At 44.0% G+C, this 48,965-nt stretch carries 33 protein-coding genes (1 of these 33 cut by a window edge); 10 read left to right on the forward strand and 23 right to left on the reverse strand.

The genetic code is table 11. From position 1 onward, the window contains the following. The 5 genes in view from M472_RS40000 to M472_RS40020 are tightly spaced (at most 47 nt apart) and all read right to left on the reverse strand, a layout consistent with a single transcriptional unit that may run on beyond the window. Nucleotides 1–739, reverse strand: partial view of an endonuclease/exonuclease/phosphatase family protein gene (locus tag M472_RS40000; protein ID WP_022829430.1) — the 5' portion only. The gene continues 173 nt to the left of window position 1, outside the view; the window shows 739 of its 912 coding nt (coding positions 1–739); it begins with the start codon at nucleotides 737–739; its stop codon lies off the left edge, out of view. A gap of 1 nt (nucleotide 740) precedes the next feature. Next, nucleotides 741–2,636, reverse strand: coding sequence for a RagB/SusD family nutrient uptake outer membrane protein (locus M472_RS40005; RefSeq protein WP_021071641.1), 1,896 nt, complete (start codon nucleotides 2,634–2,636; stop codon nucleotides 741–743). 12 nt (nucleotides 2,637–2,648) lie between these two features. Next, nucleotides 2,649–5,975 (reverse strand): SusC/RagA family TonB-linked outer membrane protein, encoded by a 3,327-nt coding sequence (locus tag M472_RS40010; RefSeq protein ID WP_021071642.1) that lies wholly within the window; start codon nucleotides 5,973–5,975, stop codon nucleotides 2,649–2,651. Between the two features lie 47 nt (nucleotides 5,976–6,022). After that, nucleotides 6,023–6,940 (reverse strand): FecR family protein, encoded by a 918-nt coding sequence (locus M472_RS40015; RefSeq protein ID WP_021071643.1) that lies wholly within the window; start codon nucleotides 6,938–6,940, stop codon nucleotides 6,023–6,025. Nucleotides 6,941–6,985: 45 nt separating this feature from the next. Beyond that, nucleotides 6,986–7,546 (reverse strand): RNA polymerase sigma factor, encoded by a 561-nt coding sequence (locus tag M472_RS40020; protein WP_021071644.1) that lies wholly within the window; start codon nucleotides 7,544–7,546, stop codon nucleotides 6,986–6,988. Nucleotides 7,547–7,854: 308 nt separating this feature from the next. Here M472_RS40020 and M472_RS40025 point away from each other — a divergent pair, with 308 nt between their 5' ends. Continuing rightward, nucleotides 7,855–8,916, forward strand: a complete 1,062-nt coding sequence (locus tag M472_RS40025; protein ID WP_021071645.1) for a fatty acid desaturase family protein — start codon at nucleotides 7,855–7,857, stop codon at nucleotides 8,914–8,916. Nucleotides 8,917–9,329: 413 nt separating this feature from the next. Here the strand turns inward: M472_RS40025 and M472_RS40030 are convergent, their stop codons facing one another. Both M472_RS40030 and M472_RS40035 read right to left on the reverse strand, forming a co-directional pair. Continuing rightward, complete coding sequence (locus tag M472_RS40030; protein WP_021071646.1) at nucleotides 9,330–9,743, reverse strand: hypothetical protein; 414 nt, start codon at nucleotides 9,741–9,743, stop codon at nucleotides 9,330–9,332. Nucleotides 9,744–9,746: 3 nt separating this feature from the next. Beyond that, nucleotides 9,747–14,753, reverse strand: a complete 5,007-nt coding sequence (locus M472_RS40035) for a DUF4132 domain-containing protein (protein WP_021071647.1) — start codon at nucleotides 14,751–14,753, stop codon at nucleotides 9,747–9,749. A gap of 254 nt (nucleotides 14,754–15,007) precedes the next feature. Here M472_RS40035 and M472_RS40040 point away from each other — a divergent pair, with 254 nt between their 5' ends. Next, nucleotides 15,008–15,715, forward strand: a complete 708-nt coding sequence (locus M472_RS40040) for a hypothetical protein (protein ID WP_021071648.1) — start codon at nucleotides 15,008–15,010, stop codon at nucleotides 15,713–15,715. A gap of 56 nt (nucleotides 15,716–15,771) precedes the next feature. On the opposite strand, the gene M472_RS40045 is transcribed toward M472_RS40040, so the two are convergent. From M472_RS40045 to M472_RS40065, 5 genes are read right to left on the reverse strand one after another with little or no spacing between them, the layout of a single operon-like run. Continuing rightward, a complete protein-coding gene (locus M472_RS40045; RefSeq protein WP_021071649.1) occupies nucleotides 15,772–16,467 on the reverse strand; it encodes an NUDIX hydrolase in 696 nt (231 codons plus the stop codon). Between the two features lie 9 nt (nucleotides 16,468–16,476). Next, nucleotides 16,477–17,391 (reverse strand): cysteine hydrolase family protein, encoded by a 915-nt coding sequence (locus M472_RS40050; protein WP_021071650.1) that lies wholly within the window; start codon nucleotides 17,389–17,391, stop codon nucleotides 16,477–16,479. Nucleotides 17,392–17,406: 15 nt separating this feature from the next. Then, nucleotides 17,407–18,189 carry an NAD(+) synthase gene (nadE, locus tag M472_RS40055; RefSeq protein WP_021071651.1) on the reverse strand — a complete coding sequence of 261 codons (783 nt, stop codon included), beginning with the start codon at nucleotides 18,187–18,189 and terminating at the stop codon, nucleotides 17,407–17,409. Continuing rightward, nucleotides 18,179–19,687, reverse strand: coding sequence for a nicotinate phosphoribosyltransferase (locus M472_RS40060; protein ID WP_021071652.1), 1,509 nt, complete (start codon nucleotides 19,685–19,687; stop codon nucleotides 18,179–18,181). The genes nadE and M472_RS40060 overlap by 11 nt, the downstream gene beginning before the upstream one ends. Then, complete coding sequence (locus M472_RS40065; RefSeq protein ID WP_021071653.1) at nucleotides 19,680–20,489, reverse strand: phosphoribosyltransferase family protein; 810 nt, start codon at nucleotides 20,487–20,489, stop codon at nucleotides 19,680–19,682. Before M472_RS40065 ends, M472_RS40060 begins: the two co-directional genes overlap by 8 nt. A 373-nt stretch (nucleotides 20,490–20,862) precedes the next feature. Here M472_RS40065 and M472_RS40070 point away from each other — a divergent pair, with 373 nt between their 5' ends. Next, complete coding sequence (locus tag M472_RS40070) at nucleotides 20,863–21,288, forward strand: nuclear transport factor 2 family protein (protein ID WP_021071654.1); 426 nt, start codon at nucleotides 20,863–20,865, stop codon at nucleotides 21,286–21,288. 686 nt (nucleotides 21,289–21,974) lie between these two features. Here the strand turns inward: M472_RS40070 and M472_RS40075 are convergent. The 6 genes from M472_RS40075 to M472_RS40095 form a co-directional block, all read right to left on the reverse strand. Next, nucleotides 21,975–22,856 carry a PorP/SprF family type IX secretion system membrane protein gene (locus tag M472_RS40075; RefSeq protein ID WP_081643204.1) on the reverse strand — a complete coding sequence of 294 codons (882 nt, stop codon included), beginning with the start codon at nucleotides 22,854–22,856 and terminating at the stop codon, nucleotides 21,975–21,977. A gap of 232 nt (nucleotides 22,857–23,088) precedes the next feature. After that, nucleotides 23,089–25,386: an Ig-like domain-containing protein gene (locus M472_RS40080; RefSeq protein ID WP_021071656.1), complete on the reverse strand. Its 2,298-nt coding sequence runs from the start codon at nucleotides 25,384–25,386 to the stop codon at nucleotides 23,089–23,091. Between the two features lie 157 nt (nucleotides 25,387–25,543). Further along, nucleotides 25,544–25,954: a hypothetical protein gene (locus M472_RS40085; RefSeq protein ID WP_022829431.1), complete on the reverse strand. Its 411-nt coding sequence runs from the start codon at nucleotides 25,952–25,954 to the stop codon at nucleotides 25,544–25,546. A 14-nt stretch (nucleotides 25,955–25,968) separates the two neighbouring features. Next, entirely contained in the window at nucleotides 25,969–26,943 is a 975-nt protein-coding gene (locus tag M472_RS44680; protein WP_021071658.1) for an exosporium glycoprotein BclB-related protein, read from the reverse strand. Nucleotides 26,944–27,463: 520 nt separating this feature from the next. Next, nucleotides 27,464–28,345, reverse strand: coding sequence for a PorP/SprF family type IX secretion system membrane protein (locus M472_RS40090; protein ID WP_081643205.1), 882 nt, complete (start codon nucleotides 28,343–28,345; stop codon nucleotides 27,464–27,466). A 113-nt stretch (nucleotides 28,346–28,458) separates the two neighbouring features. Further along, a complete protein-coding gene (locus M472_RS40095; RefSeq protein WP_021071660.1) occupies nucleotides 28,459–34,485 on the reverse strand; it encodes an MBG domain-containing protein in 6,027 nt (2,008 codons plus the stop codon). Between the two features lie 235 nt (nucleotides 34,486–34,720). On the opposite strand from M472_RS40095, the gene M472_RS0123040 reads away from it, so the two are divergent. Continuing rightward, nucleotides 34,721–36,187, forward strand: coding sequence for a LuxR C-terminal-related transcriptional regulator (locus M472_RS0123040; RefSeq protein WP_144062767.1), 1,467 nt, complete (start codon nucleotides 34,721–34,723; stop codon nucleotides 36,185–36,187). A 31-nt stretch (nucleotides 36,188–36,218) separates the two neighbouring features. On the opposite strand, the gene M472_RS40100 is transcribed toward M472_RS0123040, so the two are convergent. After that, nucleotides 36,219–37,193 carry a hypothetical protein gene (locus M472_RS40100; protein WP_144062768.1) on the reverse strand — a complete coding sequence of 325 codons (975 nt, stop codon included), beginning with the start codon at nucleotides 37,191–37,193 and terminating at the stop codon, nucleotides 36,219–36,221. A gap of 267 nt (nucleotides 37,194–37,460) precedes the next feature. On the opposite strand from M472_RS40100, the gene M472_RS40105 reads away from it, so the two are divergent. Beyond that, nucleotides 37,461–37,865 (forward strand): hypothetical protein, encoded by a 405-nt coding sequence (locus M472_RS40105; protein WP_021071663.1) that lies wholly within the window; start codon nucleotides 37,461–37,463, stop codon nucleotides 37,863–37,865. Nucleotides 37,866–37,869: 4 nt separating this feature from the next. On the opposite strand, the gene M472_RS45275 is transcribed toward M472_RS40105, so the two are convergent. Continuing rightward, nucleotides 37,870–38,058, reverse strand: a complete 189-nt coding sequence (locus tag M472_RS45275; RefSeq protein WP_144062769.1) for a hypothetical protein — start codon at nucleotides 38,056–38,058, stop codon at nucleotides 37,870–37,872. Between the two features lie 88 nt (nucleotides 38,059–38,146). On the opposite strand from M472_RS45275, the gene M472_RS40110 reads away from it, so the two are divergent. From M472_RS40110 to M472_RS40120, 3 genes are all read left to right on the forward strand, one after another. Further along, nucleotides 38,147–38,986, forward strand: coding sequence for a hypothetical protein (locus M472_RS40110; RefSeq protein WP_144062770.1), 840 nt, complete (start codon nucleotides 38,147–38,149; stop codon nucleotides 38,984–38,986). Between the two features lie 500 nt (nucleotides 38,987–39,486). Continuing rightward, nucleotides 39,487–39,957 (forward strand): MauE/DoxX family redox-associated membrane protein, encoded by a 471-nt coding sequence (locus M472_RS40115; RefSeq protein ID WP_021071665.1) that lies wholly within the window; start codon nucleotides 39,487–39,489, stop codon nucleotides 39,955–39,957. 7 nt (nucleotides 39,958–39,964) lie between these two features. Beyond that, on the forward strand, nucleotides 39,965–40,360 hold the full coding sequence (locus M472_RS40120) for a hypothetical protein (protein WP_021071666.1): 396 nt from the start codon (nucleotides 39,965–39,967) through the stop codon (nucleotides 40,358–40,360). 57 nt (nucleotides 40,361–40,417) lie between these two features. On the opposite strand, the gene M472_RS40125 is transcribed toward M472_RS40120, so the two are convergent. From M472_RS40125 to M472_RS40135, 3 genes are read right to left on the reverse strand one after another with little or no spacing between them, the layout of a single operon-like run. Then, complete coding sequence (locus tag M472_RS40125; RefSeq protein WP_158499932.1) at nucleotides 40,418–41,920, reverse strand: TlpA family protein disulfide reductase; 1,503 nt, start codon at nucleotides 41,918–41,920, stop codon at nucleotides 40,418–40,420. 1 nt (nucleotide 41,921) lies between these two features. Then, on the reverse strand, nucleotides 41,922–43,259 hold the full coding sequence (locus tag M472_RS40130) for a RagB/SusD family nutrient uptake outer membrane protein (RefSeq protein ID WP_021071668.1): 1,338 nt from the start codon (nucleotides 43,257–43,259) through the stop codon (nucleotides 41,922–41,924). 3 nt (nucleotides 43,260–43,262) lie between these two features. Further along, complete coding sequence (locus M472_RS40135; protein WP_021071669.1) at nucleotides 43,263–48,299, reverse strand: SusC/RagA family TonB-linked outer membrane protein; 5,037 nt, start codon at nucleotides 48,297–48,299, stop codon at nucleotides 43,263–43,265. A 165-nt stretch (nucleotides 48,300–48,464) separates the two neighbouring features. Between M472_RS40135 and M472_RS40140 the strand changes: the two genes are divergently transcribed. Then, nucleotides 48,465–48,719: a hypothetical protein gene (locus M472_RS40140; protein WP_021071670.1), complete on the forward strand. Its 255-nt coding sequence runs from the start codon at nucleotides 48,465–48,467 to the stop codon at nucleotides 48,717–48,719. A gap of 120 nt (nucleotides 48,720–48,839) precedes the next feature. Then, nucleotides 48,840–48,965: LuxR C-terminal-related transcriptional regulator (locus M472_RS45030; protein WP_235049527.1), on the forward strand; the 126-nt coding region annotated here is incomplete at its 3' end.

Raw genomic sequence — 48,965 nt, forward strand, 5'->3', positions numbered from 1 at the left:
GCCCCACTGCTGGACTAGTTGTCACTGTTTTGGAATCCCATAGTACCGAAGAACTAGTCAGCGTGGTCAATACATCCGTTGTAGGCTCTGCATTGAGATCGCCTGTCATTACCGCAGGATTATCTCCCGCGATCTCCTTGATCTTCTCTAACATCAACTTGGAAGACTCCAATCGTGCCACTGCTCCTTGATGATCATAGTGTACATTAAAGAAAAAGAAGATTTTTCCACTGACCAATTCCTTAAACTGAATCCATGTACAAATACGATTTATATTGGCGTCCCAACCCTTCGAAGGCACAGCAGGTGTTTCAGACAGCCAAAAGGACCCTGTACTTAAGACATTGAATTTGTCTTTTCTAAAAAGAATGCCTGAGGTCTCCCCTTTTAACTTGCCGTCATCCCTTCCCACTGCGATATACTCATAATTTTTATCCATTACGATATCGTCCAATTGAGATATCACTCCTTCTTGCGTACCCAATATATCAAATTCATGGGTATCAACTATCTTTCTGACCCATTGCTTTCGATTCGCCCAATCCTTTACCCCTAGATCACTGGATGTGATCAGGCGCAGATTATAGCTTCCAACATGTAGTTTCAACTTATTTTCGTTTTCTGTGGGGATCTCATCGATACCATCCTCAAAGTCCCGTATCAAGCCCTCTTTGCCTCCGCAACTCAACGCAAAGAAAGCAACGATAAACAATATCCAATATTTCATTGTTGTCTTCATTTTACCAATATTTATTCTGTACGAGATTACTATTATTATCCAAGTAAGTCTGATAGATAGGCCATAGATAATTTCGTTTGCCGAAAGATCTAGTCATGTATGCCGTTCTTGTATAAAAACTATTATTATTTGCACTTCGGTTCATGCCATAGATAGGCGTTTTAAAAATCTCCTCACCGATTTTCCATCTACGGATATCATTATAGCGAATATCGCCTTCCAGCGCAAACTCGACTCGGCGTTCTTTTCGAATCAGTTCTCGAACAGTTTCCTGATCACTTGCGACATTGATTTGATCGCTATTTGAACCATAGCTAGGTATCCCAGCCCTTTCCCTAATCAAATTCACATACTTCATAATATCAGGATTACCCGGATCAGACTCATTCAAAGCTTCGGCATAATTCAAATAAAACTCGCCCAGACGCAAAATAATAGCTGGCTGATAAGGCACATTTCCATTTTTAGGATCCGCCTCCGGATTAATACCTTTTCTATTCAAATAGCCACTTTGTGGCGAATCATGTGTAGGCCCTCCATCCACACCACCGCTTTTAAAAGCAGTCTTACGGCCCGCACGAGGTATCCATTGGTTATCATGCCATAGAGTAATATAGAATCTAGGCTCCCGATTGATATACATATTATATGTTCCTACATCCGATACGAGACCTTCCGTCTTGGCGGCATCCCCGAGATTATATTTCGTATTGGGATAGATATTCGCAGCAGTTGAAAACCCCGTCTCCACATAACCTGAAGCCGGATTCACAATCGGACCACCATTAGCATCATAACCGGTAATCGGTGATCGTCCATTTTTCATAAAAAAAGCATCGACCAAGTTCTGTGTCGAACCAAAATAACCTGAACCTCCAACAAATCCTCGCGGATTACCTATTGAATTGTACCAATTGCGCGCATTAGTAGCACGGCCAAAAATAATTTCTTTATTCACATTCGCAGTTTTCAAGAAAAGATTCTGAAAGGATAAAAAGGGATCTATTTTACCATTTCCATAAAACTCTTTGTATAACTCATAGTTACCTTGTTCCGCCAAATCCAAAAATTCGCGGGTCAAATCCGCTGCTCGCTTCCACTTATCAGCATCATAATTCTGTGGAAAAACAGCCTTACCATCGGGGTTTACTACATCTGCAAAGTCGGTATTACCATTGAACAGTGGCGATGCAGCATACAAAGCCAGCCGAGCACGTAGGGCCATACATATCCCTTTATTGGGCCTTCCAAACATTTGATCGGGATTACTGTAGTTGACAGGGAGCAAAGTCGCTAATTCAGTGTATTCCTTGTCTAGCCATGCCACAATCTCATCTACTGGAGTACGTGGTAGTACCATCTTTTCCAAAGGTGTATCCTGATAGAACATGGTAGTGACCAATGGAAACGCACCATATATTTCCAGCATTTTATGATAATAGAAAGCAATCAAAAAGCGTGCTTCCAATTTCATCTGTCGCACCATCTCCGCCGTTTGTCCTTGATCCTGCAGAGGCTTGACATTTTCAATAAACAACATTGCCGAACGCACATCTTTGTACGCATTGCCCCATATATCGATCGGCGGCTGCATTGTTGGGTTTACCCCTCCCTGATTATTGGCCACAATCCATTTCCAGTATTCATTAAACTGTCCCATCGCTATCGCAATCTGGGCATCGTCAGTAAAAAAAACTGAACCCCATTGCCGCGTGTAATCCATCAAAGGATCGGGCACTTTATTATATACACCAGCCAACCATTCTTCTGTCCGTTGCCTATCGTTGAATACCATCTCCATAGTCAGGGCATCATCGGGCATCTTATCTAAAAATTTGTTACAAGAACTCAGCACCAGGCTTCCTGTACACATACATATCCATATCAATTTTTTCATGTCAGTCTCTTTTTAAAAAGTTATATCTACCCCACCCGATATAATCCGTTGCAGCGGGTATTTCAATCCATTTTGAGAACCAATTTCCGGATCCCACATTTTGAAATAAGAAAAGGTCAACAAATTGCTTCCTCTTAAAAAGACACGTGCATTATTCATCCACATCTTTTGTTGCGTTGATTTGGGAAGCGTATAGCCAACTTCCATATTTTTGAGTCGCAGGTAGGAAGCATCAACTAACCACCAGGTAGAATACATCATATTATTACTACTCTCTATGTTTGAAAGTCTAGGCCATATAACATTGCTAGAGGGATTTTCAGGAGTCCAACGATCATCCACATTAGCATAGATATTCCCCGTACCACCACCGCCACTTCCTGGCACCAATGTAGATCCCTGCAACATATTACTAAAATTTGTTGCTCCCTGAAACAAGAACCCCATATCAAAGTTCTTGTATCGTGTGTTTAACCCAAATCCAACAATCGTCTGGGGCACATATGGCTTACCGATCGGGGCACGATCGTATGCATCTACCTTTCCATCTTTGTTGAGATCACGATATTTGATATCTCCTGCTCGCACTTTTCCAAACATTGGTTGAGCTATACCTTCCTTTAGTATTCCTTTCGATTCATCCTCAAAATCTTTAAACTGGTACAGACCTTCGGCTATCAAACCGATATGCTGATTAAGCGACTGCCCGGTCTGAGCTCTCGTTGAATATTTCAGATTATCCGGTTCATCAAATTCCACCACCTTGTTTTTTGCATAAGTTACATTTCCGCGTGCCGATAAAAACCAATCCTTATTAATCTGATGATTGACTAAAAATTCGACTTCTACGCCTTGATTATCTACTTTTCCAAAATTGGCATAAGGCGTAAGGTTGAATCCGGCAGTTTCGGGAATAGTCTTACGCTTCATGAAAATATCTCGTCGTTTCTCCCTGAACCAGTCAGCTTGTATATGTACCGTATTATTCCACAGCCCCAGTTCCAGTCCAGCATTTAGCTTTTCAGCTGTTTCCCAGGTCATGTCTGCTATTCCAAAATCTCCTTCTCGCCACGCTTTTGCATAGTTGAAGTTATTGGTATAGCCAAATGAATAGGCACTTACCTCATCGATTGTTGATATGTACGCAAACCTTCTCGTATCTATCAGTTGATCGTTCCCTACCAATCCCCATGATCCGCGGAGTTTCAGCTTAGAAACAGTAGCTCTCCAAGGCTCGAAAAATGCTTCGTTAGAAGGCATCCATCCCATCGCAAATGAAGGGAAGAATCCGAAGCGTTTACCCACTCTAAAGTTTTCTGAACCATTATAACCGAAATTAAACTCTGCAAAATATCGGTTGTCATACGCATAGGCGGAACGAGCTGCTATTCCGGTATTTCGAAAAGGCAGAGACAATATAGATGTTGAAGCACGCTGGTCGACAAAATCCCGCATATTGAAGAGCATCAATCCATCTACATTATGTTTTCCTCCGAAAGTCCGGTTATAATTCAAGCGACTTTCAAAATAGATAGTACGGTCGCCTCCTGAATCCCTGCTATAATTCAGGAACTCCTGTCCTTGGTCCACATCGGTTGTAATTAACTCACCTTCTTCATTCCGTCCCGTAGCAAAAAATGTACGCGGAGTCTTCGTCCTCTTCTGATTATGAATATTATAAGAATCAAATGAAGCCAACACGCTCCCTTTCAATCCCTCTAATACAGGGAACAGCATACCGATATCCTGAACCACATTGACCGAGGTTTCCAGATTGCTTTCAAAACGTAGCTGATAGCCCGTCTGTGTTGCATCTGACCAGGGGTTGTACCGTGCTGCAATCTTAGCTATTTGTCCATTCGAATACACAACAGGATGGCTATTGGGCGGTGTGTCCATCGCCCTGCTCAGAATCGAACTGATCCCAACCCCAGGCGCACGACGTTCATTTATAAATCCACCGATGCCTACGGCCACTTTTGTCGAACTGGTTAGATTTAGGTCAACATTTGATCGGAGATTATACTTTTTCATTCCCAATTGAGAATCATAGTTTTGCCTATCATCTGTCACAATCATTCCTTTTTCTGTAAAATAGGCCATAATGAGACTATACTGCAATCTTTCCGATCCACCGTTGATATCGAAACTAAGCCTGCCATTACTGCTATAAGGCTTAGTTACAGCATCCATCCAATTGACATTGGCATATAAGTCAGGATCATAGCCCATCTCCGTTCTCTTGATCCTACTCTCCTCAAAGGATGGTGCCATCCCTGATAGAATATTCGCCGCATTGATTGTCTCCATGTATTTAACAGCACCTACAAACTGAGGCAGTTTTGTCGGCTCCGAGATTCCATAGTCAGTCTTAAACGTTAACTTCGGCTTACCTTGCTTTCCTCTTTTGGTTTGAATGAGGATTACACCATTAGCCCCCCTAACTCCGTAAACTGCTGTAGCTGTTGCATCTTTTAATATGGAAAAGGATGCAATCTCTTCTGGAGAGATATTGTTCAGGCTTCTTTCGATACCGTCTACTAGTACTAAAGGGGCCGCATTGGCACCAAATGTATTAATTCCACGTATCCAAAAATCCGAGTTATCATATCCGGGTTCACCACTGCGCTGTACCGCTATCACACCAGCGACCTGACCTGCTAGGCTATTCGATATAGACCGGGTCTGGTTAGATTGCAATACTTCAGGTTTTATCGTCGTAATAGCACCAATAACACTTTCACGTCGCTGTGTACCGTAACCTACTACAACTACCTCATCGATATTACCTTGTTCCTGTACAAGCTTAATATTTAACTCAAGGGATTCCCCCACAACAACATCTTTAGGGACAAAACCAACCAACATCAATTGTAGGACATCTCCCTTTCCTGCCTCAATAATAAAATTACCGTACTCATCCGTTGACGTGGCTTTTGTGCTTCCCTTCACCCTTATTGTCACCCCTCCCAACTTGACATTCTGCTCATCCCTCACCACACCATTAATTCTTCTTTGCTGCTTTCTTTTTTCATTGCCTGTTTTAGTGACGACAATATTCCCAGTATGTTCGCTCACTTTGAATCCTTTTTCCTCCAACAATTTGGTAAGCAGGACATTATTATAGCTCGATTCGACCATAATCGGAGATATGTCATCTAGGTTATACGCAAATCGAATCTTATACTTAGACTCCAATTTGCTAAGCACATTAACCAGCGGTTCCTTATTGTTCGTAACCGATGCCTTCAAGTCTTTAAGATCCTGACCAAAGACCGTCCAAGGTAACGAAAACAATAGTCCAAAGGCAGTCAGCCTTCTGAGTTGTCTTACATCCATTCAATAAAATATTAAGGTTATTTTTTAGAGAGAAGGTATCAGTATACCTATTTTTTTAATACGATTTGATCATGCTCAAAAGCAAAGTCCAGGTTATTAATTTCGCAAAGTAACTGTACTGCTTCCAGCACACTAAGTTTGCTATCAAAGGACACTTTCGATTTAATGTCCGTATTGACATTTGGCGCCAATACGATATGCGCATCATAACTTTGATTCAATGATTCTACAATTTCACGAAGTGATTTATTTTCAAAGTTCAGACTTGGAGCCAATGTTGCATGCAGCTCTGTATTTCCGTCGGTAACTTTAACATAATCTCCCTTTTGCAGCACTGCAATTTCCTGGTGATCTTTAGAAACGAATACACGTCCTTTGTCAACAGCAACACTAAACATATTTTGCCCAGCAGAGACTTCAAACTCTGTCCCCAAGACTCGGGTTACGAACCCCTCTTCCGTTTTTACAAAGAAAGGTTTAGAATCGGATTTCACTTTAAAATAGCCGCTTCCAATCAATGTTACGCTACGTTCATCAGCGGTAAAACTCATTGCCGAAATTAATGCGTCATCTTTCAAAATGACTTCTGACCCATCCGCTAGAACAACAGTACGTTCTACTTGAGAAGTTTTAGAAATGGTTGCCAACTCTGTCACATTCGTGAGATCTTGATTAAAAAACCAAAATGCGCCAATACAGAGCATTGCCGCCGCATAAGGAATCAACTTCTTCCATAAGGGACGTACCACCCCAAAGTCTTCTTGCTTCAATAAATACTGGAGCTGCAAAAGATCATCCTCAGAAAGCTGTTGTATTTGATCGAACAACGAGGAATGTATTTCAGAGAGCTTATCTCCGTCAGGATTCTCTTTAATAAATTGTAAGAATCGAGCTCTCTTCTTCGAGCTCAGTCGGCCGTCCAAAAAATCGCGGACCATCGTATCGAGGGATTCTATCTTCTTCATATCGTACTTCTAAACGTTTCAGTTTAAGATATCCCTCATTATTTTTTAAAAATTCAATAAAACTACCAGTAAAGATAGATGAGCATAGTATTTCTCAAGATACCCCCGTACCGTTTTAGACATCTTAGTCATATGCCTTTCCAACGTTTTGATATTGATCTGAAAGCGTTCAGAGACTTCTTTATAGCTACATCCATTCAGTTTAATCTCAAAATAAATCTTACGGTAGTCATCTTTAAATGGTTCAAGTGCCTTTTCTGTTGCCTCCAACAGTTCTTTATAATACAGCATATCAGACGAGAGACTGTTTGCGTACGCTGCTTCGCTAAGATACATGCCCTCATACTTGGATTTACGGCACCGATCTATCCAAAGGTTTTTTGACACTACCTTCATAAATCCCATACGTGCTGCATCTGTTTCGAACTGAGTCCAAGCAGACCATAGTTTGGCAAAAGCCTCTTGGCTAATATCCTTAGCTGTTTCCTCATCGACCCCCATGAAAACTAATGTGAGCTTAACTTTCAAAAAGTTATCACGATAAAAACCAGAGAACTGAGTTTGTAATTCCGTATCATCCAACTGTGTAATAACAAGCTTTTCCATATAAAATAAGTACATGTTTGACGCTATACTTCACAGACGATTCATCGAGTGAGTTAGATTATAGATGGTTAATTCTGATTACAAGTATAAGACTTTAGTTTCTAAAATCAAAAATACAACAATTCCAATATTCATAAATTTTCGTTGAATACGAGCTCGGAAGCCTCTATCACTCCTCATTACCCATAATTTAACACCAATTTAACGAACTATCATGCAGGTTATTAAAGTTTTAATCGTAAGTTTACATCGTCTAGTCAATTTAGTCTGGCGTTAAATAATCAACTTACTTCCCCACTATCATTTCAATGACCCCAACCATCAAGTTCAACAATGTGAACGCGCTATTTTCGCGTGCTCTTAAAGAAAAAACCAATCAATATTTTAAAGAAACACTCCAAAAGAAAACGGGCAATCGTCGGATTTTTATCAAAGCGACCATCTTACTACTGACATTTGTCGCTCTTTACAGTTTATTGGTATTTGTACAACCACACTGGGCTATATCTATAGTACTATGTATCTTATTTGGCATCAATCTGGCCGCCATCGGTTTTAATATCATGCACGATGCAGGGCACAACTCCTTTTCGGAAAGCAAGCGCCTCAATACATTTTTATCCTATTCGCTCAATCTATTGGGTGGTAATATCTATTTCTGGAAACTAAAACACAATATCGCGCACCATACCTACACCAATATCGATGGTGAAGATCATGATATCGAGGTGAAATTTATGCGCATACACCACGATCAAAAGCTACGGAAACACCACCGCTACCAACGTTTTTACTTTCCCTTGCTCTATGGTATTTCCTACTTAGCATGGATCTTTTATCAGGATTATGAAAAGTATTTCAGACAGCGCATGGGCAATAATCCCGAAAAGTTCCATTTTCCCCTACAAGAAAAACTGATCTTCTGGACCAGTAAAATCTTCCACTTCGGACTTTTTGTAGTCGTACCAGTTCTAACTGTTGGATGGTTATCGACACTGCTCGGCCTATTGATTGCAGGAGCGGTATGCGGCATGAGCCTAGCAACCGTATTCCAACTGGCTCACGTGGTCTCCGAGACCGAGTTCAAAACCATTGATGAGGCCAAGGTAAAAGAGGAATGGATGATCCATCAGATACAGTCCACAGCCAATTTTTCAACCAAAAGCAAAGTACTCACCTGGATACTTGGTGGACTCAACTATCAGGTAGAACACCATCTGTTTCCCAAGATCAGTCACGTGCACTATCCTGCGCTCAACCGTATCGTAAGGCAGACCTGTCAAGAATATAATATTAAATATAATGAGTTCAAGTCGTTTTGGGCTGCTTTTCGCTCCCACGTGGAAGTGATCCACGCCATGTCCAGATAAAAGACTCATCTATTTACAAACAAAAGAGGCCCTGATTGAGTAATCAGGGCCTCTTGCATGGATTGCTTTCCTGAAATAAACTAAGGATAAGTAACCGAGAGTCTTCTCCGAATATCGGAGTATCTAGAAACCTAAGCTGGACTATTATTACATTGCTTATCAATAATGCTTTATTGTTTATCCTCAAGCCGGACGGGCTCATACTTTTTTTCCGCAAAAAAGTACGCAAAAAACTCGTCGCTGTACCGTATTGGCAAAACGGAAGTACATCCTAGTGCTATTGCCAATCCGCTAAGGCGACTTTTGTATAAGATGTACAGCTTCTACATCAATCGAACTCAGGTTAATACCCCTATACAGTTTGTAGACCTTCCGCTTTTGCACAATAACGTAGAAACAATACACTTGTTAACTCAATACCTCATCCCCACCAGAAAGGTCAATCGTATAAAAGCCACCTCGCTCTTATCCTGAAGCTGTATTGGGGCATCCAGCGATTTAAGCTCCATACCATCCACAAACACCACATACAGGCCATCTTCAAAAGCCTGCATCGCCGTATCTAGCGCCTTCTCTATAGCCACCTCTTCCAGGTTATCGATATCACCAAATGCAATCTTTCCGCCTTCCGCCTGTTCACCTATCTGTTGCGGATTCAGGAAGGATACCAAAGGTATCTCTTCCCTGTTCCGATTATATCGCTGTACTTCATTCTTTACACATGCCGTTATCAGTTCTTTCAAGGTAGTGGGCACCACCTCCAGCTGATAAGGGACGTTGATCACCCTCTTCTTGCCCAGTCGCTTTAACTGTAAGGTCAGCTCCATCGTTTAAGCATTAATCTGTTCCAGAATAGTCGGATCTTTGATCTTGTCGTCCTGCGCCAGGTAGCGCATTTTACTGATTATCTCAGCAGATTTTGGATCATCATCGACAAACGGTAAGAACACCCTTCCCCTATGCTGACTGTGCACCGGTATGATCGACAGCTGCCTTCCACCTTTACTCACCATACCACTGCCCAAGTGTATGCTGTACTCCGCCAACTTACCACTCACCAGGATATGACGATCTTTGACCACAATATTATCCAGGCCAAACAACTGCGCACTCTCCCTAGCTAGGGCAGCTCTCATCTCCATACTGCTATGGCTCGCTTCCGGATCCACTTCACCCACATGTGCTACAGACACCACCAGATCCATATCCCGCATTACTTCGGAAAAGATCACCGGATCAATAGCATCAAACGGCAATAAAGACCTGTCTTTTAGGGAATAGAAACAAATCAGTTCCAGTGTCGGTGCTTCCACATCCGATGGTGTAAACCAGTCTGCCATAGCAAACATCGTTACCAGATAGCCTTCTTTATGAAACACCTTCTGCAATCCCTCTTCGTAGCTCACCGTCCACCCACGTCCGCGCAATAGCGCTACCGTCTTCTGTGGCTGTATCTGATGTCCCTGATAGCGGGTCGATCGTGTGCGTTGCTCCATTTCATCTGCCGTAGGTACATACAGCTCCCGGAAGACCTGTTTGAAAGGCTGCTTCATCTCATTAACAAAGAGATAGCGCTGAAAAAGATCCCACTGTACCGAATGGAATAAATCATAAGGGTGCGCAATCACCAGTTCGTCCGTATCCGTCACCGCTATCGCCTTACCATCGGTATCCATCAGACCCAACTCCGACCAGAAGCCTGCCTTTTGTGTCTTGGGCATATACAGCACCAACTTACTGAGCATCGCCCTCACGATCGGGTGTTCCATAATCTGCCTCAATTCAGCCACCGAGTACCTGTCCCTTCGCAGCATCGAATTTTCCAACGCCAGCTTAGTTCTCGAAAACTGTTTCGTCAGATACGTTTTTCCATCTTTCAGTGCTTCAATAAGCTTGTTCTTCTTGTATTTATCCGGAACACTCTTCAGCGCTTTATCCTTTCTGCTCACCAGCAGATCCGCCTTACCTTCCTCATTAACGACCAATTCCACCCGCACATCGTCCACCTCGACCACCGACTCCTGCATGATCTGCTGCGTAGCCTTGCCTTCCATCGCCCATACAAAACGTATGCTATCGTCAAATCCCGCATTCCGTGCTAGGTTATCCATTCCAATCTCTACCGCATTCTTTTCACTCTCCTGCCGTTGCGCGCCAAACTGCTTGCTTTCCTTGAGGAAAGTCTGCAATATATTATACCTTTTCAGCAGATCTGCCTCCGGGTTAGCTTTGGATATAGGAATCAGTCCCAATGCCATGACATAGTCCTTATCACGCTTTTCATTGATCTTTTTCAAGGTCTCCGTAATCTTGGTTTCCCCCAATAGTACCGACGAATAGGTTTTCACCCGACGGTAGCCCATACCATCCGACAGGTACTTGGCCGATTCGTGCAGCAATTTCCAATTGGCCTTGCCCAGGTTAGCATACACCCGCTTGAACCAATCAATATCGATCGCTCCCTTTTGGAAGTCATTACGAGGCACGTTCGAATAGCGCGACAGAATAGTTTCCTTTTCGGCATCCATATAATCCGTCGTATGCGCCAGGAACCACCATACGGCCTCTTCCAGACTCGGGATCTGCATATAGTCCCCCAGCCAGTCCGCCCATTGCGTAGCGTAACAAGATACCTCCACCAGTCGTTTCTTCTCTAGTTTACTGGCTTTAAGCTGTTTCGCAAATTCTCCAAAAAGCTCCTCTTCCGCAGGGCGGCATTTTTTTAGGATATGGCTAAACGTATACTTCTTGTCCGTCCCCCCGCCGTAGCTGTACCCCCGATCAAAATTCTCCTTTCCCATACGCTGCAGTACCTCAAAGAAATAGCTGGTCCCTTCCACCTGCTGAATCTTAGCCATATAAGGCGAAGCTTCCGTCGGCATATCGCCTCGTTCCAGTTCGACCGTCAACATATTTTTCTTCAGCAGACCGTTGATTTCCGGCATGGTATAATGCTTAAGGCGTTGTGTATGATAATTCTGCCCCCCATCCAACAGGAAAAACAAATCCTTATTCAAAAGGGATAGAAATAGCAGATCATCGTTATGGATCAACTGCAGGCTATACGCTTTGAACAGCAGTTCAAAACCGGGAATCTCCACTTTTATGCTATTAGAAGTGTCAAATACCTTATTTAAGAAAGGTACCACGTCCTGTATCTTTTCGATAGGTTGGCCTTGCGCCAACTGCTGAGCGGTGATATATAACCGCACTTGATACAGGCGCAACAATTGCTTTTCATCATAGTATGCGTAATCATCATCCATGATCGGATAGAACATCGCCCCTATCAGATCAGTCCACAGCAGCTGCTGGTTATAATAATACTCGACATTATTAAAGGTCATACCTTTCAGTTCCTCCGAAAAGCGAGCTATGCTATCCTCGAGGACATCCAACTTGTACGCTGTCCATGTCGGTTTATCTGCATACGCATCCAACAGATGCGTCAATATCGTTATTATCTTGTTCGAATCACTGTAATAGAAATAGTTGACCTTATCATAATTAAGACCTTCAAATTCAGGAATGTATTGCCGTTGAAATGCTTTTAGATCCGCTTGAGTCTCTTGCCTGTTGTATACACTTCTGATGTACCATATTACAGCATAAAGCTCAAAATCATTGAGTCCGGCTTCCTTATACCAAGACTTCCAAAGATCAGCCAAAGGCAGGTTATCCAGCCGCTGCATCGGGTCACTGCCCTCTTCCAACCGTTTTAGATGGGTTATCGAATTCATCAGCATTGTGGTTTCCTGAGATCCCTGATACCCTTCGTAGGTATATTCTGTCTTCCTGTTTTCGTCAAATAAGGCATAGAGCTTATTCATCCCTTTGACGGTCTTTTTGACATCGATCAGTTCTGGGAAAAGAAAATCAGACTTCTTGAAGCTCAGCAACTTCTTTTTAGGTTCTTCAAACTGAAGTTTCGGCAATCTGAAATCCGTCAGTCCACTATAGTCTATCACACCAAAACCATTCGCCAATGTAAACGCTGCTCCCTGAGCAGTATGATCCAGTTTGGCCAATAAAATAGATTCGTTCTTTCCGACCTTCCGTGCAGCGTATTTATCCTTCTGCTCTAGAATAAAGTCCGCCCATTCTGCTTTATCCTGCAACATCGTCAGCATTTCGAGACCACCCAGGCGCTGATCTACACTCGACGCAACCAATAAACGTGACAACACATCTTTTAAGGTATCCGTTGGCTGCTGCAGCAACAGACCCATCGAAGCCTGCCGCAATTCCTTTCCTTTACGTGTCAGCAAACTCTCCAATAAGACAATGTCTTCTGCAAGAACAGATACCGAACGCATGAGATTAATCCCTGTAAACGAGACCGAGGTATTCCGATCCACTATCGCCTGACGGATTACCTGGCGTTGCCAATCATCCTCTTGGAGATCCATATGGCTAATCTTTCCTCCATTACTTTGGAACGACCAGCTGTAGGTATAATGATCCGGGAATAACTTGCGCATCAGCCTTTCGCGCGAGCTCGATGGAACCGCGGCCAGGTCATTTGCCAATAGCACAAACTGATGCGGCTGCAGGTAGTCAAATAAGCCATCATATATATATTCCGGCTTTATGGTATAACTCTTCCACGAGAATCCTCTCTCTGTATAGGTCTTTCCAGCAGAGGGCAACTTGGCGGCAGTAGCGATATATTTCTCCAATAGTGTGTCCGACATATCGTGCTTAAATAAGTTGACCAGCAGCCAGTAGTCCAACTCGATATCCTCGCCCACATGTGCTTCGGCATAATCGATCAGGTCTGAATTCGTCCGTTCGGTCTCCCGCATAAAAAACAGCGCAACCAATTTGGATTCCAAAGCACTCCTTTCATCCGTAACTACCCGAACAACAGCTGAATTAGCTTCATCCACATCGACTATTGCTTTCGACCATAGGGCGACATACAATTCCAGATTATCCTTACTCTGCAATGCGCCTTCGACCTGCTCAGGCTGATCCAAAAACTGAAGCGCCAACTCCAGCGTCCGCTTTATCGTAGCGGCCTTTGGAGCCTCCCATCCAAACCCAAACCAGGTATCCACGGCTCGTACCACCGACGAAAAACGCACCAGATTATGCTCCAGGATCAGGCGTATAAAACGCTTCAGCGCTTTAACCGAAGTAAAGTCCAGTGTTTCCAGTATGGTCTGCCGCAATCCCTCCTGCTGCTGTGCTGCCAATAGCACCTTCTCTACCAACAAATGGTTAGCATCATCCTCCGTCAAGAGCAAGGCCCTTATCAATTCTGTCGATACCCCACCGATCTCATGTTCCCCTAAAAATATCTCCTCCAGCAAAGGATAATATTTCTGCGGTTCATCCATCAATAATAAGGCATAATACAGACCGATGTCCTGCACATTCTGATACACATCGTATTGCATCTGATCCAGCGGATCCATCGTATTAAAAGAAGTGTAACCACCATAATACAGGGAGTTCAAGCGCCCCAGCTTCGTTTTGGAATACGCCCGTGACGGATCTATCCGAAAGGGTCGCCGACTATACCGATCCTGAAAAGGAAGATGATCCATAAAATCCCATATCCGGACGATATAAGGCCCCATCTTAGCGCCGAACAATAAGTTTGCAAGCTCCCCTCCCTCCTTTGTATTCCAGGGATTGTTTTTTGGATCCGTACCAAACTGCTCCTGATAAATACGGAAATTGGCACTGTAATCATAGTATTCAGACAACTGGTTGCTTATATAAAGCCCCAGTATTCTATAGGGTTCAGAAAACCGTTCAAAATCTTCTTTAGGAATAGAGATCCTATCGTGTTTGTTTATAAATTCTCTAGCTTTCTCAGCAGGGATCATATGTTGTAGTTATTAAGTTGAAAATCGAAATATAATGTCCACCCTAAAATAGCGAATTAATTGGATGGCTAAGAAAATAAATCTTACTAGACAATCTACGAAAAATACCACATACCGATCGGTTCGGTCTTATATTCGCACGAAGTGGTTTACGATTCGTGTTTTTCTCTCCGGCGTATGCTCACAGAGCCGTTTTAGTTTATTATATAATAATAAACTAAAACGCTATATTGGCCGATTATTAACCAAATTTCATGAAGATAACAGCTACTTTGCTTGTTTTGGCCGCACTGATCAGCATCGCTTATAGCCAAGAAACAAAATTTCTCATTGAGGCAGGTGGGAATTACAGAAACAAAAAGAACACCGAGCTTCCCAATGAACACAAAATTAAGAGGGATATGAAATCCAGCACTGGTTCACTAGTCACACAAATCGGCTACAGACTGGGTAAAAAATCCTATTTAGGATTAGCGTACAAGCACCTACACGCCACACAGGCTGAAGACAGGCGAGACCAGTACAGCAAAGAAGTACTCATTACCCTTAGAGATGACGAGACCAGGGAAAACAGCTATGGCCTGTTTTATCGATACTATATCGCCCCCATAGACCTCCACAGATGGAATGCTTTTGCGGAAGTCTCTCCAGGTACATCATTTAAAAAACGTACGGTAGAAGGCTTATCCATTATGAATGACAAAGATTTAGACAAGATCACTCTTCCTATGCACCTTGGATCCTTTGAAGAATATCGTGAAATAAACTGTGATCTACGATTAGGTACATCTTATCTATTATCAACTCATTTTCTAATCCAACTATCCATACACGCTGTTGCCAATCTAAAATATTCTTCCAAATCTGCGCGAGTTCCAGGATCTTCATTGCCTAAACCTACATTTCAATTATTTGATTCACCGTTATCAAACACCTATCTTTCTTTAGTCTATAAAATTTGAGATAACTGTTTATGAATACAACAATCCCATTTCAACAGCAATCCCCCTTCTTTTCCCTACACTTCGAAATAGAATCCCGATTCCTTGAGCTTTTTATATTTTTCTTTGTTAAAACTGTAAATCTTAGCGGCTGTACTCCCTCTGTCCAACTGTTTCGCACTATGATCGACCAATAATCCCATACCAAGTATCTTCTTTCTAAAATTGCCCCGATCTATGCTACGTTGCAGAATAGTCTCATAAAGCTTATGCAGCTCAGGCATGGTAAATTCTTCAGACAGCAATTCGAAGCCAATAGGTTCGTACCGAATTTTTCCCTTTAACCGGTCTACAGCGACTTCCAGTATTTTTTTGTGGTCAAATGCCAACTCGTTAATTTCATCCAATCTGAACCACTGCACATCAGCTATATCCACTCCGGCCTGAGCCACATAATCCGTAGATTTGACCAATGCGTAATAAGCGATACTAATGACGCGATACCTTGGATCCCGTTGTACCTCCGAAAAGGTATACAGCTGTTCCAGAAAGATATCCTTCAAACCAGCCTCTTCCTGCAGTTTCCTACGTGCGCAGTCTTCCGCAGTTTCCATTTCCTGGATGAAACCACCTGGAAAGGCCCATTTACCCATGAAGGGTTCAATACCCCGTTTAGTTAGCAACACTTTGATTTCGCCCCTATCAAAACCGAACAAGACACAATCCACTGTCACAGCAGGTCTCGGGTATTTATACGTATATTCCTTCTCCATAGTTATCTCTTACAATGTCACATCTGTCGATTTTTGGATCTGTATCCCATATTTTTCCTGCAGTAGCTTAAACTGTTCCATCGTACCGGCTTCAAATCCCGCTATAGGCGACATACAATCTTCCAACAACGTGATACGCGATGTAATCTCCCTTTCATCTTTATAATATTCCAGAATCTGCTCTAGAGAGGCCAATACGCAGTGACTAGAAGCCTCTCCTGCTAAATAGATCGCATCATATTGCCCTACTGCATCCAATACCGTTTGATTCACATAACCATCCGTATCGTACTCGGCTTTGATAATACCGTACATCTCGGTATACGGATTCTGTCCTTTATAAATCATCTGGGGAGCACAGTCCCGTGCGGTAGCGTGAAAATAGAGCATCTTCGTAAATTCACTTTCCAATTTTGCACCGAAAGTACCTTCCAAACAGTGGTAAGGCCATATACAGAGCTGCTTTTTATTCCCCATCTCCAGGTTACGGAGATATTCCAGCGAACGCTCCGTCTCTCCGTTTGCCACTTTCCAGCGTCCCGACTCCACATCCTCATAGGTAATCAATGTAAATCGCTCGGGACGGTTCCCTTCTTCATCTATCCACCAACTCGCATGGAACACCTGCTCTACCGAGTGACAGTCCAGACTGCATATCACCTGCGTGAGGCCCTCTATATTGTGGTACATCCACTTCGTCAGCCTTCCCACATCACCACGAGATCCCGGCACAGCCAAGCTACCGATATCTTCCATAAAATCATTCTGTATATCTATAGCGAGCAACAAGTTGCGCTTGCTATCCTCCACAGCAGGTTTACTATTCTCCGCCTCTGCCAATGCGATGATTGCACCTAAATTCTCTTTACTGTCACGCGAAGCAATACGTGTTGCATCGACAATCTGTTCGTATCTTGTTTTCATGCTCTAAGTATATTATTAAACGTTGTAAATAGGAACCGTAGCAAATTTGTGCGCAGACATCGCCATTCTACTACGGATCAGGTCATCGATAGACGTATCGCCAGAACTTCCTTCCAATATAAAGGCGTCGATCTGTGCATAAGACATCCCCAGCTCATCCTCATCCGTCTGCCCCTCCCATAGACCAGCCGAAGGTTTCTTATCTACAATCGAATCCGGCACCCCAAGATATCTTGCCAAGGTATACACCTCCTGCTTAGTCAGCATTCCTAACGGATTCAGATCCGAAGCCCCATCGCCCCATTTGGTAAAATAACCCACTGTACGCTCCGCCATATTTCCTGTGCCGATCACAAACCGGCTACCAAGCTGTGCCAATTGATAGAGATACGTCATCCGCACCCTTGGTCTTATATTAGCGAGACTCAAGGTTCTATTCGCATCGGTCACGCCTTCCAGCATTGCCTCATCACCCACCGCAATGGCATCAGCAGCAGGCTGAATATCGAAGACCGAGTACTTAAAGTCAAACTTCTCAATAAGCTCCATAGCGTGTTGATAGCTACTGGTGTTTTTCATATCACTACCATACGGCATCATCACTAAATAGACATCCACTCCAGCCCTATGGCACAGGCAGGCTACCACACTACAATCAATACCCCCGCTCATTCCGAGGACGACACCTTTACGATTTGCGGTCTTCACCTGTACAGTGATCCATTCCGCTATGCTATCCGCATATTGTGCTACATTTTCATCATTGATGACAAATGGCTTGTTCAGATTATTTTCCATATACACGATTTGATTCCGTTGTCAATCTATTTCTTATTTCCTCAAAATTATTGGTGAATACAAACTCACCGTCCCTATAAAAATCCTTCAGGAGATTATCCTCTTCCAGATCCTGTATAGATTCCGGATTAAGGTTGTCGATCAGTCTGTAGTCGTTATCCCTGAAAACCACTGCCACCATACCCTTCTGTGATTTCTTAAAATTGCCCGTATCTGTTGCAGGCCGCTTCTGTATCGCTTTGAACTGGCCGTCTACCTCTTCGGCAGTACCTTTTAGGGCAAATCCAAACGTATCCCGTGTTACATACTGATAGGTGTACGAGCCGACACCCAATATCGCATTGGTCGAGGCAAAACCTTTATCCACCAATCCCTGACAGATCTTACCTGCACGTTCCACCGTAATCGAATCGCCATACACCACGCCGATATGTGAATCCAGTTCCCTATATCCCTTAGCATTCACCTCGCCGCCAAATATTTCAAATAAACGTTCTACTATTCCCTTCCGTACGGTTTCTCGATCTGCATCTCGGTCTCCACAGATAATCTGTACCGGATCACCACTGTCCGGACGGATCACGACCTTACCCGATCTGGCCATAATAACATCTTTCAATTGCGGTAGGACATTATCCACGACATTCCACAGATCATAGGTATCTGATACAATAGAGATATTACCACTTGGATACACTTCCGTAATTAAGTGCCTGAAAGCTTCAACCTCCTGTTCCCCATAGGAACACATCACACTATGTTCGGTGGATGGTGTATACATCAGGACATCGGCTCTGGCTTCATAAAAAGCTTTGAGGTAAGTGCGGACAGGAAGTGTCGCAGACACCGAAAAACTAAGCAAATGTCCTCCTGCGGTACGGTAGGCGGTCTCCGGCGAACCCATACCTCGCATTGAGAAATCTCCAGCCTGCGTACGCACTTTCTCTACATCTCCACTTATTGCAGCGTAGTGCATCAACACCCTTTTATAGCTATCTGCGATGGTCGCTGCTGTCATAGGTGACCAGATATAAGCCGACAACTGGGTTTCCAGATATCCCGGTAACCAAAAGAAGTCGGGATGTGTATTCTCTATCGTAAACATAGGAACACCGACAGGAACCAGACTTCCTTCTCTTAACGCCTTTATTTTGATAGGCAGATAACCTAATCGGTGCAAAGCCCGGATATGCGATGAACTATGCGTCTGCGCAAAATTTGCATTGGTATGGGCGAAAACCTCTCGTATAGCCTCTTCATACTCTTCGACAACAACATCCTCAGGTTGATCGAAAAAGAACGTCTTGAACGAATTCGTCATTTCGGCCAATGCGCCCTGCAGTCCGAAAAAAACCACATGACCGATTCCCTGAATACGCGACATACGGGGAGTCCATGTTTCGTACACCCAGTTTGTCTTTGCCGGATATTGGTCCTTATGGCATAGTTTATAACCATCTGTCCACAGAATAGGATTTTTACTGATTGGATTAAACATAGTCTTCGATATTAATGGTGATATATTCTATTTTAGGATGTACCTCATTCATCATTGAAGTACTTGTAAATATCTTTTCCAGAGGTGAACCTTCATTCAGAAGCTTCCCGGATAATACTCTTCGTTCGCAATGTGTAACCAGGAGATAGATTTCAGATGCTCCCATTTCCTTAAGAATCTCTGCGGCGCCTAAAAAAGTACCGCCCGCCGAACAAAGGTCGTCCACAATGATACACTTGGCCCCGATAGGAACATTTCCTTGTTTGAGAATCATATTCTCAATACGCCCTGTCTGCGGATTACGGGTCTTATCAAATACACAACAGTTTGCATACCCTGCTCCTTCATACCGAGCTGCCGCCCCTTTATCGGGAAATACAACCCGATCTTGATCGGTAAAACCAAGTTCCGCCATCACTCGAGGCAACCAGTCCAAGGCTGGATATATAGCTTCACTGTTATTAAGGAGCTGTGTGGTTTTCGCCGAATGGGGTTCAATCACGTACACTTGATCAAAAGCAAGACTATTGATAAACTGGCTGACATAATTGAGTGTAAACAGATCACCTTCTATCTTACGGTCCATACGACTATAAGGCATATAATTGATGACCAGGCGACATCTTACCTCCGCTTCGTCCAACCGTTTCTTTACAAAAAGCAACTTGATGAGGTCGCCGTCCTCCTGATAAGTGAACTGAACAAGATTATCCGCTGAAATCAAATGATCAAAATCTTTCACTTTAGTCTCTCCATTTGGAAACTGCTCTGTGATTACTGGCTGTTTGTTAAGTAGAATCATAGGTATCTGTTCATTAAATTTACACCTTGAGTATTTTTTACTCAACAAATATGGGCATAAGATCTGAAACCTCCAAACATATTGAGTAAAAAATACTCAAATAAAAATATTCAGTAAGAAAACTATCCTATGGCAAGATAATGCAGCACCCTTGTATGTTTTTGATTTCTCAATCCAGCACAGTTTTTTTCACCGAAACAATCGCTGATTTCGCCGAAAAATAAAATCACTTGGTCGAAAGGCCATTTCCAATCTGCCTATACTGCCCTACTTTTGAATCAACAAATAAAACAAATAGTAGATGCAACCTTAGGAAAAGAATCAGCGTCTAACATAATAACAGAACGAAAGACAATTAAAACAAATCACTCAGATGAAAAAGACTATCGCTACCATCGCAACTGTATTCGCATTAGTATTCGGACTTAACGCTTCGGCCGCAGAATCAGCTAATCCACTCAAGAAGTTAGACAGCAAAGAAATCGCGCTTACCTACCTTCAGGCTATCTCTACAGGTAATACTGAGTACAATAAATACCTTTATACTTCGGACTTTGAATACTCCAACGCTATAAACAATCAGACATTTGGCAGATCCCAATACCTTGCATTTCTAAATGCAAATAAAGGATTGGTATACAACTGCAAGACAACCTACGAGATTATGGATCAGACAGGCAATACTGCAATAGGCAAGGCTACAATGAAGTTTGAGAAATTCACCCGTATCGACTATATCACTATGGTACAATCTGCTGAGGGCTGGAAAGTAAGCAAAGTGGTAACGACATACCCATAGTATTCAGGAATCCTCAAACTGAGGAAGTCTTCATAACGAGTTTATTTTAATAGGTATTCAGGAACCTTCAATAAACTGAAGGTTTTTGTTTCAACCTAGGCCCGCAGGAGTGTGGGCTTTTTTTTTGAATAAAGATTAAATCTTAAAAGCAAAAGGGTTCAGACATATCTGAACCCTTTCTCGCTTTCTTACGCTATCCTTTTTTTCCGTTTCTAAGTTTCTTCTTTCAAATAGACCCTTTGCCTATTCTTTGCGGATATAATAATCAAGCATTTATTTTATACCTCCTAACTTAAGGAGACTCTTGCGTTGCTCTTTAGTATAAGAACGCATTGTATTTTGAATTATTGTGCTGAACTTTATTTTTTTCCGATCCCCTCTGTAACCTTCTCCCCCTAACCAACTACTCTTAAGACAGACTGCTTCTCAGGCTACCATTGACAGATTAGCTAAGGTGAATTCGCAAAAACTATCTCGTCATCCCGACCGTAGTGGAGGGATCTACAAGCTATATATTAACCCTATGCAGTTAATAGACCTTTCCACGAGGTTCCTGAGGTAAACTCGGGACTCCGCGAGAGCCTGTTCCGCCTTTGCGGAATGACGTTTACTTTTACTGTCTTCAAACCTCCGCTGTGTTTGTTTAAAAAACTTACCTCTCGCAGTGACGGACAGTGTCCTTATTCCTACAACAACCCCATTCCACCTATACGATAGCGAAAGCCCACCTCATGGGTATTGGTCGATATCTTTTGGTTCAGTGTATGGCCATTGACGCTAAATTGATAACTGTAGCCTATTCCGAAGTTGCCAAAATTGAGCTGCATCAGCCCCGATAGATCGCCTTGATTCTGTACGCCCATACCCAATCCGATCTTTGGTCCCACAAAGACCATGGCATTGATGTCATAACGGGGCGACATCTCCTGCATGTGGCTCACCAGGAATGAAGGGCGCAGCTTGAAAGTATCGTCCAGGCGAATCAGCATACCACCAGTCACATAGATCACATCGCGGAACTCATACTCCCGGTCTGTATTCCGCTTCAGCGAGAAGCGTGGCATGGATACCCCAACATAAAATCGATCCTTCTGATAATACGAGGTACTCACACTCAGCACGCCTGCCGTACCCCGCACATCTTCCGAGAAGGCAGGATCCTGATCGTCCAGCTGACGGTAGTTGCCCTCGTAGAATAAGAGCCCTCCGCCCATGGACAGGCTCAGATATTCATTCTCCCCAAGTTGTACTGCCTTGGCCGCATAGGCCGTAATTTCATTCTCGCGAACTACACCCAACGACGCATGCTTGAAATCCCCTCCTATGGCTAGTCCCAGGTTCTTCACCATACCATGCCCCGATACCCATACCGATTTCGGTGCTCCGTCCACACCCGTCCATTGGCTACGGCCCAAGGCAGCAAAACTGCCTCCCTGATCCATGGTACTCAACGAAGAGTTAAAACTGTTGCGCAATTGGCCAAATTGATTGTAGCTCACCCCATGCTGTGCCATACCGCACAGTGGCAGCAGAGATAGTAGGGTTATAATTGTATTTTTTGTTATCATGTTGTATTGTTATGTAGTTATGGAGGTTACGTAGTTATGTTGTTATCATGTTATCGAGCTTGGTGTCTTCCAGTTTATCTGAATCCTGTTTTTTCATCGGGATTATTTAGTTAAGGAGTTATACAGTTATGGAAGTCATCACCTCCATAACTTGTATAACCTTATAACCTTACAACCTAACTTGTTCACTCGCGTAGTGAAACGAAGTCCCGATTCATCGGGATTAACTTCTTCACCTCCTAATCACAAAATACCCTTTCTCCCGTTTCCATACACCATTATCCTTCACATCGACATAATAGAAGTACGTGCCATCACGGTGGTCTCTACCGAAGAACACCTTATCCCTGTTATCGTAGCCCTCGATCTCGGCCAGTACAGAACCGTTCTTATCAAAGATGGTCACCTTGTTTTCCGGATAGTCACGGATAGCTTCGATCATCAGGAATTCGTTGTTACCATCACCGTTTGGCGATAACGCCTGATGCACACGTATTGGCAATGCGGCCGAAGCATCATTGACCACACGCACCGAGACCGTCACCGGACTTGCTGCTTCATAGTTTTCATTACCGGATTGCGTAGCTGTAATACGCACTGTACCCAGGTGGTGAACATGTAATTCTGTACCCGATACTGTAGCCACCATCGGATCATCCCCGGTCAATGTCACAGGAAGTCCACTGCTACTCTGTACATCCAGAGCAACTTTACCGGCATCACGTCCCAATACTGCTGGTGCGACAAATGTAATCGTCTGTTTCACCTTACGGATCAACAAGGTCGCTGTAAAGATTTCACCAAAATAATTCTGTGTCTCTGCTATAACCGCTTTCACTTCATAACGACCAGCATTAACCTTATCATTATTTTCATAGACCACCTTCACTCCAGATGGAAGTTCACCGCTTAGCTTGATGGACTGAACAGTACCATCGTAGACCCAGTCTTTATTAGGCAGATTAAGCCCCGACAAGGTAGCTTTCGTAACTGTCAACTGTCCCACCAAGTTCTTCGGTGTATACCCTGGTGCCGTCAATTTCACTTCAACAGTCTGACTTCCTGCGTTTGTACGCTCATTATTGGTAAAAACCACATCTGCACCCGCTGGGAGTACCCCCTGTAGCGTCAGTTGCTTAGCCGTACCATCGTAGGTAAAGTTTTGATCCAGCAGATCTACTCCCGTAAACAGTTTCGTAGCCACCGTAATGGAAAACGCAGACAAACTTGCTGTAAGCGTGCCGTCCGATACCGAAATCATGATTCCTGAGGTGGTCCCCACATCCGCATTGCTCGGTGTACCTGTCAACCTGCCAGTAGCAGGATCAAAAGTTGCCCAACTAGGCTTGTTCATTATACTGAATGTCAATACATCCCCATCGACGTCATTTGCTGCTGGCGTAAAACTATAGGTTGCATCCTGATCCACCGTAGTAGTAGGCGTACCGGTTATCAAAGGAGCATGATTTACGGACTTAAGGACCGTATTTGTAGCGGGACTTCCCACATTACCAAAATCATCGGTGAGGGTCACACTCAGGCCGAGGGTACCGTTTGCTAAGCCAGACACATCGATATTGGAGACCTGTTGCGTTGCCGTACTAATCGTCCCACTGCCTGTAATAGGCGTTCCGCCAGCGCTACTTAATATTTTATAACTAAACGCAGCTCCCACTTCCGCACCGCTAAAGGTAAAACTCAGAGCAGTGTGATTGGCTAGCGTAATATTGGCCTGATCAATAGACACGCTATATCCCGAAGGAACCTGCGTATCTATATCTATCGGTTGTTGCATAGATGAGGCACTATTGCCAATTCCGACAATATTAGTAAAAGCATTGGCAGTGACAGCAACGGAACCGAGCCCCTTGCTATTGTCAGTTGGTGTAAAGGTTGCCATATAATTCAATCCACTACCTGACAAACCGGAAATAGTACCACCTGTGGCCACGATATCCATTATCGTGAAGTCTGTACTGGCTTCACTCAGCGTAAAGGTAATAATGGCTGCTTCACCGGCTTTCAACCTACTCATATTACTCGTAATAGCCACTGTAGGTGGCGTGAGGTCAACTGCTGTCGCGGTGATATACTGCAAGTTTACGGGAGCTTCAAATTCATATTCCAACACCCCTTTAGGCGCATCTAGAGTCGTTCCGTAGACAATCGTCATCGGTCCACCAGTTGTTTGCGCATAAGCCAACCGCAACGTATTTGCTGGATTACTGCCTACTGCAACCGCATCATAATAAAAAAGCACTTTACCTGTAAACGCGAGCGGTGTACTTAAAGCATATACTTGGTTTATAGAAGATGTCCCATTATCAGATATCGGTGTGGCCGACCGCTGGAGCGTGGGTAGCTTTAAGCTCCCCGTCGGCTTCAACGCCAATCCATTTACGGACAGCGTCGCTCCATCTTTCACCCAAAGGCCATTACTGCCTACCGTGAGCTGGGCCAATACAGGAGTATAACATAAAAGGTAATTGCATAAAACAAGCAACACCCCAAAGCAACGGGAATATTTCATTTAATAATCAGTTTTAAAGACATTTATAATTCGTCATCTTACCCTTTAATTTGATACTTTATAAATAAAGAAATCGGCGGTACTATTTCTTAGTGTTCCAGAATCTAAGTTCGAAGAATCAGTCAATCCGAAAGATATTCTGTCCCCTCCCTGAAAACTAAAAAGAACTTTCAAGCGAAACCCAGCTACCATCTCCACGCAGAAAAGTACCTTGACCCGCAGAACCCGTAGCATTTAACTTCCCCATATCAACAGCCTTATTAGCTATCTTTGCAGCGGTAACAGCACCGTCAGCTATGGTAGTCACTCCTGTAGCACTGAGGTGAATATCTCCTGCCAATGTTTGAGGGCTTTGCGCTGCATAGGGTGCTGTTGCTCCCGTTAAATACACCTGCCCGCCAGCTATGCCATTGGCGAGCCCTCCGCTCAAGGCAGCCCAGCTGCTACTGTCATAAAAATAAAACCCCGGCATATCGTCCGTTTGATTGATACCTACATTATTCTGCGCTTTTGTAGCTACAGCTGTACAAAGCATAGCCCCTACTGTGCATAGAAATATTTTTTTCATAATTAAGTGTATTGTTAATTTATGGCAAGGCCAGCACCGACATAACCCGAAAGATTAGATGCGATATCTATTCCTGCCACGACATCAGCCCCAAAAACCAACATCAACCTTGTTCCCGCAGTCACTGGTATAGATAAGCCCGTTGTCGTTCCATTACACGTATCACCAATAGCCATAAGACCTGTTAATCCAGGTGCCATCGTCACGAAAGCGCCTGGGATTGGGGTAAACCCGCCATTGTTATCGCCCATATACAATTGGGCCGAAATATTCAGCGTCGAACCTATGAAAGAATACGCATTCGAAGAACTAAAGAATCCTGACAAGGAGGTTATTACTCCATCTCGCGGCACTACAAAAGCCATGTTTTTCCCCCCAGCACTATTCATGTTAATAATTCCACCTGATCGATTTAAACCAGAAACACTATTCCCAAATCCCACTGCTGCCATTTGATTTCCAATTCCACCAAGTGTAGTTGTCAGGTTGATCGCTTCTCCGGAGGCAAAAGGAATGATAGTTCCTCCTCCCGTTCCCGTAGATCCCGTATCCCCCTTGGCCGCTATGACCTTATAGGCGGCACTCGCGCCGGGGGTTCCCGTAGGTGCGTCAACATTGGCCACATATGTACTTCCATTGTAAGTAACAACCTGTCCCTGTTTATATGTAGCGGACTCTGCAGCATTATATGTTTTTGTGTCGGCAAATGGGTTTTCACCCGCGGCCAGTCGTTGCCAGGAGGTACCGGTGAAATAATAAAATCCCGGCTGACCATCCGTTTGATAGATCAGCAATCCATTTTCCGGAGCAAGCGGACGATTGGCTTCCGCGATACGAGGTATCAACACGCCTTTATTATTCGACTTTATCTCTAGCTCCGCCGATCCGTGCGGCACTTCGACACCTATACCCACTTGCCCTATAGCAGCGGTAGAACAACAAAAAAGACATACCCCTATCAAGGTGCTGAGCGATAATTTTTTATTCATGGTAAATTTAACTTTGTTAATAATCGTATTCAGTCAAATAATTTTTCGTGCCTATACCAAGGTCAGAAGCACCTTAAAAAAATAAGAACCGAAAATATTTAAAATCTAGCTTTTTAGAAAATTTTTAGGGGGGACAATTTGGGGACAAATGCAAAAAAGTGAGGTAATGGCACTTAGACGCACATTCCTATAGACCAAGATAGATCTATACATCGCCCTAAGTGATATAGAATCTTACAGCACCACTATCATTTCGAGGTGTGCTAAGATAACCTCTCAACAGACTGCTTTCCACTCGCAGTGACGGACAGTGTCCTTTTATCTTGTTAACTTGTTGTCTTGTTATGCAGTTAAGGAGTTAGGTAGTTATACACTTATGGAAGTCATAACCTCCATAACTTTTATAACCTAACCTTCTAACTTGTTCACCTGCGTAGTGAAACGAATCCCCGATTTTCATCGGGATTATCTCGTTAACTCCATAACTTGTTAACTCGATAACTTGTTCACTTCGTCACTCCTACAACAACCCTATTCCACCTATGCGATAGCGAAAGCCCACCTCATGGGTATTGGTTGATATCTTTTGGTTCAGTGTATGGCCGTTGACGCTGAACTGATAACTGTAGCCTATACCGAAGTTGCCAAAATTGAGCTGCATCAGCCCCGACAGATCGCCTTGATTCTGTACGCCCATCCCCAATCCGATCTTTGGTCCCACAAAGACCATGGCATTGATATCATAACGTGGTGACATCTCCTGCATATGACTCACCAGGAATGAAGGACGCAGCTTGAAGGTATCGTCCAGGCGGATCAGCATACCACCAGTCACATAGATGACATCACGAAATTCGTACTCCCGGTCTGTATTCCGCTTCAGCGAAAAACGAGGCATCGACACGCCAACGTAAAACCGATCCTTCTGATAGTATGAGGTACTCACGCTCAGCACGCCTGCCGTACCGCGCACATCTTCCCAGAAGGCCGGATCCTGATCGTCCAGCTGACGGTAGTTGCCCTCGTAGAATAAGAGCCCTCCGCCCATCGATAGACTCAGGTACTCATTTTCCCCAAGTTGTACGGCCTTTGCAGCATAGGCTGTAATTTCATTCTCACGGACCACACCCAGTGAGGCATGTTTAAAATCTCCTCCTATGGCCAGTCCCAAGTTCTTCACCATACCATGCCCCGATACCCATACCGATTTCGGTGCTCCGTCCACCCCCGTCCACTGACTACGGCCCAAAGCCGCAAAGCTTCCCCGTTCGTCCATGGTACTCAACGAAGAGTTAAAACTGTTGCGCAATTGACCAAATTGATTGTAGCTCACCCCATGCTGTGCCATACCGCACAACGGCAGCAAGAACAGTAGAGTTATAATTGTATTTTTTGTTATCATGTTATGTTGTTATCTAGTTATGTAGTTAACAAGTGATCATGATAGCACGGTCACTCGTTAACTTGTTCACTCGCGTAGTGAAACGAAGCCCCGATTCATCGGGATTAACTTCTTCACCGCCTAATCACAAAATATCCTTTCTCTCTTTTCCATACGCCGTTATCTTTCAGATCCAGATAATAGAAATAGGTACCATCACGGCTTTCCTTACCAGTGAATACGTTGTCCCTATTGTTGTAACCAATGATTTCTGCGAGTACCGCACCGCTCTTATCAAAGATGGTCACCTTATTTTCCGGATAATCTTGTATACCCTCGATGGTCAAGAAATCGTTGATACCATCCCCATTTGGTGATAATGCTTTATGCAAAACAATTGGCAGTTTAGCACCAGCGCCTGCAACCACCCGTACCGTAACAGTAACTGCTGCCGCAGCCTCGTGATTAGCATCTCCAAGCTGAGTTGCTGTAATCTGGAAGGTTCCTAGGCGATGAACCCTAAGTTCCGTGCCAGATACCGTAGCGATGGAAGGATCATCAACAAAGAGACTGACCGGTAAGCCAGCATCCGAGTGTACATCCAACGATACTGTCCCTGCATCACGCCCCAGTTCTTCAGGAGCACTGAAACTGATGACCTGCTTGGCTTTTTTAATCGTCAGCTTAGCGGTCTCCGAAGCATTTTCATAGTTCCTACCCCCATCGATAATAGCCGTAACCACATATTCGCCAGCTTCCGTCTGTTCATTATTCGTATAGCTCACCGATATACCGCTAGGCATCTCCCCCTTGATAACCATCACTTTAACATCACCATCATAAGTAAAACTTGTGTCATCGAAGCGGATACCTGTAAGTATAGCTTTAGAAATAGCAAAATCAGCTCCCGTAAAGTCTATAGCGTAATTAGCACCTGCGCTTAAATCGCCCTGCCCAATCGGGTAGGCTCCCACATTCTCCCCTACTGTTCTGCTCAATGCACCACTTAGGATGCTGTTGTCATCCGTACCTTGATAACCCGAAACCGTATAAGTCAGCACAGGATCAGCTTCGCCGTACACTTTGCCCTGTCCACTGGCAGCAGTTACCGTCAGCGTAACTTTAGAAATAGCAAAATCAGCACTTGTAAAATCTATATTATAATTACTGCCCGCGTTTAAATTACCTTGACCAATCGCATAAGCACCTACATCCTCGCCTACTGTTCTGCTCAATGCACCACTTAGGATACTGTTGTCATCCGTACCTTGATAACCCGAAACCATATAAGTCAGCACAGGATCGGCTTCACCATACACTTTGCCCTGTCCGCTCGCAGCAGTTACCGTCAGTGTAGCAGCCTCAATCTTGAGCGTGACTGTCAAGTCTTTGTCCTGTCCACAACCCGAAAGTGTAACCGTAACGGTATAAGTTCCTACATTTACCGCTTCTGTAACCACAGCACCGGCTTCGTCCTTGATTTCGTACGCAGCAGTAACACCCTGTGGGAGATCTGTTGCTAGTATCATATGCACGCCCCCATTATAAGTAACATCTGCATCTTCAAACACTACATTGTCATAATTGACCTGTTCGCACTGATACTCATAAGCCCCCATATCAATAGCCTCTCCTCTAAATCTCCTTTCACCTGCCAAGTCCCTTCCCCAAGATTCATTTTCAGCTTCGGGCATTAATAATGGATTAGTCGAAGGTGCTGCGTCATGCAGTAGGTTCCAATAGACCTGTGCATTCCCTGCATCCTGAGCTTGACTAGATTCCTTTAATTTGAAATCCCCTTCCTGCTCATTTCTAAACGGGCTTTCCGCGGTAATTATATTTCCTCCACCATCAGTCCACACTATACTTTCATAATCATCATCTCCAATGAGTAAAGTATTTTTCAGTTCCGACACTCCTATTTTACTCCACTCATCATCCACCAATATACTATTGGACAGCAAAAATGTCGTTCCAAAAAAGCCAAATAATGATGAGCCACTGATCGATTGGTTGTCATACATCGTCAAATTTGAGAAATTTCCTTTTCCCTCAGCTCCCCAGAAAACTATTGCTGCTCCATATTCAGAGGTATTATGACAAATCAATATATTGTATAAAAAAGAATAGTTTTGGATGGCTTCCATTGCTATAGCTCCCGCATGTTTATCCGCGTGGTTTTGAGAGATCACTAAGTTTCTTAAGACTGGACAGGAATCATACAAGTGGATACCTCCACCATTCCAACGTTTTATATAATTACTATTTATACGGATTGAAGACTGGCCACCTGTTGCATTTCCGCCATGAATCAAAAATCCATCCAGCAATGCCGTTCCTACATATTCCGATGAAACCACCACATGATATGCATTATCCCCTTTCTCTGCTATCAAACCTATATCGCCACTTAGGATTGTGCTACTTTCCTTTGGCACACCACCTGCGAGCACTTCTGGCATCACACGAGTGTCATCTAATGTTATTATATTATTTAATGGGTCAAAGCCTCCATACAATTGGACGTTCTCCACCATCAGGAAACTTTTATCTCGGTTATCCATTGGGTTAGCAGGATCGGCAATCCCGTCTTCCGGACTGTATTTGGGTAAATACGTTCCCTTTGCTACATATATCTTTAAAGGATTGTTTGCATCCCATAAGTTAGTTGCTTTATTATCGTTGGCCCATTTTAGCGCATCCGCCAATTCAGGTATAGCATTATCCCAGCTATTGCCCGAGCCGGTATAGCCCGCAGCAGTCTGATCTACGCTTTGGTTGACGTAGAGGATATTGTCCGCATTGGGAGTATATTGGACACCTTGATACTCATAGGCTCCCATATCAATGGTATTATGATACAATCTTGGACTGCCAGCCAGATCCAGGTCATTGGCTAAATCGCCTTGATATAAGGTATTACTTCCCGCATCTATTGCCGGACTATTATCTGTCAAGCTATAATCACCATTAGCAGAGTCGGTAAAAACCTGTCCGATAGTAAGACCAGCTGCGCTAACATTCCCATTTGTCGTACTCGTTTCACCCTGTATCAAACTATACCCAATATTTTTTACCGGTGTTCCGATCATTGAGCTGTTACTATTATCGGCTTTTCTATTATCTAGAAAAACACTATTACCTACATTAAAGTTCCGTTTTCCACCGTTGTAAGCGATGTAAGAATTTCCTCTATTCCCTACGACAGTACAGCTATGTAAAGCAATCGTATTTTCATGATTGGTACCAAAAGGAGCTGATGTACTAATTGCTGCTCCATCATTCTTTGCTGTGTTTTTAGTCAGCTCAGATTTAGAAATCTCGACTCTAGAATACCCCCCATCAGCACCTGAAAAAATGCCACCTCCCTGTAAGTTGGAGTGATTCTCACTAACTCTTACTAGACTGATATTCAGCAAAGACGAGGCCCCTGTTGTAGCATTCGTAAATGCGTCTGAAAAGATCCCTCCCCCAAAACCACCAGAATAGTTTCCGCTAACAGCTCCATGTTCGAATATTATACCAGAAGCTGAAGTTTTAGTGCTATTATTAGGGCTATAATAAGATTTACTATAAATTCCACCACCGTTACCTACCGCATAGTTTTCTATTACATGGACATTTTTCAATATTATTTCAGAATGTGGAGACTTAGAAATCGCAAATGGTGCATAAGCATAGGAGTAAATGCCACCTCCCTCACTATCAGTCGAATTCCCACTAATCCTCGAGTTATTTAAGGTCAGGGTAATCTTTCCCGAAGTTGAAAGATAAAATCCACCCCCTGCGTTTCTAGAAACAGTTGTATTCACCCAAATATCCCCACTACCATTGGCGTTACCTCCGGTTATCTCAAATCCATCTATAAAAACATTTAAGTCCCGATCGTCACCTGAAGCCATCACTACGTGATATGCATTTTCATCATTATTTTGAATGCTTAGACTAGTCCCTAGTCCGTTTACAATATCATTTTCGTCCAAATCTCCACTCAGTATAGTTCCCGTCGCCCCTATTGCGGATAGTACCCGCTCCGTTGGGTTTGACTCTACCCCTACAAATCCCCCGTAGAGATGTACATTCTCCACCATCAAAAAGGTATTGTCACGCCCTTGGTCCGTACCGTAGTTTGCACCATCTTCGGGAGAATACTTCGGCCTGTAGGTACCTTTGGCGACGTAAATCTTTAAAGGATTATTGGTATCCCATAAGTTAGCTGCTTTATTATCGTTGGCCCATTTCAAAGCATCCGCCAGTTCGGGTATGGCGTTAGCCCAGCTATCTCCCGAACCCGTATAGCCCGCAGCGATCTGACCGACGCTTTGGTTGACGTAGAGGATATTGTCCGCATTGGGAGTATATTGGACACCTTGATACTCATAAGCTCCCATATCGATAGCTGAGCCAAACAAACGAGGATTGCCCGCCAAGTCTTTATCAACTGTCAAATCTCCATTACCTTTGTCCGTATCGGTATAGTAGTTATTCTTTCCCGCATCAGTGGCAGGGCTACCGCTTTGCAAACTATAATCACCATTTGCCATATCTGCAAACAAAGGATCGGCATCTATATTATTACCGCCGTCTGTACCAAAAGCAGAAGCCCAGCTCGTACTACCACCACTGCCCTGTACTAAGCTGGTATAAAACTCTGGGCTACTGCTTTGATTGAATATATTGTCAACCGTAGTACCATCCGTTTTGGTATTGCCCCAAATAATGCTGTTATAAACTTTAGGTGAAGAAGAATAATGATTAAGCATCCCTCCTCCACTAGTGCCTGTTTTATTGTTGGCAATGGTTACATTGGTTAAAACAGGGGAAGAAGAAAAATTATACATCCCACCACCCCATTCATTTGCTGTATTACCACTAAGCGTTACATTCGTCAACAAAGGTGAAGAAGAAGAAGAATTATACATCCCACCGCCATTAAAACTTGCTGTATTATCACTAATCAAAACATTCGTCAACTTAGGTGAAGAAGAAGAATTACACATCCCTCCTCCAAGAACAGCTGCTGTATTACCTCTAATGGTTACATTCGTCAACAAAGGTGAAGAACTAACATTACACATCCCACCGCCAGCTGAATTTGCTGTATTACCGCTAATCAAAACATTCGTCAACAAAGGTGAAGAACTAAGATTATACATTCCCCCTCCTTCAACAGCTGCTATATTATCGTTAATCATAACATCTGTCAACTTAGGTGAAGAAGAAGAATTATACATCCCTCCTCCAAGAACAGCTGCTGTATTACCATTAATCGTTACATTCGTCAACAAAGGCGAAGAACTAAGATTATTAAACATCCCACCGCCGGAATTATTTGCTGTATTACCCCTAATCGTTACATTCGTCAACAAAGGCGAAGAACTAAGATTATACATTCCTCCGCCAACTGAATTTGCTATATTACCGCTAATCGATACATTCGTCAACAAAGGTGAAGAACTAATATTATATATCCCTCCGCCATAGTCTTGAGCAATATTTTTTCCATAAACCTGTAGAGAGCTAGTTCCGTTAGCATTTCCTCCTTGAATACTAAAGCCATCCAACAAGGCATTGCCTACGTCTCCTACTGAAACTACTACATGGTAGGCATTGTCGGTATCATCATCAGGCACACCCAGATCACCGCTTAGTACGGTGCCACCCGCCGGAGCGCCCTGCACACCCGGGAGAATACGCTCGTGGTTCAGGTCGGAGATGCCGTTTGCAGGGTAAAAACCACCGTACAGCTGTACATTATTGACCATTAAAAAAGCATTGTCAGGCCCCTGGTCGGTTCCGTACTTTGCACCATCTTCAGGCGAATACTTAGGCTTGTATATGCCTTTGGCTACGTAGATCTTTAAAGGATTGCTGGCACCCCATAAGTTAGTTGCTTTATTATCGTTGGCCCATTTTAGCGCATCCGCCAATTCAGGTATAGCATTTACCCAACTATCTCCCGAACCGGTATAGCCCCCAGCGGTCTGATCGACGCTTTTGTCGACGTAGAGAATATTCTCTGCACTGGGGATAAAAACAACCGGAGTCAACGCCGTTTCTTGAAGCTCACGCTCGCCATTTATCCCTGCCAGAAGAGGTTGTACCAATAGAAAGCATAAGCTCCCTATCAACGAAATAATAACCTTGTAATAATAACTCATAAGAATAGGATAACAATCTACTAATACCGTCAAAACTACTGCATCTGAACACCTATACCGCTATACCTTTTGGCTAGTTTTGTAAATAAACCGCTCATTATCGCCTTTCAGAGCCGTTAGACTGCCTATACCATGGTCTATTTAATTACCTGTTATGCCGAACCTGATTGTGTGAACAGTTTTGTATCCTCTTAAATTCTTTCTATGTTTGGCTTCCGATTCTGACAATTATTTTATGAAATATCCATGTAGCATAAAGCCTATTATGAATATCCTTTGGGAGTATCTATCTTTTTCAGTACAGGCATTTTTACTGGCCATTTTCGTACTACTTTCAAGCTCAAGCGACAGCCGGGCAAGCAGCATGGACTCCTTAAAGATTACCCAGCTTAGCTACCGGCCTTTGCACACCCACTCCGATCTATACCGCGCCCAGGACAGCTCTGGCGACACCTGGGTAAGAGGCCATATCGCCGACAGCCTCCTTCATCACGTCGTTCTGTTTCAGAACCGCTCCATTCATATAATGGACTACGATCTATATGCCTATGAGGGAGGACAGTTGATACGCTTAAAGAAAAATGTAGACCGCAACGGCCTGCAGGTCCAAACCCGATACCCGGTATATTATTACATACCATCTGCAACCGAATATTACATCAATATCAGAAAATCGGATCCCCATGAACTGCAACTATTCAACAATGAAATTGGCCGGTTTGGTCAATCGGCTTCGCTTATTGTCCTATACTTCAGCATGTATTATGGGCTTGCGATAATGGTTATTCTCTTCAACATTGTTTTTTACCTCATATTTATCGACCCACGGTTTATCACCTATGCTTTATTACAGCTCTCCATCTTCCTGACCTTCTTTTATGAGGACGGGATGTTTTACTACTTCTCCAACCAGGAATGGATATTACCCTATTTTTCCATCTGGAACACCTCTGCTTCCTGTCTGTTAGCGGCAATATTCACCTATTATTTTCTCGATCTTAGGCAGCATATTCCATTTTTCGGGAAGCTAATCGCTATATCCGCAATCAGTCTATTATCAACGGCTTCCCTTTATAGCTATACCGATTGGTGGGGCTTCAACCTTATATCATTACTTATTCGCTTTGCCCTTCCTGCCTTTTGTTTCTATCAGGCCGGCAAGCTTTTCAAGACCAGTCCTTACGCCCGTTTTTTACTCATCAATTTTGGTCTACTCGTTTTTGTTGGGATCGGGTATGCATTATACCGTCGTTATGACTTCAACTTTTTATCAATCTTCAATATACATACGCTACGGCTTACAAGTGCCATCGAAATTGTCGCCATCAGCTTTGCGCTCATTTTTAAGGTACGGACCCTTCGTGAAGAAAACGCACGTTACAAAACAGAACTTAGACATTACCTGTCGCTCTTAAGGCTGGATAAAGAACTTGAGTATGAAAAAAACAAACAAGAAACCTCCACTTACACGCTGAGTGCACCGACAGATCGGGATCAATTTATGATCGAAGAAATACAAGCGCAATTTCAATTGACCGATCGCGAAGTAGAGGTTCTTCACCATATCTGGAAAGGCGACTCCAATAAAGAAATAGCCGAACGTTTATTTATATCGGTTCACACGGTGAAATACCATGTAGGCAAACTCTATGTCAAGTTAGATGTCAGCACAAGAAGTGAGGTACGTTCGTTAAAACCCTAGTCAATAGCTGTCTTATTACCTACGCTTCGCTCTAATCTGTACAGCTCACCTTCACATTCCGCAGGCCCCATCCCTCCTCTTTCAGTGTGGGGATGTTCGTGAGAAATGCCTTTACCTGACTGGAGTAGCGGCCTCCACTGGCACACAGTTTTGTACTGTACTTGCCCTGTTCGCCAAACAGTATCGCATATACCTTCTCGTCCAGCCGGAGCCATTCGCTCTTATCGATCGGATACTGTACATAGAGCATGTTGATCCGTACATTCCTGCTTGTCTTGACAAACCATCCCCCTAGGAGCCATTTATTCAACATCTTAGGTTCAAATCGTGGCAACAGGCATTTCTCGCCATTGGTAAGGATAGCAAAGTAGTTCTTATTTTCATACAGGATAAAGACGATATCATACAGCCGTATCATACCTCCTTCTAATGACACTGTTGGATTCAGCTGTTTGCGCAGCTGCTTGAGCAGCATATTCGGTTGTCGGTACGCACGCCACCAAGAGACTACTCCCTCATCCTGCTTAGGTACAATATCCGGCATAGTCTCCTTGTAAATACGGTACTGCGGCCAGTAGTAGAAAAACAGGGCGGTAAGAACCAGTGGCAACAGCAGAAATGGAAAATCTTGCTTCCAGTAGGTTGTATCAGAAAAGATATCACGCATGCCTACCTTCCCCTCGGTCGCAACCATTACGAGTACCTGGAGCAACACTCTGTGGACAAGGACAGGTGGGGTCACCGCAAACAGCAGATAGTTGGCCAGTAACTTAATATCCGACTCGACATCGCTGGTTACCTTACCGGACACAATAGCATTATATGCCCCATTGATCATGCAGACATAGAGCATCATCAACGCGACGGTACCGACATACATCCCCATAAAGATTGGTGAAGCAGTACGCTCCCACGGAACAAATAACTTGACCGATACATTGATCAAGTATGCGGCCAACATGCACCATAGCAATAATAACAGAATCGTGAGGATGTGTCGTATCATATCCAGTTTATATTGGTCAGTACTTCGCTCGTGTCCTATCTGCACAGAACAAACTGAGCACTAGTGAAATACGAAGTTAACCATTTACCCTCGGATATGCCAAAAAAAATGTACAATATTATACATTTTTTGTACAACAGCACAAAATCCCCCTTCAGAGGCGATCAATATCCGACAAATTTTGCATGATATTACTTTTTGCCGGCCAAACAGTTGTTTTTTAAGACTTTGCTTATTTACTTACCGTCTTATCAATACACAAACCCGATGAAACAGAACTTTGACAGCGTGGGCGTATCCGACATCGAGACCCAGATCCTGGGTCTCAGACCGAGCGAACGCCGCCTCGAAACCGACTACCTGCGCGCCCAGCCCGTGCAGTGGATCAACGAACATTTTGACCTGACGGACAGGCAGTCCGAGCAGCTCCAATCCATAGACAGCCTCTACCTGCAGCGCATCGCCGCAGGCGTAGCCGACAGCTGGGATCAAGGGCGGCTCATCACCTTCTACATGGAAGAGCCCACCGCCCGACAGATCGTCTACCAGAGTCCCAAGGACATTATCTTCTCACGCCAATCCAAGCAGAGCCAGACCTTTGGCCGCCAGCCCTCCGAGGCACTGGAACAGGTCGCTATATGGATCAGGTATCGATTGCCCGGTACACAATAAACCCTTAAACGACAAGCGATATGATATCCACACTGACACCATTACAGGATGCCGTAGAGCAACAGCTATCAGGCTCAGGCAAGACGGTTACAAAACCTGCACCACCTATCGACGAACTGTGCACGGAGATCTCGTCAAACATGTCCATCCTATTCCGGCAGATCCATACGCCCAAGATGGCAAGCCAGGTCACCAACCAGTGCTATGTCGCCATCAGCTTTCTGCTGGATCAGCTCTGGAGCGAGCCCTCCCTGTCTTCCTATTTCGAAGCTATCGAGAAGTTGTATTTACGCTTTGAGCTTTCTTTCAGCCTCTACTTTCTGCCCAGCAACACGCCCCCGTTGCACCTGCAGCAGCTATTGTCCGGAGAGGTAGAAAGGCGTCTCCCTGCTATCTGCGACAAACTTGCGGAAAAAGCAATACCCGAGAGTTATATCTTGGAACTGGAATTTGCACTGAAAACTCTTTTCAATCCCTGCAAACAGCCCTTCTGTAATTATGCACACCTCAGTTACCTTCCACAGCTGCTCGATGGACTGGAAGACATGGCTCATGATGATAGGGACAAAGCCTGGACCGACCGTTTTGTATTCCTGATGATCCGCTTTAACTTTAACTACCCAGGCTTCTTCAACCGCTGGATGGAACAGGTGGCACAGTCCTTACAACCACTCGATACGGCACACGAGCGACAGCAATATCTGGCCTATATCGAGCATCAGCTCCAGCTTAGCTATTGCAGCACAGATTTCTGTTTTGACCAGTTGCGCGAACCATTGCTCGAGCAGATGCGTCTGTATGTCAGCAGCATTCTCGAGAAACTCGAGGACAGCTCCGATGACATTACGCTCGAAGAAGACACCGCACTATTGACAACACTCAGCGGGGACGAATTGAATCTCCTTTTCTATTACCTCTACAAGGCCAAGGTCTTCGATTATCCCAGTAAACGAGAAACCGCCAAAGCGTTTGCAACATTTATCCATAGCAAGACCAACCGTAGAATATCCTACAAGACATTAGAGAAATTTGAGAAAGCAGCACTGGAAGCATCGGCCATTAAGATGCGGCGCCTTTTAACATCCATTATCAAAGCTATTGACCATGATTTCAGGACTTAAGTACGGTATGAAAATGGTCTACACAAATCAAACACACTTGTAATCAACGAATTAAGCTTGTTACACAGAGCTACCCTAACATACAACATCACCGATAAACTTTGTTCACAGCATGGCACATAAAAAAACACTTTTTTTAAAATAAGGGGGTGTACACCCTTTCACACCCCCAATCACCCCTCTCAAAACCACCCAAAAACAGCGATTGCGCTCCGCAAACCGCGTTTTGCACAAGAAGCCAAAAAACAGAAATAATCACCTTTTACCCACCCTCCCCCTCTTCCACCCCTCTCCATTGGCCAGAAACGGCATTCGGCCCCTCCGATTTCAACCCCTGACTCACCTTCTATTTGATATACCTTTGATTTTGAAGGCACACGATAGGTAGAAACAGGTGCTTCGTTAGGCAGCTATCCCGAATCAGTTTCGGGATAGCCCCCTAGCTGAAACATCACCTTCATCACCTTCATAACTATATAACTATATAACTACAAAAAGAAATGAAAACACTACAAATACAAACCGGCAAAACAGATTATCGCGGCTCAGTGGCACGGGTCTTAGCGATTGCACTGGCAGGGATCCTGCTCTATACCGCTACCAAGAAGGTTATGGATATACGGGCTTTTGTGGCCCATATCGAGACGCTTTCTTTCGCGTCGAACGGAATATCCTATGGTCTCACAGCTCTTGTGGTCTTTATAGAATACAGTATGGCATTCCTGCTGCTATTCTTTCCTTTAAAGCGTTGGCTCTATTGGAGTATAGCCGGTCTTATGCTACTGTACAGTGTATATATCTACGCCATTCTCAATTTTGCGATAACGCTGCCCTGCTCCTGTCAGGGTGCATTCAAGAGCCTGAGTTGGGAGCAGCACTACCTGGTCAATCTCGGTGTGCTACTGGTTGCTGTAGGCATACTCCTATTGATAAATAAACCAAAAGGTCATGATAACCTAAGAAACAAATAGAAAAGCTATGAAAAGAAACGCTCAAAACAACCCCGTAACTCCAGGAGCCATCGGGACAGAACAAAAAACAGTAAAAAACCTTTTTAAACTAAAAGCAATGAAAACATTTAGACTTTTGGCCTTCTTTGCCCTATTGGGCAGTGTTGGCTACGCACTCGCTAATAATCAACAAAGTATCTGTGAGGATAAAACAGTAGAAAGCTACAGACAGATCGACGATCAATTACCTGCACCTACTCTTCCTCCTATTGATGAACCCAATATGGAATCTGTAGGTTTCTATGAGACCAATTTCGATTGCACAACTAATGCAGCTGCAACTTGTCACTACGTTTATGATCCTACTCACCCACTTCAAGTGGATGGCTGGGTAGAATGTAAAGGCGATTATGAACAAAAATAGTTAACGTTCTTAGGTAATTATGATCTAAAATAGCGGAGCACTTCACTCCGCTATTTCTTATTTATAAGCCTCAATCACTTCGATCAATTTATCCAAATCATGCAGTTTCCCTGCAGCATCGATACGTTTACCTTCTTTATCCAATAGCATGGGATAAGGATAGCCTGGTATCTTTAGCTTTTTAATCAGAGGATGTTGAAATTTCTGATTCTCCGTATACAGCGCTATTGCCTCTTTAGGGATGACACCTTGAGCAATCGATCTTTTCAGTTGTTCCTGATCATCTAGACTCACTAAAATCACCTGTACATCCGAATCATCTCGATAATGCTTGGCCAAAGGTGTGATGATATGCTCAATCAAGCGCCTGCAGGGAATACAGCCCATATACCAAAAATCCAATAGCACCACTTTTCCTTTATATTCGGACAAGCTATGCTTTACATTATTCTGATCTGGTAATGTAAAATCGATAAACTCTGTTCCTACCACGAATAGATCCAGTTCCTTGAGTCGCTCCAGTTCGTAACTGTTTTTTATCGTTGCCCTTACTTCCTCCAGCACCTGACCATTCGGATCATCTCTAAATCTAGATAGCAACCCAAAGGTCTTCAATCGGCTCTGGATAAAATCATTAGGGCCGTATTTATCAATCACCCCCATGACTCTTTTTAAATAGACTTCGTCCCCAGGTATCCTTCGCCCCTCTAGATAAGCCATCATCGTTAGAATATGGTATAATTCTGGGGAATTCATATTAAAGGTATCGCTGTAGATCATGCGAGCATACAATTCCTTGCGCAGGTACTGTAGAACCTGTACATACTCCGCTTCGGATACGGGATCTGCATTGTACTTAAACAAAAAGCCCATGACTCTACCATAGATTACTCCCAGAAAATCGTTGGACAGATGGGAGTATTCCTCGGTAGTCATCTGATCGCTATACTGCTTTAGTATAGCGACACCCTTCTCAAATTTCTCCATCTGATTAACCAGGTATTTTGTCACCTGATCGCTAAGCACTTTATTACTCCTATCTAAATTAAACCTGTCTTTAGGGTTCGTATCATCTAATAAACTATCCAATAACATATAGGCTTGAAACTTTGCTGCTCCTTTTCCGCTAAAATCACAGTGCCAATTGCCTTTAAATATCGGCAACCTGCTGTCGTACCCGCCATCAAAAGCCCTATACCTCCCCTTTACAGGTCTGATATTTATCAGCAGGTCGTCACCTGCTGTAATCCTTGTAGACGTGAGTATAGAGAATACAGGAAAAACATCTACTTTCTGATAAGGGAAGGCCAAGGTCACAAACGCATTCTCTGACACAGAATCCAAGGAAAAGGTAGCCCGACCATTCCTACAGACTATTGACTGTACTGCGAATGGGTCATATAGTGGATAGTGGCTTAGTCTGTCTTTCCAATAGTATAACTCTAAGGTATCCTGCTCCGACAAGTAATCAGACTGTACCGTGATCTTAGCTCCTTTTTGCTGTGCAACTACCTCTACACCTAGTAATAAGCCTATGAGGAATAATAGATATTTCATCATTTTAGCGTTCATTTTGTGGTATTCCCGTTATCTTGATCTCATTGGTCGGTATGGGGAACACCCATCGCTTATCTCCCACGGGCAAGGTGTAGACCTCTCCTCCCAGATTCCTTTGCAGACCAATGTTATAGCCATCACGATTCAACCGCTTTAGATCCGACCAACGCAATCCCCGAAATACCAACTCCTTTCGACGTTCTTCCAGCACCCATTTTAATACCTCTTCCTTATCCGTACTGACATAAGGAAGAAACTTTGTCGATTCAAAACGATGCTGAAGTAGAAAATTCAGATCGGCCAAGGCAATATCGGTATCTCCGGCACGTGCATAACACTCTGCTCGAATTAAGTATTGTTCATCTGCGTCAAGCCCAGAGAAACAAATATTAGAAATATTATAAAAACTGCGTTTATTCCAGATCTTCGAAGACTTTTTAACATAAAACTTATTCAACCTCAAATCATCAGGAGCGTAAGAGGCTATAAGAGTACTATCCATTATTGTTGTAGTCCATTCCCCTTTTATTTCATAAGCAGGTGATATTCTACGCAATAACAATGTCTGTTTAAAGTCTCTTATACTTTCTAGATTTAAATCTATAAGATCGTTAAACACGGATAGGGAGCGGTCGGCATATTTCCCTGCCAACTCATAGTTGCCCATATACAGGTACACTCTTGCCAGCAGCGCATTGGCTGCGGGCTTCGAAGCGCGAGAAAAGTCTGCAGTAGATTTCAGGAGCCCCTCCGCTTCTACCAAGCTGTTGATAATAAATTTAAAGGTGTAATGGTTTGTTGGTCGCTCCATTTTCTCGTTGACATCTGCCATCATCGGGATAGGTATGCCCAGATCCGTAGTTGCTGTTCCTTTATTATACACCGGAGCAAACAACTGCGCCAGGATATAGACCGCTTCTGCTTTATGGAATAATGCCTCTCCCCTGATCTGATCATAGCGTACAGCATTCTTTGCTGTACGTTCCAGTTTCTCCAGACCATCCAGCACCGCATTGGCATAAAACACTTTGCTGTACTGCTGATCCCAAGCCCTATTCGACTCCGAAGTACCATATACATCTTTAGCCCAGATATAGGTGTTTTTCGTAAGCAAATCCTGCATTCCAAACCAATAGTCTGTATCCAAATAGAAATCATCAGCCTGTAATTCCAATAACTCAGGAGATGTCGCTGATACCGTACTATAATTCAGCAACTGTTCAAAATCGTCCAATGTCGATGGAACCACCATATTCGACTGGGGCTTTACGTCCAGATACTGTTCACAGGATGAAAACACCATCAGTAGCGTAAAAAATATAAGTTTTGTAAAGTTTCGCATAATTTAAATTTTAAGATTAACACCCAGCGCGTATGTTCTTGGAGTAGGGTATGTTAACCCCATGCCCGGGATTTTCAATGGATCAACCCCACTCTCATTCGCAGTCCATAACAGCGCCACATTATCGACATAGCCGTACAACTGTAGATTCCTGATCAGGCTATTCTTTAGTCCCGGAAAAGAATACGACAGGCGAATATCCCGAAATCGGATGTGATCGCCCCGCTGTACATGATCCTCGGTCATGCCATAAAACACCTCTCTATTGCCATTTACAGGGTACACCGCTGCCGGCACACGGGTTGTCGCCTCATCACCTGCCTGTTGCCAACGCTGTAGATACTGCGACTGGAACACCGAGCTGCCATAGCCTGTAACCTGATATAATGCGGAGGATGAAAATGCCTGCTGACGGAAATAATAACCCAGCTGGTAAGAAAGCATAAAGGATAGCTCTGCACCCTTATAGCCAAAGCTATTGCGCAAGCTCCCAAAGGTATTGGGCGTAGCCCGTCCATGGTAGACATACTCCGAAAGCGGCGTATTGTTATAGATCTTGGCATAGTCTGTACTGATCTGTCCATCCACATAACCCAGCGGATCCCCTTTGTTGTCCAATCCGGCATAAGGCAATGAATAAATCACATTTAAAGGCTTACCTTCAATAGGATACTGACCGATAGCTGATGTAAGATATAACCTATCGCTGGTCGGCTTTTCGTAATAGTCCGTGACCCGATCTTTAATATAGCTAAAAATAAGGTTGCCGTTCCAAGAGAAATCGCCATAGCGCAAGTGGCTGTTCAAACTGATATCCCATCCGGATGACTTCATGGCCGACCAGTTGCCGTACAGTGTGGACACCCCGGAAGAGGGATTCATCGGGTTATAACTTAGGAGGTCAGTAGATGTCCTGTAATACCGCTCTACTGCACCGGAAAGCTTACTGTTAAGCAACGAAAAGTCCATCGCCACATTCAGCATACGCACCTTTTCCCAGCTCAGTAAGGGATTAGGTGCTGTGATTATACGTTGAAATTTCCTCCCGTTATCGGGATCTGCTATCGCCCCTACCTGCGAGGTAAGATAAGCCGAGGCCGTACTCACGTTGCCCATGGTACCCAGTGTACCACGCAGCGAAAGCTTCTGTAACCAAGGAAACTGTACAAAAGCCTCCTCGTGCAGGTTCCAGAGCATACCCGCCGACATAAAGGGCTTTCCCTTTTTATTGGCCTCTACACCGAAGATATTAGCACGGTCCTTACGTACCGAAAACGTAGCCGTATAGCGCCTGTCATAGCTGTAGGAAGCATTTCCGAACAGCAGCACATTCCGATTGTCCGTAGTCTCCCGCTGATTCTGCGTAGGCGACACCAACAGATTTCCCGAGGATGTCACATGATACTGCGGATAGCGGGCTGCCAGATCCATAGGCGTATACGTCTCGGTAGCGGGCTGATAGCCCAGCATGGTTTCCTGTACACTGCGGAAAGTCTGACTCTTGTTGATCTCTGCACCCAAGATCATATTAAACCGATGTGTATTCCAATCTTTATCCACAGCCAACTGTGCACGACCATGCTGATTGGAAAAAGTCGATTGTGTCGCATTCAACTGGCCACCTTCCGGTATAGCCGATTTCGCAGTACCTGCGGCATGGTTGATCTTGGTAAACTGGTTGTAGAGGTTACGCATCTGAAATGATGCGGCATCCCACAACCAATTGATTTCGGAAGTCCCCGAACCATATTGGTATTTACCGGATAAGACCAGCCAGTCCAAAGCTCTGTATTCAAATCCCGTATTCAACTGATAGTTTAGGCTGCGCGTTCTAGCATCGTTCATACCAATCTCTTCTACGGGACGATAGTTCCAATCCTTGAGCAGCCCATTGCCCGCGGTATCAATATAGCTCTGGCGAAATTTATTGCTTCCGCCAATTGATAATGGATTGCCATTGTCATCGACCAAGCGGTCGTACAGCACATTGTAGCCAACACTTGAACTTCGATCAGAACGATCCAGCGCTTTTGCAAACAGCAGGCCCACATCCAGTCTTAGTTTATCCTTCCATACCTCGTAACTGTTGCGCATATTGATGCTGATACGCTGATTGTCCGCCCCCACTTTATCCGACACGTTCTGGTCGTAGCCGGCAGAAAAATAATAGGTATTCTTTTTGCCCCCACCATTGAAACCCAAAAACGTCTTCCGCAGCGATGATGGGCGATAGAAATAGTTGGACAGATCGCGACGTACATCCTGCCCTTTCAAGACATCTAAAGCAGACTCCAATTCTATATCAGTAAGCTTTTTATCCCGATGCTGTTTAAGTAACTCTACAACAGGCGTGATATAGCTATACCCTTGATTGATGTATGGATTCCAGGCATTTTTGTTGAACAGAAAACGCTCTACTTCGATAAACTCATCCATCGGGATGGTGGGCGCATAATACAGATCAGGCTTGGCCGATATCGAATAATCCGAGCGTATACTTACCTGCAGCGGCTGCTCCCGATGTCCCTGTTTGGAGGTCAGGACAATCACCCCATTTCCTGCGCGTGCACCCCAAATGGAAGCAGCAGCGGCATCCTGCAATATCGTGACCGACTCGATATCCTCGGGATTGATATCTTCTATTTTACCCTCATAGGGAAAGTTATCGAGAATAACCAAGGGCTCGGCATTCCCTTTCATCGTACTGCGCCCACGTATGGAGATACTGGGCTCGTTACTTATGGTCGATTTGCCGATCTGACTTTGATTAAACGTCAATCCAGGCACCACATCCTTTAGCCGATCGATCACATTGGAACCCACCGAGCGGCTCAACAGCTCATTATTCACATGGGTGAAAGAACCCGTAGCACGTTCTTTGGGCACATTGAAGAACCCCGTACTGATGACCTCCACCTCCTCGATAGCGATCGCTTCAGGACGTAAAGCAACGTCATAAGGGCCATTCTGAGACAACGACATCGGGATCTCTTGCTTGATATATCCCGCTTTGCTAATCCTCAGGGTACCATGTGTGATATGCGCCCCTTTAAAATCAAAATCCCCATTGTCCAATGCATAGCGACCCGCATATTTTACCGAATCAATGTAAATCTCCACCCCGACTCCCGCTAACGGCTTCTTGGTCACAGCATCGATTACTGTACCGCGGATATCCTTTACAAACTCCTGTTTAGCCTTCGCAACAGCTCCAACTTTTGTCGGAGACTGCGCAAAGACATTGTTAAACAACACACAAAATATCGTTAAAGCTAATAGCTGATAGCCTTTGGCCAATTGCATACACCACACACTTCGTACGTTACCTCGATTCCCCCTCCCGTCATATCGATTGTATCCGCCAGTTGGCGGAGGAATAGAGAACCCCGAAGGGCTCTCGGAACGAATATCTAAAAACTTTGCAAAAGGATCGGCTTGTTTTAAAGCGATTTGCCGACCTCTATTTTCTTTTACGACCATAGACTCCACTTTGACCCTAAACTCCTCACAGAGCCCCCGAAAACCCTTTAAAATCAAACGTTTCTCCCGCAGCTCTTCCACCAACTCCCCGTCATTGCGCGTGTCCCGAGAATCGGGAAGGTGGGAAACTACGCCGAAGCAATCTCTATCCCTCTCCAAAGCCACTGCCGACTTACCGCCAGCATGTAGGTCTTTGGTACCTCTTTGGTAGCTCTCCAGTACCTCTTCAGTACCTTTACCCCCACTATTTAGTACCTCTCCCGTACCTTTACAGTACCTTTCCTGTGGCTTTTCATTACTTTTTATTGTGTCATTCATGTGTGGTTCATGTGTCAAACATGTACCGTTGTTGTCTTGAACATGTGTCGGACATGTGTCAGCGATGTGCCGTTTATGTTTGTTTCTTGTTCGCTGCATGTCTGTTTGATGTTCAGAGAAGGCGCATAGAAGGTTCAGAGGAAGTCTTGAGGCCTCTGCGCCCTCCGAATGATTCTGAAGGATTATGAACGATTTCGAAGGATTATGAATGCTTCCTAGTTCATTCCTAGTTGTTTGGTAGTTCATTCCCAGTTCAACCCTAGTTATAGCCTGTGTTAAGGCTAGTTCAACCTTAGTTCGAGCCCCCTCCGCTTCGACAACTCTTCGAGAGCTCTTCGACTGTCCTTCGACAGCGCTTCGGGACGTGTTCGAGACTTCTTCGACACACCTTCGGGTGCTGTTCGACTCCGCTTCGACTAGGCTTCGACTCGCTCTCGAACAGGACTCGAACAACGGTCGAACAACAGTCGAACCTGTCTGCACCCTAGTACGACCCCATCTCGAAGCCATACCGAACCAACCTGCTACTCTATCCGAAGCATTCTCCGTGTATTGCCTAAGTATTACCCAAGTATGCGCTAAGTAGTAACAGTGTATTGGGAGTGTATTAAAAGACCATACACTCCCCTTACTTATTCCCTGCTTATGCTCTGCCTGTTCTCTGCTTGTTCTCTGCCTATCCGTTGCCTGTTCTTTGCCTATTCTCTGCTCTTTCTCTGCACTTGGCTTGGGCTTCGTTTGGTATTTGTTTGCCTGTTCTTTGCCTATTCTTCGGTCTGTGCTTACCTCTACACCGAAGAATGAGCAACCAATAGGCCACCAATAAACAGAAAAAGCCCCTACTTGATACCTACCAAGACCTAACCACGTTCTACCTTTCCCCGATGAACTTCCGATCGATTCCCGATCAAACCCCGATGGTGATCGGGGATTCATCGGGAATCCATTGCGAATTGACCCGGTTTTGGTAGAACCAAGGCAGAACAAAGGCAGGTCCTGGGCAGAACGAAAACTCCCCATGTCTTCGCCTTCTCTACCGTCACTGCCCCTCACCTCACGCTCGTCATTGCGCTCCATCTCGTCACTGCGAAAGGCAGAGAAGCTTGTCCCGAATTTACTTCGGGAAAGCAGTCTATCATTAATATTTACTGGGCGACTAAAAAGGTCTTTGTCATCCGCCAGTAGTCGGACACGGCCCTCACCAAAAGACAGTCCTCTTCCACCCTTAAAATAATGTTTCATATTTAAGCTATATTAGCGACAAATAGATTGAAAGCCCTGTTTCAGACACAAGACGATTAAACTCTATTTATCAGATAATTAAATGATTGAAATCTTATCGCTATACCTAGATCGTGTGCTATCGAAAATAATTGGTTTATATCGGTATGAAAGCGATGATTTTGAATGAATAAAATGATCAATGAAATATACTATTCTGGAGGACAAATCAATAGTCTAAAGAGCCAACTTTTTAAGTTGCCCGTAAAATATAATGAACAGAAAAGGAACCTCCCTTGCTCAATGGTTGAGCGTGAGAAACTACGCGACCACGACCTTAAAAAATTAAGGGAGGCCCTATCTGGATATTACGGTTTGATTTGTGCCAGTCATTTCGGTCGGATGGTGCCAGCTATTACGGTTCAAATGATGCCACTTTAGTGGTTTAGTTTTCTTCCATCGCTCCGTTTTTTACGGTTCGAATTGTGCCACTTCAAAAAGATCGGGAAAGAATTACCTTGTCGCTCTAAATACAGCGATATGGCCAACAAACTTGATCCGATGGACTTAAAACAAATACTCACATTACATCTGGACGGTTACAGTAACCGTAAAATAGGTTCCGTTCTGGGTATTTCCCGCAATACGGTCAATACCTATATGCAGCTGTTTGCAGGCAGCGAATAC

Origin of the sequence: Sphingobacterium paucimobilis HER1398 (genome assembly GCF_000416985.1) — a bacterium.
In the GTDB taxonomy this organism is placed as follows: Bacteria; Bacteroidota; Bacteroidia; order Sphingobacteriales; family Sphingobacteriaceae; genus Sphingobacterium; species Sphingobacterium paucimobilis.

Bases quoted from the DNA above. Each gene is read 5' to 3' on its own strand.
- M472_RS40005 (WP_021071641.1), bottom strand. From the start codon at position 2,636: ATGAAAAAATTGATATGGATATGTATGTGTACAGGAAGCCTGGTGCTG.
- M472_RS40010 (WP_021071642.1), bottom strand. From the start codon at position 5,975: ATGGATGTAAGACAACTCAGAAGGCTGACTGCCTTTGGACTATTGTTT.
- M472_RS40015 (WP_021071643.1), bottom strand. From the start codon at position 6,940: ATGAAGAAGATAGAATCCCTCGATACGATGGTCCGCGATTTTTTGGAC.
- M472_RS40020 (WP_021071644.1), bottom strand. From the start codon at position 7,546: ATGGAAAAGCTTGTTATTACACAGTTGGATGATACGGAATTACAAACT.
- M472_RS40025 (WP_021071645.1), top strand. From the start codon at position 7,855: ATGACCCCAACCATCAAGTTCAACAATGTGAACGCGCTATTTTCGCGT.
- M472_RS40030 (WP_021071646.1), bottom strand. From the start codon at position 9,743: ATGGAGCTGACCTTACAGTTAAAGCGACTGGGCAAGAAGAGGGTGATC.
- M472_RS40035 (WP_021071647.1), bottom strand. From the start codon at position 14,753: ATGATCCCTGCTGAGAAAGCTAGAGAATTTATAAACAAACACGATAGG.
- M472_RS40040 (WP_021071648.1), top strand. From the start codon at position 15,008: ATGAAGATAACAGCTACTTTGCTTGTTTTGGCCGCACTGATCAGCATC.
- M472_RS40045 (WP_021071649.1), bottom strand. From the start codon at position 16,467: ATGGAGAAGGAATATACGTATAAATACCCGAGACCTGCTGTGACAGTG.
- M472_RS40050 (WP_021071650.1), bottom strand. From the start codon at position 17,391: ATGAAAACAAGATACGAACAGATTGTCGATGCAACACGTATTGCTTCG.
- nadE (WP_021071651.1), bottom strand. From the start codon at position 18,189: ATGGAAAATAATCTGAACAAGCCATTTGTCATCAATGATGAAAATGTA.
- M472_RS40060 (WP_021071652.1), bottom strand. From the start codon at position 19,687: ATGTTTAATCCAATCAGTAAAAATCCTATTCTGTGGACAGATGGTTAT.
- M472_RS40065 (WP_021071653.1), bottom strand. From the start codon at position 20,489: ATGATTCTACTTAACAAACAGCCAGTAATCACAGAGCAGTTTCCAAAT.
- M472_RS40070 (WP_021071654.1), top strand. From the start codon at position 20,863: ATGAAAAAGACTATCGCTACCATCGCAACTGTATTCGCATTAGTATTC.
- M472_RS40075 (WP_081643204.1), bottom strand. From the start codon at position 22,856: ATGATAACAAAAAATACAATTATAACCCTACTATCTCTGCTGCCACTG.
- M472_RS40080 (WP_021071656.1), bottom strand. From the start codon at position 25,386: ATGAAATATTCCCGTTGCTTTGGGGTGTTGCTTGTTTTATGCAATTAC.
- M472_RS40085 (WP_022829431.1), bottom strand. From the start codon at position 25,954: ATGAAAAAAATATTTCTATGCACAGTAGGGGCTATGCTTTGTACAGCT.
- M472_RS44680 (WP_021071658.1), bottom strand. From the start codon at position 26,943: ATGAATAAAAAATTATCGCTCAGCACCTTGATAGGGGTATGTCTTTTT.
- M472_RS40090 (WP_081643205.1), bottom strand. From the start codon at position 28,345: ATGATAACAAAAAATACAATTATAACTCTACTGTTCTTGCTGCCGTTG.
- M472_RS40095 (WP_021071660.1), bottom strand. From the start codon at position 34,485: ATGAGTTATTATTACAAGGTTATTATTTCGTTGATAGGGAGCTTATGC.
- M472_RS0123040 (WP_144062767.1), top strand. From the start codon at position 34,721: ATGAAATATCCATGTAGCATAAAGCCTATTATGAATATCCTTTGGGAG.
- M472_RS40100 (WP_144062768.1), bottom strand. From the start codon at position 37,193: ATGATACGACACATCCTCACGATTCTGTTATTATTGCTATGGTGCATG.
- M472_RS40105 (WP_021071663.1), top strand. From the start codon at position 37,461: ATGAAACAGAACTTTGACAGCGTGGGCGTATCCGACATCGAGACCCAG.
- M472_RS40115 (WP_021071665.1), top strand. From the start codon at position 39,487: ATGAAAACACTACAAATACAAACCGGCAAAACAGATTATCGCGGCTCA.
- M472_RS40120 (WP_021071666.1), top strand. From the start codon at position 39,965: ATGAAAAGAAACGCTCAAAACAACCCCGTAACTCCAGGAGCCATCGGG.
- M472_RS40125 (WP_158499932.1), bottom strand. From the start codon at position 41,920: ATGATGAAATATCTATTATTCCTCATAGGCTTATTACTAGGTGTAGAG.
- M472_RS40130 (WP_021071668.1), bottom strand. From the start codon at position 43,259: ATGCGAAACTTTACAAAACTTATATTTTTTACGCTACTGATGGTGTTT.
- M472_RS40135 (WP_021071669.1), bottom strand. From the start codon at position 48,299: ATGAAACATTATTTTAAGGGTGGAAGAGGACTGTCTTTTGGTGAGGGC.
- M472_RS40140 (WP_021071670.1), top strand. From the start codon at position 48,465: ATGAATAAAATGATCAATGAAATATACTATTCTGGAGGACAAATCAAT.